Below are 57671 nucleotides of genomic sequence, written 5' to 3'. Positions count from 1 at the left end.
GGAATGCGCCCAAGGAAGCACCGGCAGGCTTGCAGATTATTGCAGTGACACGGCTGGAGCAGGCGTTGGATGCGTTGTTCGAGTGATTTTTGGCCGTTGGGTCTTCCCGGTGAGAGCGTCAGACTTCGATCAGTGCGCCCAGCTCCCGCTCCAGCTCCTGCGGGTCTCCCAGGTTGAACTCGATCAACCGCCGCAGGCGCTCGATGGATTCCAGGCTGATGTGACGGCAGACAAACCCCAGTTGGCCGCGCTCCTGATGGGTGAGCTGCACATCCATCTTGATCTCGACCTCATCGGTCAGGTGAATTTCGACGAAAAAATCCTGTTGCGCATCACCCAGCCATGGCTCCGGACGCTCGATCAGCAGCCCCTTGAGTGAAAGATCGATCAGCTTTACCGGCCAGATGGACTGCCCTTGGCCCAGCTCGGTTCTGGCATCGAACGCAATACGTGTGAAGCGGCGGCGTTCGGCGGGTTGCTGGCTCATGGCGTGTTCCTCGAAATGTTTGCTGACTATAGACCCGCAGGGTGCGCGGCCGCCAGCAGGGACATGGCTCTAGACCAATGTCGGGGTATGGCCTTTGCCGTCAGGCCAGCTAAACTCGGGGTGGCTGTCTTTCTTGTCCACCCTGGCTGGAATCATAAAATGAAAAATAATAATAGCCTGCTACGCCACATACCCTGGCTGCTGCTGGCGATCGTAGGAGCGTGCGCCCTGGGCGTAGTGGCATTGCGTCGAGGCGAGGCGATCAACGCCTTGTGGATTGTGGTCGCGGCAGTGGCCATCTATCTGGTTGCGTACCGTTACTACAGCCTGTTCATCGCTAACAATGTGATGCAGCTTGACCCGCGACGGGCCACCCCCGCCGTACTCAACAATGACGGTCTGGACTACGTCCCTACCAACAAACACATCCTGTTTGGTCACCACTTCGCGGCCATCGCCGGCGCGGGGCCTTTGGTCGGTCCAGTCCTGGCGGCGCAGATGGGCTATTTGCCCGGTACCCTGTGGCTGATCGCCGGGGTGGTGCTGGCCGGTGCGGTGCAGGACTTCATGATCCTGTTCCTGTCCACCCGTCGTAACGGCCGCTCCCTGGGGGATATGGTCCGTGAAGAGATGGGCCGCATACCGGGAACGATCGCACTGTTCGGCTGCTTCCTGATCATGATCATCATCCTCGCGGTGCTGGCGCTGATCGTGGTCAAGGCCCTGGCCGAGAGCCCTTGGGGCATCTTCACGGTGATGGCGACCATCCCGATTGCGATGTTCATGGGCATCTACATGCGCTACATCCGCCCCGGTCGCATCGGTGAAATTTCCATCATCGGCGTGCTGTTGCTGCTGGGGTCGATCTGGCTCGGCGGGCAGATTGCTGCCGATCCGGTGTGGGCCAAGGCCTTTACCTTCACCGGGATCCAGATCACCTGGATGCTGATTGGTTACGGTTTTGTCGCTGCGGTGCTGCCGGTGTGGCTAATCCTGGCACCCCGTGACTACCTGTCGACCTTCCTGAAAATCGGCACCATCATTGCCCTGGCGATCGGTATCCTGATCACCATGCCGGATCTGAAAATGCCGGCATTGACCCAGTTCATCGATGGCACCGGCCCGGTGTGGAAGGGCGGTCTGTTCCCGTTCCTGTTCATCACCATTGCCTGTGGCGCGGTCTCGGGTTTCCACGCGCTGATCTCTTCCGGTACCACGCCGAAGCTGTTGGCTAATGAAAGCCATGCCCGCTACATCGGTTACGGCGGCATGCTGATGGAATCCTTCGTGGCAATCATGGCGATGGTTGCCGCCTCGGTGATCGAGCCGGGTGTGTACTTCGCCATGAACAGCCCGGCGGCCATCGTCGGTTCGGATGTGGTCACCGTCGCGCAAACCGTCAGCAGCTGGGGTTTTGCGATCACGCCGGAAGCCTTGCAAGCGGTAGCCAAGGACATTGGAGAAACCACCATCCTGGCACGTGCCGGTGGTGCGCCGACCCTCGCAGTGGGTATCGCGCAAATTCTGCACAGTGTGCTGCCAGGTGAGAACACCATGGCGTTCTGGTACCACTTCGCGATCCTCTTCGAGGCGCTGTTCATCCTGACGGCCGTGGATGCCGGTACCCGTGCCGGACGCTTCATGCTGCAGGACCTGCTCGGCTCATTCGTACCGGCGCTGAAACGCACCGAGTCCTGGACCGCCAACCTGATTGCCACCGCCGGCTGTGTGGCGATGTGGGGTTATCTGCTGTACCAGGGCGTGATCGATCCACTGGGCGGCATCAACACCCTGTGGCCGCTGTTCGGTATCTCCAACCAGATGCTGGCGGGTATCGCGCTGATGCTGGCGACGGTCGTGTTGATTAAAATGAAACGTCAGCGCTACATCTGGGTAACCATGCTGCCAGCGGTCTGGCTGCTGATCTGCACCGTGACCGCAGGTTTCATCAAGCTGTTCGATGCCAACCCGGCGATCGGTTTCCTGTCCCTGGCGAAAAAATACAGCGATGCGTTGGCCAACGGCCAGATCCTCGCACCAGCCAAGGACATCAACCAGATGCAGCACGTGATCTACAACGCCTACACCAACGCAACGCTGACGGCATTGTTCCTGTTCGTGGTATTCAGCATCCTGTTCTATGCCATCAAGGTCGGTATCGCCGCCTGGGGTAAAAAGGAACGTACGGATAAAGAAGCGCCATTCCAGGCCCTGCCGGATGCGTAATCGAGGATTGCAAACATGTTCAATGACCTGAGTCGCCTCGGTAAATACCTCGGTCAGGCCGCGCGCCTGATGGTCGGCATGCCCGACTACGACAACTACGTCGAGCATATGCAAACCAATCACCCGGACAAGCCGGTGATGAGCTACGAGATGTTCTTCAGGGAACGTCAGGAAGCGCGTTACGGCGGCAAGGGTGGGCCGAAGTGCTGTTGATGCACAGGGTCTAGGCAACACACACACACTGTGGGAGCAAGGCCTGCCCGCGATGGCGATCTTTCGGACGCCATCGCGGGCAAGCCTTGCTCCTACAGTTTTTTTCGCGTCCGGGAGACCTTATTTTGTCAGCCCCTATCCCAGTCACCATCCTCAGCGGCTTCCTCGGCGCCGGGAAGACCACGCTCTTGCGCCACCTGCTCAAAACCGAGCACGGCCTGAAAATCGCCGTAATCGAGAACGAATTCAGCGATGCCGGCATCGACACCCAGCTGCTGGGCGAGGAGCCGGTGCAGGTGATGACGCTGTCCAACGGCTGCGTCTGCTGCACTATTCACACCGATCTGACCAAAGCCCTGTTCCTGCTGCTTGAACGCCTGGACAGTGGCGAGATCGCCTTCGACCGCCTGGTGATCGAATGCACCGGGCTCGCCGATCCGGCACCTGTGGCGCAAACTTTCTTCATCGATGAAGAGCTGCGCGAGCGCTACATTCTCGACGGCATTATCACCCTGGTGGATGCCGCCCACGCCGATACGCACCTGGCCCAGACTATCGCCCAGGCGCAAATCGGGTTTGCCGACCGTCTGCTGGTGAGCAAGCGAGACCTCGTGGACGAGGCAGCTTTCACCGCGTTGAGCGAACGCCTGACCCGCATCAATCGTCGTGCACCCATTCGCCTGGTCGACCACGGCAAGATCGACCTGGCTGAACTGCTCGACGTCCGGGGCTTCAATCTCAATGCCGACCTCGGCAGTGGCTTGAGCCTGCGCCCGGTGAGCAAGGCCCCCTCCATCGACCGCATTTCCAGCCTGGTCCTGCGGACCGAGAAGCCGCTGGATATCGACAAGCTCAGCGAGTTCATGAATGAACTGCTGGAAGCGCATGGCAAGCAATTGCTGCGCTACAAAGGCGTTTTGAGCATCGCTGGCGAACCGCGGCGGATGGTGTTTCAAGGGGTGCTGAAGTTGTATGGCTTCGACTGGGACACCGAGTGGGCGCCTGGTGAGCCGCGCGAAAGCGTGATCGTCTTTATTGCGGATGATCTGCCGGAAGAGAAGATTCGGGAAGGATTTGCGCGGGTGGCGGCGGAGTAAATACAGTGATCTTGAGCGTATTTGCGGGCCTGTTCGAGAACAAGCCCGCTCCCACATTCTGACCTGTGTCTGCCACAAGCTTTAGGTCATGCACGCATCCCCTGCAGGCGCGGGCTTGCTCGCGAAGGCGGCCTAACCGGCAGCGCGATTGCGGTCGGTCATGGAGGGCATGTTCATCAAAAGCTTCTCCAATTGATCCAGGTGTCGGTTCAGCAGTGTCGTCGCCATCGATTCATTCCCGCGCTCCACCGCGTCCAGGATTCCCTGATGTGCCTGCCAATCGCAGCAATTCGCTGGGTGTGCATCGGCCTGTGCAATCGCCAGTGAGGTCAAGGGCACCAGACTGCCCAGAAAATGCGCCAAAGGTGCATTCCCCGCCATCTCTGCCAACAGTAAGTGAAACTCTCCTGACAGCCGAATAGCTGGAGCCTGTTCGGTACAGCTGTGCTCCTGTTCGAGCAGCGCGTGCAACCGTTTGAAGTTCTGGCGGCCACTGTTCCGACAGGCGAGTTGCACCAGCGTGGTTTCCGTCAACCGCCGTGCATGCAAAGTCTGGCGGATCTGTTCGCGATCGAGCAAAGCGACCCGAGGCCGATGATTGGGCCGCAGAATAATGATCTGCTGATGGGAAAGGCAGCTCAGCACACCACGAATGTCGCTGCGACGGGCGCTGAACATTTGCGCCAGGCTGTCTTCAGTAAACCGACTGCCCGCATTGATGCGCTGGTCGAGAATGGCATCGAACACCCGCGCATAAAGATCATTGAGCGGCAGGGCGCAGGGCAGGGCGCCGAGATTCTGAGGTGAAGCGAAGCTGTTCATGGCCGGTCTCCCGTTCCAGGCGTGTTCAACTGCGAAGGTTGTCGTCTGGAATATTCAATTCGATGCCCATGCGCTGACCTTCGCGAAGAATGTGACGACGCATCTCGGCACTGGCCTGGGCGCTATTCTTGCTGCGGATCGCCCGCACCACGGCTTCGTTCTCTTCGAGACGTTCAGCCAGGTGTTCCGGGGAATTGCGCAGCACCTCGGCGCTTTGCTTGAGGGCGTTGCTGGTTTGCTGCACCACACTCTGGAAAATCGGATTAGACGTCAGGGTGAACAGCTCTTCATGGAATGCGATGTAGGCATTCACCCCGGCTTCGCTGTCGTTGGCTTCCAGGGCTTCTCGCATGTCCATCAGCGTGAGACGCAACTGCCCGACTTCCTTGCTGCTGATGGACTGCGCGACCAGCCCGACAATGAACGGCTCAAGGGTGTAGCGCAGTTGCAGCACGTCTTCCAGGCTCGCCCCCGCCACCGCACTGTCATGGGACTGGCTGTCGCTGAGATTGGCCTCCAGGACCACAACACCCTTGCCCGGCATGGACCGCACCAGACCTAGCGTTTCCAGGACGATGACTGCCTCACGCAAACTCGGGCGGCTGATGCCCAATTGTTCTGCCAGTTCCCGTTGCCCCGGGAGCATTTCGCCGGAGCGCCACTGGCCGCGGGCCAGAGCGGCCCGAAGTTTTTCCACGACTGAGTTCACAACGGTCGACGAGGTAATCACTGTTCGCTCCATGAGCATTCAAAACGTTTGATGACCGTGCCCGCCCCTGGGCAGGCACGGCAGTGATTCAAAATTCCTGCTGGTGCGCGGGACCGACTGGTTTTCTCGGTTGGAAGGTATAACCCACCTGGCCGGAAAGCACCTTGTTTGCGCGCTGGATATCGATGTCTTTTTCCCAGCGGGCAATGGCCACTGTCGCCACGCAATTGCCGATCAGGTTGGTCAGCGCTCGGCCGATCCCCATGAACCAGTCGACCGCGAGGACGAGCACCAGACCCACCACCGGAATCGCCGGGATCGCCGTGAGTGTTGCCGCCAGGATCACCAGCGCCGAGCCGGGAATCCCGTGGGCACCTTTGGAGGTAATCAGCGAGACCAGCAGAATCGTCAGCAGGTCGGTCATGGCCAGTGGTGTGCCGGTCGCATTGGCGATGAAGACGATGGCGAGGGTCAGGTAGATCGAGAAACCGTCGAGGTTGAACGAGTAACCCGTAGGGATCACCAGCCCTACGGTCGAGCTGCCGATGCCCAGGTGCTCGAGCTTGCGCATGATCTGCGGCAGTACGGCGTCGGAGGAGGCGGTGCCCATGACGATCAGCAGTTCTTCACGCAGGTACTTGAGCAGCGGCCACATCCGCAGGCCGGACACGCGCATCACCAGGCCCAGGATCAGCGAGACGAAGGCCACGCAGGTCAGGTAGAACAAACCCACCAGGCTGCCCAGATGCTGCAGGGAGTCCAGGCCGTATTTGCTGGTGGTGAACGCGATGGCGCCGAACACGCCGATCGGCGCCAGGCGCACGATCATACCCATGATGCGAAAGATCACATGGCTCAGCTCGTTGATCAGTCGGGAGATGCCCGACGCCGCTTCACCCACCAGGTTGAGTGCGCTGCCAAAGAGTACCGAGAACAGCAGCACTTGCAGGATGTTGTTGTCGGCAAAGGCACCCACCACCGACGTGGGAATCAGGTCCATCAGGAACTGTGTGGTGGTATGCATATGCTCGCCGCGCTGGGCGATGTCACCCATGTCGGCGGCGGAAAGCTGATCCAGGTGAATGTTGGCGCCGCTGCCAATGCCGGTGCTGAAGGCGAATACCAGGCCGATGACCAAGGCGATGGTGGTCAGGATTTCGAAGTAGATCACCGATTTCAGGCCAATGCGTCCGACCTTCTTCAGGTCGCCGGCACCGCTGATGCCACTGACCACCACGCAGAACACGATCAGGCCGATGAGCATCTTGATCAGTTTGATAAAACCATCGCCCAGCGGTTTGAGCTGTGCAGAGTATTCAGGGAGGGTCAGCCCGCAGACGATGCCGAGCACCAGTCCGAGAACCACTTGGAGGAAGATTGAACGCGAGCACCATCTGAGCATGGGAGGAATCCTGGTCGGTGTCCTGGCTGCCGGCGCTTGGGCGCTCAGATTCAGGACTTAATTATTGTGGTCTTACCGGTATGTCCAGTGCAGGCGCAGTCTACGCAGGGTTTTTTCGTGAATACAAGTGGAAATAGCAAAATTGGCATGACCGGTCTTACCAGCGGCGTAAACCGCGCGTAGGAGCTGCCGAAGGCTGCGATCCTTTGATCTTTTCTTAGGGCGAAAAAAAACCGGCCAATCACTTGGCCGGTTTTTTATCCTGCGGGTTTAACGTCGCAATTAAGCGCCGTACACCGGCAGCTTCTTGCAGATGGCCTTGACCTTCTCACGGACGGCGTCGATCACCGCTTCGTTGTTCAGGTCTGCCAGGATGTCGCAGATCCAGCCGGCCAGTTCCTTGCACTCAGCTTCCTTGAAGCCGCGAGTGGTCACGGCCGGAGTGCCGAAGCGCAGGCCGGAAGTGACGAACGGGGAGCGTGGATCGTTAGGCACGGAGTTCTTGTTCACGGTGATGAAAGCCTTGCCCAAAGCGGCGTCGGCATCTTTACCGGAGATTTCCTGCTTGATCAGCGACAGCAGGAACAGGTGGTTTTCAGTACCGCCCGATACCACGTCAAAACCGCGCTCGATGAACACGCCGGCCATGGCCTTGGCGTTCTTCACCACTTGTTGCTGGTAGGTCTTGAACTCAGGCTGCAGCGCTTCCTTGAAGCAAATCGCTTTAGCGGCGATCACGTGCTCCAGCGGGCCACCCTGGGCGCCCGGGAAAACCGCGGAGTTGAGCTTTTTCTCGATGTCGGCGTTGGCGCGAGCCAGGATCAGGCCGCCACGTGGACCACGCAGGGTCTTGTGCGTGGTGGTGGTCACGACGTCGGCGAATGGCACCGGGTTCGGGTAGACGCCAGCGGCGACCAGACCGGCCACGTGAGCCATGTCAACGAACAGGTAGGCGCCAACCTTGTCGGCGATTTCGCGGAAACGCGGGAAGTCGAGGATCTGCGAGTAGGCGGAAAAACCGGCCACGATCATTTTCGGCTTGTGTTCAACGGCCAGGCGCTCGACTTCGTCGTAGTCGATCAGGCCATTGGCGTCGATGCCGTACTGAACGGCGTTGTACAGCTTGCCGGAGGAAGAAACGCTGGCGCCGTGGGTCAGGTGACCACCGTGTGCCAGGCTCATGCCCAGGATGGTGTCGCCCGCTTGCAGCAGAGCCAGGTAAACGGCGCTGTTGGCTTGCGAACCGGCGTGTGGCTGAACGTTGGCGTAATCAGCGCCGAACAGTTCCTTGGCGCGATCGATAGCAAGCTGCTCGACCACGTCGACGAACTCGCAGCCACCGTAGTAGCGCTTGCCCGGATAGCCTTCGGCGTACTTGTTGGTCAGTACCGAGCCTTGAGCTTCCATCACCGCAGGGCTGGTGTAGTTTTCCGAAGCGATCAGCTCAATGTGCTCTTCCTGGCGCTGAGCTTCTTGCTCCATGGCGGCAAAGAGATCGGCGTCGTACTTGGCAATAGTCAAATCACGGCTGAACATGGCGGTCCTCAAGGATCGGGGCAGAAAAGGGGGGCATTCTAACCTAACGAGTTTTAGATGGCATATGAAAGGACATCATGTCGCAGACAAGTGGGCTTCATGACGGGATCAGCGGTGATCGTGCGGCCCCCATCGCCAGCAGGCTGGCTCCCACAGTAATCGCGATAGCCTGCAAACTCCCTGACCGACCATCAATTCTTGTGGGAGCCCGCCTGCTGGCGATGGCTTCCCTGCAAAAATCTCAGTCGAACTCGAACAACGCCTCACGCCCGAACTGCGCCTCAAACCCGCTGGCCGGCATCGGCCTCCCGAACAAATACCCCTGAACTTCATCGCACCCATGCTCACGCAGGAAATCCAGCTGCTCCTGGGTTTCCACGCCTTCGGCGATCACCGCCAGGTTGAGGCTGTGGGCCATGGCGATGATTGCCCGGGCAATCTGGGCGTCCTGTTCGCCGGAGGGCAGGCCATCGACAAACGTGCGGTCAATTTTCAGCACGTCGATCGGGAATTGCTTGAGGTAGTTAAGCGATGAATAGCCAGTGCCGAAGTCGTCGACCGCAATGCTCAGGCCGAGATTCTTCAAGCCGTCGAGGATTTGCATCGCCTCGCTGACTTCGCGCATCAGAATACTTTCGGTCAGTTCCAGCTCCAGGCACGCCGGGGGCAGGCCGATTTCCTTGAGGATGTTGGCGATGCGCGTGCCCAGTTGGCCGTCGGAGAACTGCCGCGCCGAGATATTCACCGACACTTTTGGCACGCGAACCTTGGCCAGGTGCCAGGACTTGAGCTGGCGGCAGGCTTCGCTGATGACCCAGTCGCCGACATCAACCACCAGGCCAAGCTCCTCGAGCACCGGAATGAAATCCCCCGGCGGTACCAGCCCGCGTCGAGGGTGGCGCCAGCGCAGCAAGGCTTCGGCGCCCGTCAGGCGTTTGCCGTCGCCGCTGAACTGCGGCTGGTAGTACAGCACAAATTCGTCCTGCTCCAGGGCATGGCGCAAATCGCTCTCGAGCTCCAGGCGCTCCAGGGCGCTGGCGTTCATGTCCGCCTGATAGAACTGGAAGTTGTTCTTGCCGCGCTCCTTGGCGTGGTACATCGCGGTGTCGGCGTTTTTCATCAGTTGGCTGAGCTCGTTGCCGTCTTGCGGGCTCAGGGCGATGCCGATACTGGCGGTGACGAAAAACTCCCGGCCTTCAAGCACGAAGGGTTTCACCAAACTGCCAAGAATCTGTTCGGCCACATGAATCGCCCGGTTCAACGCCATCTCGCGGTTGGCCCGCGGTTGCAGGAGCAAGGTGAACTCGTCGCCGCCCATGCGGGCCACAGTGTCATCATCGTCGACGCAGCCGAGCAGGCGCGTGGCCATTTCCTTGAGCATGCGATCGCCGGCCGCGTGGCCCAGGGAGTCGTTGATCGGCTTGAACCGGTCGAGGTCGAGGAACATCAGCACCACCCAGCCTTTCTGCCGTTCCGCCGATTGCAGAGCGGTGTGCAGGCGATCCTGGAACAGCGTGCGGTTGGGCAGGTGAGTCAGGGCGTCGTAGTAGGCGAGGCGATGGATTCGCTGTTCGCTGGCCTTGCGCTCGCTGATGTCGCTGAAGAAGCACACATAGCTGGCCAGGTCGCCTTCGTCATCCAGCACGGCGGTGATGCCGACCCAGGCCGGGTAATGCTCGCCGTTACGCCGCTTGAGCCACACTTCGCCTTCCCAGGTGCTGTGCTCGTTAAGCTGTTTGAGCACGTAGCGCAGGTGCGCGTCCTGTTGCTCGTCCACGGTCAGCATGTTCGGCAACTGGTCGAGCACTTGTTCGACCGCGTAACCGCTGACGCGGCTGAAGGCTTCGTTGGCCTGCACGATGTAACCGGCTGGGTCGGTGATCAGGATTGCCGAGGTCGAGTGCTCGAACACCGTCGCTGCCATGCGCAGATCTTTCTCGGCGCGGCGTTGCTGACTGATGTCGCGACCGACCCCCAGCACGCCTTCGAAGGCTCCCTGGTCGTCCCAGACCAGCACCAGGCGCAGCTCGATGGGGACCTTGCGACCGTCGGCGCGCAGGCAGTCGAACAGGAACAGTTGTGTCTGCACCTGGTCGCGCAACAGCGCCAGCCTGTCGGGTTTGTTCAGCGCCTTGCTGATCCGGTCCATCAGGCTGTAGATACCGGTCAGTTGCTGCGGGTTGGCAATGGTCGATTGCCAGCCGTTCTGGAAGATCCATTCGACGTCATAGCCCAGCACGGCATGCACCGAGGGGCTGACGTAATTGAGTGCCATTGCGCTGTCGGTGGAAAAAATCACGTCGCTGATGCTTTCGGCGAGCATGCGATAACGCTGCTCGCTGTCGCGCAGGGATTCGCTGGCTTCGATCTGCTCGGTGATGTCCTTGGCCACGCCGATGATGCGAGTGACCTGGTCGTGTTTGTCCCGCGCCAGGGCTTGTTCGCGCACTTCGAACCGGCGCCACTTGCCGTCCCGGTGGCGAAAGCGCAACTGGCATTGCATCAGCTGGCTGTAACCGCCGTGGCGCTGGGTCTGGCGCGATCGATGATACAAGTCGGCATCATCAGCGTGCAGCAGGACTTCCCAGAAGTAATCGCCCATCTGGTGCAGCTCGGTACGGTTGTAGCCGAGGGTCTGGCCCAGATGGTGGTTGCTGAAGATCATTCGCTGGCTGATGACGTCTTGCACATACAGGTGATCCGGAACCGTGCGTACCACATCGGACCAGAATCCTTCACGCTCCAGCAGCGACAGCTCGATAAGCTTGCGGCTGGTGACGTCCGTGATGCTCAGGATCACTGCCTTGTAGTCACTCTGGTCCTCGGGCAGGCGCAGCACCAGCCACAAGTGCTGATCACGGCCGCTGGCGTCCTGCAGGCGGATCTCCAGTTCGAGCTGTTTGTGCCCCTGCAACACGGCTTCGAGTATCGGCAGGCCGATGGCCGAACTGGTCAGTGGATTGCCGTCGATCAGGCGCTTCCAGGCCTCCTCCGGGGCATTGACGTCCAGTAGGAGCAGGGCTACCTCGTTGACTTCGGTGATGCGCATTTCGCGCAGCAACTGTTCACGTTGCGTTGGCACGGCCAGCCAGCTTTGCAACTGTTCGGTGTCAAGGATGCGGGCCTTGTCGAACGCACTCTTGAGCCCGGACAGATCCAGTACGCACAGGGCAACCCCGGTGCCTTCGAAGATGTCCTGATAGCGTCGACGACCCTCATGCAACTGGCGCTGGCGGCGGCGCATGTTCAGCAGCGCGATGAAGGGCAGCAGGGAAAAGGCCAACCCGAGCAGGCATTTGCCGATGAATGCCGGCAATAAATGCTCGATCACGCGTTGACGGTCGAACAGCCCGCGCAGTTGCCAGTCGCTGCTGCTCAGAGGCACTGTCAATACGCTGTTGGCCAGGTCCTCTGCCGTCAGTTCGCTGGGCTCAGACACCGGTACGGCGTTATCGCGGCTGACAATTTGCCGATTGATGCGGTTTTCCACCAGCCACAGCGGGCGGATGCCGGCTTCATTCTGCTTGGCCAGCGATGCGAAGAAGGCCGGAGACAGGCGCAGCGCCCAATAACCGCGAGTGCTGCCGCTGGCCTGGTGCAGCAGCAAATGGACCATCGAGCCGTCGTCGGCATTGCTGAAATAGTGCGCCTGGGCGCGGCTGCGCTGAACCAGCTGGCTCAGGTAGTCGGCATCGTTACTGTCCACGGCGCTGTCGCTGAGCACTTTTCCAGACGGACTGAGCAGTGCCAGGCTGCGTACATCAGGCAGCGACTGCTGGATTTTGCGCAGCAGCGCCTGTTGTTCTTCGTGAGTCTGTGGCTGCTCGACGATCGGCAGCAGGTTCAGGGCGATCTGCGCGTTCAGCGCCATATTCAGGCTGATTTGAGAGGCCAGGTCGGCGGTGAAGTCGATGGTGTACTGGCGCTGGTTCTTCTGGGTTTCGCGCAGCTGGTCGAGCAGTTGCCAGAAGAGAAGGGCCAGCAGCAGTAATACGAGTGTGGCCAGCCCACCTTTTAACGTCCCGCGCAGGGGAGAGCCGGCCGCAGAACGGGCATCGTTCACAGAAGACGGTGGAGGCACGTTAGACAAGCTGTGTAATCCTGCGCAAGGGCTGGGCTGGCGCGACGCGCACTATAAGCCGGACGCCCGAAGGGCGGCTAGCATGCCTTGAGTTGTGGCAAAGTGCCAGTCCCGCTCGGCTGGACTGCCATCCATCATTAAGGTAGCTTTGCCGGTTACGTGGGAGCGTTCCAGCTCCTAGAATCAGACTTTCTTCAGCGCGCACGCATTGGTCCCTATCAAGCGGTCAGCGCGCACGGTCTGGCCGGGCCTCGCCCGCGCTCCAATCATTCATCTGTCACTGACCCAAGGTTCTCCATGGCTCAATACGTCTTCACCATGCATCGGCTGGGAAAAGTTGTTCCGCCGAAGCGGGAAATCCTGAAAAACATTTCGCTGTCCTTCTTCCCTGGCGCCAAGATCGGCGTGCTCGGCCTCAACGGTTCGGGTAAGTCCACGCTGCTGAAAATCATGGCGGGCGTCGACACCGAATTCGAGGGCGAAGCCCGTCCGATGCCTGAACTGAACATCGGCTACCTGCCGCAGGAACCGATCCTGGATCCGACCAAGACCGTGCGTGAAGTGGTCGAGGAAGCAGTCAGCGTGATCAAGAACGCCCAGGCTCGCCTGGACGAGGTCTACGCCGCTTACGCCGAGGAAGATGCCGACTTCGACAAGCTGGCTGCCGAACAGGCCAAGCTCGAGGCGATTCTGCAGGCCAGCGATGGTCACAACCTGGATCGTCAGCTGGAAGTGGCGGCCGATGCACTGCGTTTGCCCGCCTGGGACGCCAAGGTCGAATTCCTCTCCGGTGGTGAAAAACGTCGTGTGGCCCTGTGCCGCCTGCTGTTGTCGGCCCCGGACATGTTGCTGCTGGACGAACCGACCAACCACCTGGACGCCGATTCCGTCGCCTGGCTGGAGCACTTCCTCCATGACTTCCCGGGCACCGTGGTAGCGATCACGCACGACCGGTACTTCCTGGACAACGTTGCCGGCTGGATTCTCGAACTCGACCGCGGCGCCGGTATCCCGTACGAGGGCAACTATTCGGGCTGGCTTGAAGCCAAGTCCAATCGTCTGGCTGCAGAATCCAAGCAGCAGTCGGCCCATGAAAAAGCCATGAAGGAAGAGCTGGAGTGGGTGCGCAAAGGCGCCAAGGCCCGCCAGTCCAAGTCCAAGGCTCGTCTGCAACGCTTCGAAGAAATGCAGTCGCAGGAATTCCAGAAGCGCAGCGAAACCAACGAGATCTACATCCCGGCCGGTCCGCGCCTGGGTGACAAGGTCATCGAGTTCAAGAACGTCTCCAAGGGTTACGGCGATCGCGTGCTGATCGACAACCTGTCGTTCTCCATGCCCAAAGGCGCCATCGTGGGTGTGATCGGCGGTAACGGCGCGGGTAAATCCACGCTGTTCCGCATGTTGATGGGCAAGGAGACTCCGGATTCGGGCACTATCGAAGTCGGCGAAACCGTGCAGCTGGCTTGCGTTGACCAGAGCCGTGAGGACCTGGATGGCAGCAAGACGGTATTCCAGCAAATCTCCGACGGTTCCGACCAGATCCGCATCGGCAACTACGAGATCCCGTCGCGTACCTACGTGGGTCGCTTCAACTTCAAGGGTGGCGATCAGCAGAAGTTCGTCAAGGACCTGTCCGGTGGTGAGCGCGGTCGCCTGCACCTGGCCCTGACCCTGAAGGAGGGTGGCAACGTCCTGCTGCTCGACGAACCGTCCAACGACCTCGACGTTGAAACCCTGCGTTCCCTCGAAGAAGCCCTGCTGGACTTCCCGGGCGCCGCCATTGTGATCTCTCACGATCGGTGGTTCCTGGACCGCGTCGCGACGCACATCCTGGCGTACGAAGATGACTCGCAAGCAGTGTTCTTCGAAGGTAACTACACCGAGTACGAAGCCGATCGCAAAAAGCGTCTTGGCGAAGCCGCTGCCCAGCCGCATCGTGTACGGCACAAGAAACTGGCCTGATTCGGGGTTGGTTGCATGAAAGAACGGAGCCTTCAGGCTCCGTTTTTTTTGCTCTGTTTTTCTGGGATACCGAGTGGAATTCATCGCCGGCAGGCCAGCTCCCACAAAGTGTTGTGCAGGCAATAAATCTCGATTCACCACCCATCCCCGTGGGAGCTAGCCTGCTAGCGATGGCGGTGTAACTGTTGGTGCATTGCGTCGAGTCGATCTCCCTATTCAGGTGCAAAAACGGCCGAAAAACAGACTTATTTATATCCTGCGCACCATTTAATTTCATAAAGGCGACATGTTGCGCTGTTCCTGTGCGCGATTCGTTTGTTAAAGTCCGGCTCAATCTCTCCAACGACAATAAATTTGCCGAGACTTTCCATGATCGAATCCGTTGAATCCTTCCTTGCCCGCCTGAAAAAACGTGACCCCGACCAGCCCGAGTTTCACCAGGCTGTGGAAGAAGTCTTGCGCAGCCTCTGGCCGTTCCTGGAAGCCAACCCGCACTACCTCACTTCCGGCATCCTGGAGCGTATCTGTGAGCCGGAGCGGGCGGTGGTGTTTCGTGTGTCATGGGTCGACGATCACGGCAAGGTGCAGGTCAATCGGGGCTTCCGCATCCAGATGAACAGTGCCATCGGTCCGTACAAGGGCGGTCTGCGCTTCCATCCGTCAGTGAACCTGGGAGTGCTGAAATTCCTCGCGTTCGAACAGACGTTCAAGAACTCCCTGACCTCGTTGCCCATGGGGGGCGGCAAGGGCGGCTCGGACTTCGACCCCAAAGGCAAAAGCGATGCTGAAGTCATGCGCTTCTGCCAGTCCTTCATGAGCGAGCTGTACCGGCACATCGGTGCAGACGTTGACGTGCCGGCGGGCGATATTGGCGTCGGTGCCCGAGAGATTGGCTTTTTGTTCGGTCAATACAAGCGCCTGAGCAACCAGTTCACCAGCGTGCTCACAGGGAAGGGCCCGAGCTACGGCGGCAGCCTGATTAGGCCCGAAGCCACCGGTTTCGGTTGTGTCTATTTCGCCGAGGAAATGCTCAAGCGCCAAGGCGCAACCGTCGAAGGCAAGCGCGTGGCGATCTCGGGTTCTGGCAACGTCGCGCAGTACGCGGCCCGCAAGGTCATGGATCTGGGCGGCCAGGTCATTTCGTTGTCGGACTCCGAGGGCACGCTGTACTGCGAAGCCGGTTTGACTGAAGAGCAATGGTTGGCGGTACTGGAACTGAAAAACGTCCAGCGCGGGCGAATCAGTGAGTTGGCTGCGCGCTTCGGCCTCGAGTTCCGCGCCGGTCAGAGCCCATGGGATCTGACCTGCGACATCGCGCTGCCAAGCGCAACGCAGAATGAACTCGATGCCGAGGCCGCCCGCGCATTGCTGCGCAACGGCTGCATCTGCGTGGCCGAAGGCGCCAACATGCCGACCACGCTGGAAGCCGTGGACCTGTTCATCGAGGCAGGGATTCTGTTTGCGCCAGGCAAGGCCTCCAACGCAGGCGGCGTCGCGGTAAGTGGCCTGGAAATGTCGCAGAACGCCATGCGCCTGCTGTGGACCGGCGGCGAGGTGGACAGCAAACTGCACGCCATCATGCAGTCGATTCACCACGCTTGCGTGCACTACGGCGAAGAGAATGGCCGGATCAACTACGTCAAAGGGGCAAACATCGCCGGCTTCGTCAAAGTCGCCGATGCCATGCTCGCCCAAGGTGTGGTCTAAGCCGGTTCGATGCGGATGATCTCGATCAGTTGATCGCCGACCGGGCGTTGCCACAGCACCTCATCCCCGAGTTGCGCCCCAAGCAGCGCCCGGCCCAGCGGCGAGCCCCAGTTGATCAGGCCCGCCGATGCGTCCGCCTGATCCTCGCCCACCAGCTGGACGGTCTGTTCAGCGTTGTGCTCGTCGGCAAACGTCACCCGACTGCCAATCTGCACCTTTTGCGTCGAGCTCGCGGGTGTTATCACCTGCGCGCTGAGCACGCGCTGGTTGAAATAGCGTAAATCCCGTTGCAGGTCCGCCTGGCGCTGTTTGTTCGCCTGTTCTCCCTTGGCCGACTCAGCGCCGAGCTGCTGCTGCAGTTCGGCAACCTTGGCCTGCAACTGGGTCAGTCCGGTGGGTGTGACGTAGTTGGGCTGCGCGCTGACCTGCCGTTCGACAGGCTGATCGGCTTGCGCAGCGGCGTTATCTTCATTGACGAAGGCGCGACTCATGGTTTTCTCCCGTTATAGGGTTTGGGCCATGGTCGCAGTCATTTAGTTTCGACGGATGCCCGTGAGCGACTCATTGCGAGCGATAGGCGCGCGCCGCATCCTGGTCCTTCTGCTGTTGCCAGGCCTTATCGCGGTCATCCCAATGGTGGCTGCGATAGTCTGCGCGATCCTGATTTTCCAGCATCGCCTGGCACTGGCGAAAGCCATCGCTCCAGCCTTCGGCATAGTGCGGGTCCTTGAGATAACGCGGGACGTTTTTGCGAAATTCACCGGTCATCGCCCCGGCCGCCTGACGACCACTGACGCAACCGTCATCGAAGCCGTCGGCGAAGGCAGGCGGATAGCCCTTGGCGATCAGGTCTTCGTGGGTCGACTGGCAACCCGCGCACAACAGCAGCAATCCCAGCATACCTGCGCAACGCCACATCTCAGACTCCTGACCGTTCGACGGCCTATGCAGTCAGTCTAGAAGTCGATTCGTTGTCGGGATGTGAAAGGAAGATCAAAAGATCGTCCGAACGCTGCTCGAGCCTTCGGACGATCTTTTGATCTAGTAGTGATACCACTTCATCTCAAGCATCACTTCATTCTCAGGCGATGCCATGTGGCTGAACTCGCGCTGCGCACTCAGGCGCAGGCCCAGGTTTCGCGACAGCTCCCACTGCTGATTCAAGCTCACACTGCGCCGCACCTCGCCATTGGTGAAAAAATCACCTTTGGTTTCCAGGCTGAAATTACCCAGGGGGTTTTTCCACAGCACCCCGGTATTAAATCCGGCGGCGGGGGCGATGAATTCGGCGAAGTCATTGTTGTGCTCCACCCGCACGGTGCCCATGACAAACCCGAGCATGTCTTCGCTCAATTGCCAGGTCCCGCCGCCGCCACCGTTGACGTGACTGACCAGGTTCTCGTCATCGTGCTTGCCCGGAACGCGTTCCAGGCCGCCGGTGACTTGCCAGGACAATGGTTGCAGCAGCTCGTTGCGCGGGGTCAGCGAGCGAATCGTCGCCAGGTCCAACTGCTGGAACTGCCAGCGGTTGCCTTCGTACTGGCGCAATTTCATCTGCAGAATTTCGATCTGCGCGCCCAGAGGGAAGCTTTCGGCGTTGTCGTTGAGGTCGTGGTAGGCCATGCGCAAGCCGTACTCGGCGAAGGCTTCATCGCCCCGAGTGCCGATGCCGGCCTGCCAGGTGCGCGATTCATGACCGTCCTCGGGCAGACCCGGTTGCGCAATATCAAGCGCCGGCGCTGGGTTCTGATTGATCGCCCGCAGCAGTTCGAAACTGCGCTGGGAGCGCTCAGGGTCGCGTTCCTGGCCGTTGGCGCGGTAACGTTCCAGGCGATACGCGGCGTCGATGACCAGCGCCTGGCGATCGCGCGGCAGTGCCTTGAAATCTGCGCTCTGAAGCTGCTTCTGATCGGCGCTGACCTTCAGTACCCATTGCTGCTCTTCATCAGTCAGCGGCTCGGCACGGCTCAGCAGCTCACGCTCCCGGGACGGACGATACTGGATGGACTCGACCAGGCCGGCCTCTTTCACGGCCTTGACGGTGTCGGTAGGGATGGCCGTAAGGGGGAATTGTTCGGTCAGGCGCAGGCTCGGTCGCGCCACTTGCAGCAGTTCAAGCAAGCGATAGGAGCAGTTTTCGTCGAAGAAAAAATAGTCGAACTGGATCTGTTTCAGTTCCCAGACGTGCTCGACCATGCGCGCCGTTTCTGCCTGGGTAAGGTTCAGCCGGTATTCCCACAGGTCGCGGTTTTCCAGGCTGCGGTATTCCGAGAGCTTTTCCTGGTAAGGCACCAGCGCAAACAGCCCCGGGTAGCCCCCCATAAGGCCTTTCCAGGCGTAAAGGATGCTGTTGTCGGAACCTTCGATGTAGGCGCCGAAGTTGATCGCATAACTGAGCAGTGAAGTCTTGTCGCTCTGCACGCCAGCCTGGTCAATGCGCAGCAGGGTGTGACCAAACATCGACGACGGGCTGTTCAGGTAGGCCGCGGGAAAAATCATCACCGCACTGTCGGGGGAAACGTCCTTGAACCATTGCTTGAATTCGGCACATTGCGGGGCCGGCAAGTCCGTCAGGTTCAGTTGCGCCTTCAGCCAGCGGGTGCGTGCCGGGTAGACGCATTGTGCGTGTTGTTCGCCTTTGCTTGCCGGGGCGTACAAGGCCTGCACAGTGGCGGCCAGTTCGCGGTCCGGATGTTCGTTGCCGTCCGGCGCGAGGAAAAACTTGCGGTCACTGACATAGCTGCGCCAGCCACCGAGCTTGGCAGTTTCGTAGTGGCCCAGGGAGATCCAGAAAGGGTCGTTAGCCAGTTGCTGCAAACGTTCAGAGTCGATGTTTGGCGCGGCGGACAGCGGGGCGCAGGCACAGAGCGCCAACCAGGCAAGGCGTTTGAGCATAGTGGGCAACTTAATGGAAAGAAACAAAGACCCAAGGGGGCGCAGGTCCAAAAAATAAAACCCGCCCCCCGAGAGGAGCGGGTGGGTCGAGCTTATGCTTGAGTGGCGTATTTGGCCAGGCGAGCATCGTTCTTGATAACGGACAGGGTGTTGGTATGCACGTCTTCAGCGGTCACATCTGCCTTGCTGAAGATCTGCTGGAAGTGCTCGTGGGTAACTGCTGCAAAATGCTCACGATCTTCCGGCGCCACGCCCAGTACCACGGCATAGGTCGTCAGCGCTTCGCCGTTGCCTTTAGCCATGTCTTCGGACAACTCATTCATCATGCCATTCATGGCCAGCCAGGATTTGCCGCCATAGGTCAGCGACGCGTTAGTCGAGCAACCGTTGGTACCCGATGTCATACCGAACGTTGCGTTACCGGAAGTGCCGTTGGTGGTGGATGCCAGGAAGTGAGCCGGGGTGCCACGCTGACCTTCGAACAGCATGTTGCCCCAACCGCAATCCGGACCGCCTGGCGCCTGAGCCATGGCGTTGATGGATACAGCGGTGAAGAGAGTACCGAGAAGAATCCGTTTCATAGCTTTGTTCTCTTTATGTGCATACCAATGGACAGGGTCTGGCCCGATCTGGCGCCAGTGGGCCGGTTATTGTTCCAGCCGCGCAGTTTGGAGTTTAGGCACGTTCCAAGGGTTCCGTTACTTTTTGCTAAATATTCGTCAAAACATCGATTTAGCCCCGGCCAGGCTGGCGATGGCGGTTTGGCTATGCTTTGACTGAAGGCGCGCCTTGCAAGTGGGGTGGAGGCAGCGCCAGAATGCCGCTATCTGCCCCGCCTGATGTAAGGAAGCCCGATGCCTGATCCTGTTGCTGCCAGCTTGCGTCTAGCGCCCGAAGCGCTGACCCGTCCGTTTTCCGCTGAACAGTTCAGCTTCTCTACCACCAATGATCTGGAGCCCTTTCGCGGAGTGCTTGGCCAGGAACGTGCGGTCGAAGCATTGCAGTTCGGCGTGGCCATGCCGCGCCCCGGCTACAACGTATTTGTCATGGGTGAGCCCGGCACTGGCCGGTTCTCGTTCGTCAAACGCTACCTGAAAGCCGAAGGCAAACGCCTGCAGACCCCGGCAGACTGGGTCTATGTCAACAATTTCGACGAACCGCGCGAACCCCGGGCCCTGGAACTGCCTTCAGGCACCGCCGGCGCGTTTATCGGCGATATCAACACCTTGATCGACAATCTGGTGGCGACGTTCCCTGCGGTGTTTGAACACCCGTCCTACCAGCAAAAGAAAAGTGCCATCGATCGTGCATTCAACCAGCGCTACGACAAGGCGCTGGATATCATTGAGCGCCTGGCGCTGGAGAAGGACGTCGCGCTGTACCGCGACGCCAGCAACATTGCGTTCACCCCGATGGGGGATGGAAAGGCCCTGGACGAAGCAGAGTTCGCCCAACTGCCCGAAGCCGATCGCGAGCGTTTTCACGATGACATTTCCGGCCTCGAGGAACGGCTCAACGAAGAGCTCGCCAGCCTGCCGCAATGGAAGCGTGAGTCGAGCAATCAACTGCGCCACCTCAATGAAGAAACCATCACCCTGGCCTTGCAGCCATTGCTGTCACCGTTGTCGGAGAAGTATGCCGAGAACGCGGCGGTCTGCGGTTACCTGCAGGCGATGCAGGTCTACCTGCTGAAAACGGTTGTCGAGCAATTGGTCGACGACAGCAAGATCGACGCTGTCGCCCGCAAGATGCTGGAAGAACAATACGCCCCGAGCCTGGTGGTCGGTCATTCGGCCAGCGGCGGCGCACCGGTGGTGTTCGAGCCGCACCCGACTTATGAAAACCTGTTCGGGCGCATCGAGTACAGCACTGACCAGGGCGCGCTCTACACCACGTATCGGCAGCTGCGCCCGGGTGCACTGCACCGCGCCAACGGCGGTTTTCTCATCCTGGAAGCGGAGAAAATGCTCAGCGAGCCATTCGTATGGGATGCGCTCAAGCGTGCCCTGCAGTCGCGCAAGCTGAAGATGGAATCGCCACTGGGTGAGCTGGGCCGCCTGGCCACCGTGACGCTGACCCCGCAAAACATCCCGTTGCAGGTCAAGGTCGTCATCATCGGGGCTCGGCAGCTGTACTACACGCTGCAGGACCTCGATCCAGACTTCCAGGAGATGTTCCGCGTGCTGGTGGATTTCGACGAAGACATTCCGATGGTCGACGAAAGCCTGGAACAGTTTGCCCAATTGCTGAAAACCCGCACCTCGGAAGAGGGCATGGCGCCCTTGACTGCCGATGCGGTGGCGCGCCTGGCGACCTACAGCGCGCGTCTGGCTGAACACCAGGGGCGCTTGTCGGCGCGGATTGGCGACCTGTTCCAGTTGGTCAGCGAGGCGGATTTCATTCGTCACCTGGCGGCGGATGAAATGACCGACGCCGGGCATATCGAACGAGCCCTCAAGGCCAAGGCCACCCGTACCGGGCGCGTCTCGGCGAGAATCCTCGATGACATGCTGGCCGGAATTATCCTGATCGATACCGATGGTGCGGCCGTGGGCAAGTGCAACGGCCTGACGGTGCTGGAAGTCGGCGATTCGGCCTTCGGTGTGCCAGCGCGTATTTCTGCCACGGTTTACCCGGGTGGCAGCGGCATCGTCGACATCGAGCGTGAGGTCAATCTGGGCCAGCCGATTCACTCCAAGGGCGTAATGATCCTTACCGGTTACCTCGGTAGCCGCTACGCCCAGGAGTTTCCGCTGGCGATTTCCGCGAGCATCGCGCTGGAGCAATCCTACGGTTACGTGGACGGGGACAGCGCGTCGCTGGGCGAAGCTTGCACGCTGATTTCGGCGTTGTCGAAAACACCGCTCAAGCAGTGCTTTGCGATCACCGGCTCGATCAACCAGTTCGGTGAAGTGCAGGCGGTGGGCGGGGTCAACGAGAAGATCGAGGGCTTCTTCCGACTCTGCGAGGCCCGCGGCCTGACGGGTGAACAAGGTGCAATCATTCCGCAGGCCAACGTGGCCACGCTGATGCTCGATGAGAAGGTCCTGGCGGCGGTGCGCGCCGGTCAGTTCCATGTGTACGCAGTGCGCCAGGCCGATGAGGCCCTGAGCCTGCTGGTCGGCGAACCCGCCGGTGCACCGGACGAGAATGGCGAGTTCCCGGAGGGCAGCGTCAACGCCCGGGTAGTGGAGCGCCTGCGGGTGATTGCGGAAATGATCAGCGAAGAGGACATGAGGGAGGCGGAGAAGGAAGCGGCGCAGGAAGCCTTGGTGGAGGCCAAGCCGGCCTGACAGGCCCCTGAGGTTTCACCACTTACTGTGGGAGCGAGCCTGTTCGCGATGACGGAGTGTCAACCAGCTTATGTTCTGCATGACACGCCGCCATCGCGAGCAGGCTCGCTCCCGCATGTGCATCCGATTAATCTGTGCGAAGTGCCATCACTCTGGCGCCAATATTCACACAATGACCACTCGGCGCCTTGTGGTTCTACCTGGCATGCTTTCCAGACTTTTCTTCTATTCTCAGGTCAAGGATATCGACAGTATCACTGGATCGAAACAGTCTTCTGATGGAGGCTGAATACCGGATCTACCGAGGGTCGCCGCCATGTCGCGCAACCTCTGCCTCACCCGACAATGCCTGGGCCTTGTAACCCGTATCGAATGCGCCGTGCGACCTCTGGCGGGAGACAAGGGCATGTGGACCTTGCTGTTTGCTGCCGGAATGGCGGGCGAACAACCTTCTGCCATCAAGGCACAGGGACCTTTTCATGGCCCATTTGTGGCTGAATCAATCCTCGACACTATCGTTGAAAGCCTGACCTTGCATGGTTATCAACTGGCCGACGACCCGCAAATCTGGTGCCTGCACTTGCAAGCCCAACTGCGGGAAATCAATGGCGGACGTACGCGCAACCTGGCCGGTTTCGAGTTCCGCCCGGATCACTGAGTGGGCGATTGATCAAGGCTGGCGGTATCAGCCTTGTCGAGCTTGACCTCAAACCCATATTGCACGGTGGTGAGGTCGATCCGCTGATAGGTTTCCAGGCGGGCAGGCCGGCCATAGAAGTAGTGCACGCCCGTCAAAGCCGGGCCCTCCGGGCTCGCATCGTGACTCACCGCAAGTATTTCCTTCAGGTAATTACCACTGTCGTCCCGGGCGTAGAAACGCCAGTCCTGCTCCGGGAATTCCTTCAGGTCGACCAGCAGGGCATTGCCTTTGAGCTCCAGGCCCTTGGGCAGTTGACCAGCGTCCAGGGTTTTCTTCTCGATGCTGGCCAGGAACAGCGGGATCGAGCCTACGGCATAGGCAGGCGTCTCCGGGAACAGGTTCAGGTCATAGGTGATGGTGCCGCGCAGAGGATCGACCTGGAACGCTTCGGGTGGCAATTCGATCGGCTCGTCACGTTTGCCACTGGCGTCTTCGGTGAAAAAGCTGACCGGGCTGTCACCGGGGTTGAAGGAGCTGCCCAGCAGTTCGTCGTTGAAACTTCTCCTGTGATCGAACTCGATCTGCGCGGCGCTCGGGTCATCGACCGACTGACGAATGCTCACGCCTTTTTTCAGTTGGTCTTCACTGAGGGTCGCGCCTTTGAGCCAGTTCGCAGCCTGGTCGTCGTACACCACCACTGGCAGCTCAAGGGACTGGATGGTTTTTTCCGTGGTGCGAGGATCGAACCGGCGTACCGGCAAATCGAGGTCCTTGCGGGTCACTGTGGCGGTGGAGAAATCCAGTACGCTGACTTCCAGGGTATCGATCGGCCCGTTGAAATAGACTTTCGAGTAATGCCTGGTTTGCTGCTTCTCAAAGGCCTGCTGCTGCGATTCGAGTTGTTTCTCCAACGCCTCGCTCCAGGCTTTCTGCTGCTGCAATAACGACAATTGCCTTTGATAAAATGCAATTTGCTCAGCCGTCTCGTTAATCGAGCCCGAACGCGAGAGAAACTGCCCGGTGCTGTCCCTGGCCTGGACGATCAATGGATTCAGGGGCGTGTCAGCTACCTCGGGAGCCATAGGGGCGCTATTGCTGAACTCGATCTCGGCGTAATTCTTTTCAAGCTTCAGCAATTTGACGCTGAGGTTGTCGTTACTGCGAGTCTGGCCGACGTCCTTTTTAGTCAGATCGAAGCTGTACAGCCGACGGGGCGCGATCACTTCCACTTTGCCCTGCAGGCTGACGGGCTGAGGCTGGTGCTTGTTGTCGACGTCAAGACCATCGATGAAGGGATAGGTGATGGTCAGGTCATCAGGATTGGTCAGGTTGGAGCTCGAGGGGCTCAACTGGATGCCGGGATCGGTCTCCGACCACTCCGGCTGGAACCCGATGACGCGTTTGTTGCTCAGTGTCACCGACAGCCATTCCACGCCATGGGGGAACACGAAGCTATCCGGAATGTTGAAGTTGAAGGGGAACACCGGCTGCAGGTCGGTCAGGTAGTCGGAGCTGGAATCCTTGTGCAGGACGAACAGGCCGTTGATGTAGGTGTCGACCAGCGCCTGGGGGGTTGGGTAGTGCTTGAGCACGGCGAGTGCATCGTCGCTGTATTCGGTTTCCAGCGGCTTGCTGTCGAGCTTGAGTTGCGCACGTTCGAGCAATAGCAGCGAGCCACCCAATTGAGCGACGGCATCCTTGAGTTTGGGGTCTTCGATGGCGTCCAGGGACTTTTCGAACCGGGCCGTTTTTTCTTCGAGGCTGACCTGGGCTTTTTCATCGCTGGGCGAGCAGGCGCTCATCAGTAAAGCCAGGCACATTCCGGCGCCCGTTAAAGGCAATCGCACATCCATTTTCCCGTCTTCCTGTCCGATGTCGCTGAGCTGTCAATTGTTTCGACACTAGCAGAAAAAACTTGTCACATATGCGCAGGTTGTGGATTTTCCGCCGATTTCTGGGTGTAACAGCGGACTGTTATACTCGCGACCATTTCAGCCCAGGTGTGAGATTTAATGGAACGCTTTATCGAAAATGCAATGTACGCCTCGCGCTGGCTGCTGGCGCCAATCTATTTCGGCTTGTCGTTGGGATTGCTGGCTTTGGGGCTGAAGTTCTTTCAGGAGGTCTTCCACGTCATTCCCAGCGTGTTCTCGATGGCCGAATCGGATGTGATCCTGGTGCTGCTGTCGCTGATCGACATGGCGCTGGTGGGTGGCCTGCTGGTGATGGTGATGATTTCCGGGTACGAGAACTTCGTTTCCCAACTGGACATCGACGACCACAAAGAGAAGCTCAACTGGCTGGGCACCATGGACTCGTCTTCGCTGAAGATGAAAGTGGCAGCGTCGATCGTGGCGATTTCCTCGATCCACCTGCTGCGGATCTTCATGGACGCCAAGAACGTCGATCCCGAGCACCTGAAGTGGTACGTGATCATTCACATGACTTTCGTGGTGTCAGCCTTCGCCATGGGTTACCTCGACAAGCTCACCAAGCACTGATCACGGCCACTGTGGGAGCGAGCTTGCTCGCGATGGACTTCAACGATAACGCGGGAGTTCTGAGTGAGCGCGGGCCTTGAGTTCTCCGTCGGAACGCCGCCCGGAGCGAGCTCGCTCCTGCAGTTTCCGGCAGTGAACCGGACGAGCGGTGTGGTTTTTGGCTTGTGCTTTGAAGCGACGAAGCCTATCCCTGTAAAGGTCCTGGCCCGCCACCGTTCGAGGTGCATCAATGAACCTGCAAGAGCTCAATGCCTTTGCCATCGCCCACAAGGTCGATGAGCTGAACCTGATTTCCCTTGAAGGCGGCATCTACCTGTTGGAGGCGCGCATGCACGGCGCAGCCTATCCCTTGAGTGATGCCCACGGCAAAGTGCTTCATCTGCGCTCGGTGGAGCATGCCCGTGAAGTGCTGCATGCTTTCCCCACCTTGCCATTCAACCTGGTGCACACCTCGGTACATGACGAAATGTGCGGCCTGGGCGCCAGTGCCGAGGAGAGCCTGAAGGTGCCGATCGCCTTCCGTTCTGCCTGGCAGGGCTGAGTGCTCTGATCAACCGATTGGCAACTGTGCTAGTCTGCTGGCCCTTTTGGTTCCGGGCGCTCCGGGACGCGCTGTGTACGCACGGCATGTTCCGGGGCCGTCCGCACAGCGGAGCAGTGTCATGTCCGAAGTAAATCTGTCCACCGACGAAACCCGCGTCAGCTACGGTATCGGCCGTCAGCTGGGCGACCAGCTGCGCGACAACCCGCCACCAGGCATTAGCCTGGACGCGATCCTGGCAGGTCTGACCGACGCTTTTTCTGGCAAGGAAAGCCGTGTAGGCCAGGAAGAAATGTCCGCCAGCTTCAAGGTCATTCGCGAAATCATGCAAGCCGAAGCCGCTGCCAAGGCTGAAGCTGCAGCAGGCGAAGGCCTGGCTTTCCTGGCTGAAAACGCCAAGCGTGACGGCATCACCACCCTGGCTTCGGGCCTGCAATACGAAGTGTTGACCCAAGGCGAAGGCGCCAAGCCAACCCGTGAAGACCAGGTGCGTACTCACTACCACGGCACCTTGATCGACGGCACTGTGTTCGACAGCTCCTACGAGCGCGGCCAGCCTGCAGAATTTCCGGTTGGCGGCGTGATCGCTGGCTGGACCGAAGCCCTGCAACTGATGAACGCTGGTAGCAAATGGCGTCTGTACGTGCCGAGCGAATTGGCCTACGGCGCTCAAGGCGTTGGCAGCATTGCGCCGCACAGCGTTCTGGTGTTCGACGTCGAGCTGCTCGACGTTCTGTAAGCCTATGCCTGTCCCTGTGACAGGCTAATGTGGGAGCCAGGCTGCTGGCGATGGGGCGACCGGGTTTTGTTCAAGACCGAGTTGACACCATCGCCAGCAGGCTGGCTCCCACAGTTTTTATCGTACAGGTCATATTTCGATCTTGTGCTGCAGTTCATTCGCAGGGCGCAATGCCCGGGCGTAGCAGAACAGAAACAGGTTGCGCACCAGCTCCTTGAGTACGACCGGTTCGCTGGAGCTCAGGCCGTTGACGTCCAGATCCCCTTGGTCCTGCAGTTCGTTCAGGGCTTCTTCTTCAAGCACCGCACAGACTTCTCCGGTTTCCCGATGCAGGATCCTGAGGTAAGGGTGTGGACGGTCAAGCCAGGCATCGATCAAATAAGTCATCAGTCTCATTTCCATTGATTTGGGGTTCAATGAGAATAATTCTTATTCATCAAATAGCAAGGGCCTATTGGCGGTTTGCGCTTTTTTCCGGGTAAAGATTGCGTAAGGTCAATATGGCTGGCGCCTGGCCATCGCGGGGGGAGGGGCGCCATCCGGCGCAGAGCGCAGGATGGGCTACAGCAGGATCAGACTTTTCTGACGAACTCGGATTTGAGTTTCATCGGGCCAATGCCGTCAATTTTGCAATCGATATCGTGGTCGCCATCGCACAGGCGTATGTTCTTGACCTTGGTGCCGACCTTAACCACCAGCGAAGTGCCCTTGACCTTGAGGTCCTTGATTACGGTGATGGTATCGCCGTCCTGCAGTACGTTGCCGACCGAATCTTTCTTCACGGTGTCATCGGCCGCCACTTCGGTTTCGCCGCCAGTCGGCCACTCGTGGGCACACTCAGGGCAGATCAGCTGTGCGCCGTCTTCGTAGGTGTATTCGGAATTGCATTTCGGGCAGGGTGGCAACGTGCTCACTAGGGCTCCTTGGATTGAGGATCGCTAAAAGTCGCACATTATATAGGGTTTTGTTCGAAGAGGGTGTCACGGCAAAAGATCGCAGCCTTCGGCAGCTCCTACAGGTTTTTGTGTACACCTGTAGGAGCTGCCGAAGGCTGCGATCTTTTGATTTTGCGTTTGCCTTTAATGCGTGCGGGCTACTGCAAACTCGCTCAATTCAACCAATGCATCGCGGTATTCGCTGGCTGGCAGCGCCTCGAGGCATTTGATCGCGCGGGCTACGTAGTCCCGTGCCAGTTGCGCTGTGTATTCCAGCGAGCCCGAGGCCTCCACTGCTTCGCGGATGCTTTCCAGGTCTTCGATACCGCCTTTCTGGATCGCCTTGCGCACCAGGGCCGCCTGTTCCGGCGTACCTTCGCGCATGGTGTAGATCAGCGGCAGGGTCGGCTTGCCTTCAGCGAGGTCGTCGCCGACGTTCTTGCCCAGGGTCTCGGCATCGCCCTTGTAGTCGAGCAGGTCGTCGACCAGCTGGAAGGCAACCCCCAGGTGATCACCGAAAGTGCGCAGGGCTTCGCTCTGCTCCGGTGTCGCACCTGCCAGGGCCGCAGCGCTGTGGGTCGAGGCCTCGAAGAGCATGGCGGTCTTGCCGCGGATGACTTCCATGTAGGTTTCTTCGGTGGTGCTGGCGTCGCGGACCTTCGACAGCTGCAACACTTCGCCTTCGGCGATGATGCGGGTCGCTTGCGAAAGGATTTTCATCACCGGCATGGAGCCCAGTTCGACCATCATTTCGAAGGAGCGCGAATACAGGAAGTCGCCCACCAGTACGCTCGGGGCGTTGCCCCACATGGCGTTGGCGGTCGAGCGGCCACGGCGCATGCCGGACATGTCGACCACGTCGTCATGCAGCAGTGTGGCGGTGTGCAGGAACTCGATGGTCGCGGCCAGCAGACGCATGTCATCGCCTTCGCGGCCAAGGGCCTTGCCACACAGCAACACTAATAAAGGCCGCAGGCGTTTGCCGCCAGCCGAGGTAATGTAATCGCCGATTTTCGATACCAGCGGCACTCGGGAAGTCAGCTGCTTCTTGATGATGCCGTCGACGGCGCTAAAATCGTCCGCCACCGCGCGGTAGAAAGCTTGGGGTTGCATCAGCGACAGTTGCTCCAGAAGGGTTGCGCGGCATGCTAGGACCCACGTCGGCGGGTGTCAAGGCACGATGGACGGCCTCTTGCATCAGCCCGGCAGCTTGCGTACAATCGCGCACCCTGAACTTCCTGGGCAGCACCTGCCTTACGCAATTGCAATCGGGCCTTCCAGCCCAATGCAGCCATGCCAGCCAATACCTCTTCTTATAAAGAGCTGGGTGAGCAGGATTATCGGAGAAATACCATGTCTTATGCAGTAATCGTTACTGGTGGCAAGCAGTACAAAGTTGCTCCAGGTGAATACCTGAAGATCGAAAAACTGGAAATCGCTACCGGCGAATCCGTTACTTTTGATCGCGTTCTGTTGGTTGCCAATGGCGACGACGTGAATATCGGCGCTCCAGTTGTTGCTGGCGCTACCGTTGTGGCTGAAGTGATCTCCCAAGGTCGTCACGATAAAGTCCGTATCATCAAGTTCCGTCGTCGTAAGCACCACATGAAGCGTATGGGCCACCGCCAGTGGTACACCGAGATCAAAATCACCGGTATTCAGGCTTAATTTCAGCCTAATTCCTCACTAGGAGAATTGACTCATGGCACACAAAAAAGCTGGTGGTAGTACCCGTAACGGTCGCGACTCAGAAGCCAAACGCCTTGGCGTGAAGATGTATGGCGGCCAGAAGATCATTCCGGGCAACATCATCGTGCGTCAGCGCGGCACCCAATTCCACGCCGGTTATGGCGTTGGCATGGGTAAGGATCACACCCTCTTCGCGAAAATCGAAGGCGTGATCAAGTTTGAAGTAAAGGGCGCTTTCAACCGCCGTTACGTGAGCGTTGTCGCAGCTTAATTGCGCGATCGCTGGAAAAGCCCTGTCTCGCGACGGGGCTTTTTCGTTTGTGGGGTGAGTCTCTTGCAAAGCTGTTTGTAATGAGCTCCAGCGCTGGATTTGCGGTCGTTGATTGAGGTCGCTGCGCTCATTTTTGCAAGAGTCTTATGTCTGGATTTTTTCGGCTCGTCCGCATGACGAGAGGCGTTTTGTTATGAAGTTTGTTGATGAAGTATCGATTCGAGTAAAGGCCGGTGACGGCGGCAACGGTTGCATGAGCTTCCGTCGCGAAAAATTCATTGAGAATGGTGGTCCCAATGGCGGTGACGGTGGTGATGGCGGCTCTGTCTACATGGTCGCCGACGAAAACCTCAACACCCTGGTGGACTACCGCTACACTCGCCACTTCGATGCTGAGCGTGGCTCCAACGGTGGCAGCACCGACTGCACCGGCAAGAAAGGTGAAGAGCTGGTCCTGCGCGTTCCGGTAGGCACGACGGTTATCGATTCGGCGACCCAGGAAGTCATTGGCGACCTGACCAAGGCTGGCCAGAAACTGCTGGTGGCTCATGGTGGCTGGCACGGTCTGGGTAATACCCGTTTCAAATCCAGTACCAACCGTGCTCCGCGCCAGACCACTCCGGGCAAGCCGGGTGAGGCACGTGACCTGAAGCTGGAGATGAAGGTGTTGGCTGACGTGGGCCTGCTGGGTCTGCCGAATGCTGGCAAGAGTACTTTCATCCGGTCGGTTTCGGCCGCCAAGCCGAAAGTCGCCGACTACCCGTTCACCACGCTGGTACCGAACCTGGGTGTGGTCAGTGTCGATCGCTGGAAAAGTTTTGTGGTTGCGGACATTCCGGGCCTGATCGAAGGTGCTTCCGACGGTGCTGGCCTGGGGATTCGCTTCCTCAAGCACTTGTCGCGTACCCGTCTGCTGCTGCATCTCGTGGACATGGCGCCGCTGGATGACACCAGTGCTCCGGATGCTGCTGAAGTGATCGTCAGCGAGCTGACCAAATTCAGCCCGTCCCTGGCTGAGCGTGATCGCTGGCTGGTGTTGAACAAGTGCGACCAGATTCTTGAAGAAGAGCATGATGAGCGCGTCAAGGAGATCGTTGATCGCCTGGAGTGGACGGGTCCGGTTTACGTGATTTCCGCCATTTCCAAGCTGGGCACCGAGCGCCTTTGCCATGACATCATGCGTTACATGGAAGATCGTGCAGATCGTCTGGCCAATGATCCAGCCTACAAGGAAGAGCTGGCCGAGCTCGATCAGCGCATCGAAGACGAAGCCCGTGCCCAGCTGCAGGCTCTGGATGACCAGCGTGCCCTGCGTCGCAGCGGCGTGAAGTCGGTCCATGACATCGGTGACGATGATTGGGACGAAGAAGACGTGGATGATGAAGACGGTCCGGAAATCATTTACGTGCGTGACTGATCTGTTGCTATAAACTTGAACGCCGCTCAATCGAGCGGCGTTTTAGTATCTGGAAATCGATTGTTGGTCACGAATAACCACGAATAACGTCACGGGCAGTGCCAGGTCGCGCTGTCCTCAAGCTAAGGTTGAAGATGATGCGGAGCAAGGTGACAGGTGCGCAGCGTTGGGTCGTGAAGATCGGCAGCGCTTTGCTGACGGCGGACGGCAAGGGCCTGGATCGCGCGGCAATGGGTGTCTGGGTCGAGCAGATGGTGGCTTTGCATGAGGCTGGCGTTGAGCTGGTGCTGGTGTCCTCCGGGGCGGTGGCGGCGGGGATGAGTCGCTTGGGCTGGAACGTGCGACCCAGTGCCATGCACGAGCTCCAGGCGGCGGCTGCCATCGGCCAGATGGGCCTGGTGCAGGCGTGGGAGTCGAGCTTCGCCGAGCATGGCAGGCACACCGCGCAGATCCTCCTGACCCACGACGACCTGTCCGACCGCAAGCGCTATCTGAACGCCCGCAGCACCCTGCGTGCATTGGTCGAGCTGAAAGTCATCCCGGTGATCAATGAAAACGACACCGTGGTCACTGATGAAATCCGTTTCGGCGACAACGACACCCTGGCGGCGCTGGTGGCCAATCTGGTCGAGGCTGATCTGCTGGTGATCCTGACTGATCGCGACGGTATGTTCGACGCTGATCCGCGCAACAACCCCGATGCCAACCTTATCTACGAAGCGCGGGCCGATGATCCGGCGCTGGATGCGGTTGCTGGCGGCACGGGTGGTGCCCTGGGTCGTGGCGGCATGCAAACCAAGTTGCGTGCCGCACGGCTGGCTGCGCGCTCTGGTGCTCACACCATTATTGTTGGCGGGCGTATCGAGCGCGTGCTGGATCGTCTGAAGGCGGGCGAGCGTATTGGCACGTTGTTGTCACCTGAGCGTGGCATGCTGGCGGCGCGCAAGCAGTGGCTGGCCGGGCATCTGCAAACCCGTGGCACCCTGGTGCTGGACGCGGGTGCGGTGACCGCTTTGTCCCAGGGCAACAAGAGTTTACTGCCGGTGGGTGTCAAGCGGGTGCAGGGCAGTTTCCGGCGCGGCGAAATGGTGGTGTGCGTAGCGCCGGATGGTCGTGAGATCGCCCGCGGCCTGGCCAACTACAGCGCGTTGGAGGCACAAAAAATCATTGGTCAATCGTCTGAAGCGATTGTCGGTCTATTGGGTTACATGGCGGAGCCGGAACTGGTTCACCGCGATAACCTGATTCTGGTCTGAGGGAATATTCGAATGCGTGTGGCAAAAGGATTGTTGGGCCTGCTGTTGGCAATGCCACTGCTGGCCTCGGCCGAAGAGATTGGCCAGGTGTCGACGGTGTTCAAGATCGTCGGCCCGAACGACCGCATCGTCGTCGAGGCGTTTGATGATCCAAAGGTTGAGGGCGTGACTTGCTACCTGTCGCGCGCCAAGACTGGCGGAGTGAAGGGTGGGCTGGGATTGGCGGAGGATCGCGCGGAAGCGTCTATCGCCTGTCGTCAGGTCGGGCCGATCAGCTTCAAGGGGGAGTTGAAGGATGGCGATGAGGTGTTCAAGGAGCGCACCTCGCTGGTATTCAAGACCATGCAGGTGGTGCGCTTTCTCGACAAGAAGCGCAATACCCTGGTGTATCTGGTCTATAGCGATCGCTTGATCGAAGGCAGTCCGCAGAATGCGGTGACGGCTATCCCGATCCTGCCGTGGGCCCAGTAGGGGCGAGCTTGCTCGCGAAAAACCAGAGCGCGCCGCGAACATTCAGGCGGCGCACTTAATAGTTGACGACCTTCGCGAGCAAGCTCGCTTCTGCAGTTTTTTTGCGCTCCCATCAAATCGCAGGCAATAAAAAACCGACCCTGGGGTCGGTTTTTCAACAAGCTTATCGCTTAAGCGGCAACAGCAAGGTTCAGAGCCTTGACGTGACCGTTCAGACGGCTCTTATGACGAGCAGCCTTGTTCTTGTGGATGATGCCTTTATCGGCCATACGGTCGATAACTGGCACGGCCAGAACGTAAGCAGCTTGAGCTTTTTCAGCGTCTTTTGCGTCGATGGCTTTAACTACATTCTTGATGTAGGTACGAACCATGGAACGCAGGCTGGCGTTGTGGCTGCGACGCTTCTCAGCCTGTTTTGCACGTTTTTTGGCGGAAGGTGTGTTGGCCACCGTCGAGCTCCTCGAAAGACTTTTTAGGAAATAGCAAACAAAATAGGCCGCGAATCATGCCGATGAGTTGATGTCTTGTCAAGGGCGGTTGAAACGTTCCGCTAAGTGGTAGGTATAAAGAGGCGGGATATTTATTTCCGGCGCTTGACCTGTAAACTCGCGAGCTTTGGCTCTGTGCTGCTGCGGCGCGGAGTATCGCATAAGTAGGCGCTTTGTTCGCCTGCTGTTTATCGACAGGCACAAACTCTTTCAATGAATCTGCTCAAATCGTTGGCCGCCGTCAGCTCTATCACAATGGTTTCCCGGGTTCTGGGATTCGTTCGTGACACGCTTATCGCACGCACATTCGGCGCCGGGATGGCGACTGATGCCTTCTTTATCGCGTTCAAACTGCCCAATCTGCTGCGCCGGATCTTCGCCGAGGGCGCGTTTTCCCAGGCTTTCGTGCCGATTCTTGCCGAATACAAAAGCCAGAAGGGGGAGGAGGCCACCCGCACGTTCATTGCCTACGTTTCGGGCCTGCTGACCCTGGTGCTGGCGCTGGTTACGGCCTTGGGTATGCTCGCCGCGCCCTGGGTTATCTGGGCGACGGCCCCCGGTTTCACCGACACCCCGGAAAAATTCGAGCTCACCACCAGCCTTTTGCGGGTGACGTTCCCCTATATTCTGCTCATCTCTTTGTCGTCGCTGGCCGGCGCGATTCTCAATACCTACAACCGTTTCTCGGTGCCGGCTTTCGTACCGACGCTGCTCAATGTCAGCATGATCATCTTTGCGGTGTTCCTCACGCCGTACTTCGATCCGCCGGTCATGGCGCTCGGCTGGGCAGTGCTGGTCGGTGGCCTGGCGCAGTTGCTGTATCAACTGCCGCACCTGAAAAAGATCGGCATGCTCGTGCTCCCGCGCCTGAGCCTGCGCGATACCGGCGTGTGGCGGGTGATGAAGCAAATGTTGCCGGCAATCCTGGGGGTGTCGGTGAGCCAGATCTCGCTGATCATCAACACCATCTTCGCCTCGTTCCTGGTGGCCGGTTCGGTGTCCTGGATGTATTACGCCGACCGCTTGATGGAGTTGCCATCCGGTGTGCTGGGCGTGGCGCTGGGTACCATTTTGCTGCCAACCCTGGCCAAGACTTACGCCAGCAAGGACCGCCAGGAGTATTCGCGGATTCTCGATTGGGGCCTGCGCCTGTGCTTTGTGCTGGTGCTGCCGTGCTCCCTGGCGCTGGGTATCCTCGCCGAGCCGTTGACCGTGTCGTTGTTCCAATATGGCCAGTTCACGGCGTTTGATGCGTCCATGACCCAGCGTGCCCTGATCGCCTATTCCGTCGGTCTAATGGGCATTATTGTGATCAAGGTGCTGGCGCCGGGCTTTTATGCGCAACAAAACATCCGTACCCCGGTGAAAATCGCGATTTTTACCCTGATCATCACGCAGTTGTTCAACCTGGTGCTGATCGGTCCGTTGGCGCATGCCGGACTGGCCCTGGCCATCAGCGCCGGCGCCTGCATCAACGCCGGTCTGCTGTTTTACCAGCTGCGCAAGCAGCAGATGTATCAGCCGCAACCTGGTTGGGGGAAGTTCGCCCTGAAGCTGGTAGTGGCCGTGCTGGTCATGTCCGCCGTGTTGCTGGCGGGCATGCATTTCATGCCGGTCTGGGATCAGGGGCATATGCTGGAACGCTTCCTGCGCCTGGGGGCATTGGTCGCCGCCGGTGTCATCGCTTATTTCGGCATGTTGTTTGTGCTGGGCTTCCGTTTGCGCGACTTCAACCGCAAGGCGCTCAGCTGAGGACGCAAGAGCAGGGGCGAGCCGGTGTTTTGGTCGGCTTGATGACTTTGGTTACGGTGTTGCCTGTCGTCGGCCGCCGGGTGTGGTTATAATCGACCACTTTATGAGCAAGAAGCGCGTTATGCAGCTGGTTCGAGGCCTCCACAACCTGCGCCCCCAGCATCGGGGCTGTGTCGCCACTATTGGCAACTTTGACGGTGTTCACCGTGGCCACCAGGCAATCCTGGCGAGGCTGCGTGAGCGTGCGCTCGAGTTGGGCGTGCCCAGCTGCGTGGTGATTTTCGAGCCGCAGCCCAGGGAGTTTTTCGCCCCGGATACGGCCCCGGCCCGTCTGGCCCGGCTGCGGGACAAACTGCAGCTGTTGGCCGACGAAGGCGTCGACCGGGTCCTGTGTCTGGCCTTTAACCAGCGGCTGAGCAAGCTCAGCGCCAGCGAGTTTGTCGATACCATCCTGGTGGACGGGCTTGGCGTACAGCACCTGGAGGTCGGCGATGACTTCCGGTTTGGCTGTGATCGCGTTGGCGATTTCGAATTCCTTCAGCAAGCCGGGCTGGTTCACGGTTTTACCGTAGAGGCGGCTCAAACGGTGGAGCTTGAAGGTATTCGCGTCAGCAGCACCCAGGTTCGCAATGCGCTGGCCGCCGCCGATTTCGCCCTGGCTGAACGGCTGCTCGGCCGGCCGTTCCGTATCGCCGGGCGGGTCTTGCACGGCCAGAAGCTGGCGCGCCAACTGGGTACCCCCACGGCCAACATTCAGCTCAAGCGTCGTCGTGTTCCATTGACCGGGGTGTACCTGGTCAATGTCGATATCGACGGCAAGACCTGGCCCGGCGTCGCCAATATCGGTGTGCGCCCCACGGTCCAGGGGGATGGCAAAGCCCATCTCGAGGTTCATCTTTTAGATTTTGCCGGCGATCTGTATGACCGGCGTTTGACGGTGGTCTTCCACCACAAGCTGCGTGAAGAGCAGCGTTTCGCCTCTCTGGAGGCGCTTAAGACGGCAATCAATGCGGATGTTGCCGCCGCCCGTGCCCTGTCGCACCTAGCGCCAATCGCTAATGAAGAGCCTTAAATGACCGACTATAAAGCCACGCTAAACCTTCCGGACACCGCCTTCCCAATGAAGGCCGGCCTGCCTCAGCGCGAACCGCAAATTCTGCAGCGCTGGGACAGCATTGGCCTGTACGGTAAGTTGCGCGAGATTGGCAAGGATCGTCCGAAGTTCGTGCTTCACGACGGTCCTCCGTACGCCAACGGCACGATTCACATCGGTCATGCGCTGAACAAGATTCTCAAGGACATGATCATCCGCTCGAAGACCCTGTCGGGCTTCGACGCGCCATACGTTCCGGGCTGGGACTGTCATGGCCTGCCGATCGAGCACAAAGTCGAAGTGACCCACGGCAAGAACCTGGGCGCGGACAAGACCCGCGAACTGTGCCGTGCCTACGCCACCGAGCAGATCGAAGGCCAGAAGTCCGAATTCATCCGTCTGGGCGTGCTGGGCGACTTCGCCAACCCGTACAAGACTATGGATTTCAAGAACGAGGCCGGTGAAATCCGCGCCCTCGCTGAAATCGTCAAGGGCGGCTTCGTGTTCAAGGGCTTGAAGCCTGTGAACTGGTGCTTCGACTGTGGTTCGGCCCTGGCCGAAGCGGAAGTCGAGTACGAGAACAAAAAGTCGTCGACCATCGATGTGGCGTTCCCGATTGCCGATGAAGCCAGGCTGGCTGCCGCTTTCGGTCTGCCATCGTTGAGCAAGCCGGCTTCGATCGTGATCTGGACCACCACCCCGTGGACCATCCCGGCCAACCAGGCGCTTAACGTTCACCCGGAATTCAACTACGCCCTGGTCGACGTCGGCGACAAGCTGCTGCTACTGGCTGAAGAGCTGGTCGAGTCGTGCCTGGCCCGCTACAGCCTTGAAGGTTCGGTCATTGCGACCACCACCGGTAAAGAACTGGAACTGATCAACTTCCGTCACCCGTTCTACGATCGCCTGTCGCCTGTTTACCTGGCCGAGTACGTGGAACTGGGCGCTGGCACCGGCGTAGTTCACTCCGCCCCGGCCTACGGCGTGGACGACTTCGTGACCTGCAAGAAATACGGCATGGTCAACGACGACATCCTCAACCCGGTTCAGAGCAACGGCGTCTACGTTCCGGCGCTGGAATTCTTCGGCGGCCAGTTCATCTGGAAGGCCAACCCGGCAATCGTCGACAAGCTGACCGAAGTGGGTGCGCTGCTGCACACCACTATCATCGAACACAGCTACATGCACTGCTGGCGGCACAAGACCCCGCTGATCTACCGCGCTACCGCGCAGTGGTTCATCGGCATGGACAAAGAGCCAGTGACCGGCGACACCTTGCGCAAGCGGGCGATCAAGGCCATCGAGGAAACAAAGTTCGTTCCGGCCTGGGGCCAGGCGCGCCTGCACTCGATGATCGCCAACCGTCCGGACTGGTGCATCTCCCGCCAGCGCAACTGGGGCGTGCCGATCCCGTTCTTCCTGAACAAGGAAAGCGGCGAGCTGCACCCACGGACTGCCGAGCTGATGGAAGAAGTCGCCAAGCGCGTTGAAGTCGAAGGTATCGAAGCCTGGTTCAAGATGGACGCTGCCGAGTTGCTCGGTGACGAAGCGCCGCAGTACGACAAGATCAGCGACACCCTCGACGTCTGGTTCGATTCGGGGACCACGCACTGGCACGTCCTGCGCGGTTCGCACCCGATGGGCCACGAGAGCGGCCCGCGTGCCGACCTGTACCTGGAAGGCTCGGACCAACACCGTGGCTGGTTCCACTCGTCGCTGCTGACCGGTTGCGCCATCGATAATCACGCGCCGTACCGCGAGCTGCTGACCCATGGTTTCACCGTCGACGAGTCCGGTCGCAAGATGTCCAAATCCCTGGGCAACGTGATCGCGCCGCAAAAGGTCAACGACACCCTGGGCGCCGACATCATGCGTCTGTGGGTCGCTTCCACTGATTACTCGGGTGAGATGGCGGTTTCCGAGCAGATCCTGCAACGCAGTGCGGATGCCTACCGGCGCATCCGTAACACCGCGCGCTTCCTGCTTTCCAACCTGACCGGTTTCAACCCGGCCACCGATATCCTCCCGGCCGAAGACATGCTGGCGTTGGACCGTTGGGCCGTGGACCGTACCTTGCTGCTGCAACGCGAGCTGCAAGAGCATTACGGCGAATACCGTTTCTGGAACGTCTACTCCAAGATCCACAACTTCTGCGTGCAGGAGCTGGGCGGTTTCTACCTCGACATCATCAAGGACCGCCAGTACACCACTGGCGCCAACAGCAAGGCCCGCCGTTCGGCGCAAACCGCGCTGTACCACATCTGCGAAGCGCTGGTGCGTTGGATCGCGCCGATCCTCGCGTTCACTGCCGACGAACTGTGGGAATACCTGCCGGGCGAACGCAACGAATCGGTGATGCTCAACACCTGGTACGAAGGCCTGACCGAGCTGCCGGACGACGTCGAACTGGGTCGCGCCTACTGGGAGCGGATCATGGCGGTGAAGGTGGCGGTCAACAAGGAAATGGAAATCCAGCGTGCGGCCAAGGCCGTCGGTGGCAACCTGCAGGCCGAAGTGACCCTGTTTGCCGAAGACGCGCTGAGCGCGGACCTGGCCCGACTGAGCAACGAACTGCGCTTCGTCCTGATCACCTCGACCGCCAGCGTGGCGCCTTTTGTCCAGGCCCCGGCGGACGCGGTAGTCACCGAAGTCAGTGGCCTGAAACTGAAGATCGTCAAGTCCGCCTTCGCCAAGTGCGCCCGTTGCTGGCACTGCCGCGAAGACGTCGGCGTGAACCCGGAGCATCCGGAAATCTGCGGCCGATGCGTTGATAACATCAGCGGCGCTGGCGAGGTTCGTCACTATGCCTAATGCCATTGGCCGTTTCGGACGGCTGGGCTGGCTGTGGTTGAGCTTGCTGGTCCTGGTGATTGACCAGGCCAGCAAGTTCTACTTCGAAGGCTCCCTGAGCATGTACCAGCAAATCGTGGTGATCCCTGATTACTTCAGCTGGACCCTGGCCTATAACACTGGCGCGGCGTTCAGCTTCCTGGCTGATAGCTCCGGCTGGCAGCGCTGGTTGTTTGCCCTGATCGCTATCGTGGTCAGTGCAGTGCTGGTGGTGTGGCTCAAGCGTCTGGGACGCAACGAGACCTGGCTGGCAGTCGCCCTGGCACTGGTGCTGGGTGGCGCGCTGGGCAATTTGTATGACCGCATTGCTTATGGCCATGTGATCGATTTCATCCTGGTGCACTGGCAGAACCGCTGGTACTTCCCGGCATTCAACTTCGCCGACAGTGCCATCACAGTCGGTGCCGTGATGCTGGCGCTGGATATGTTCAAAAGTAAAAAGACCGGAGAAGCCGTTCATGACTGAGCACGTATTGGCTGAGCAACGCATCCGCCAGAACACCGAAGTCACCTTGCACTTCGCCCTGCGCCTGGAGAACGGCGACACCGTCGACAGCACCTTCGACAAAGCCCCGGCGACCTTCAAGGTGGGCGATGGCAATTTGTTGCCGGGTTTTGAAGCGGCGCTGTTCGGCTTCAAGGCCGGTGACAAGCGCACGCTGACGATTGCACCGGAAAACGCGTTTGGCCAGCCAAACCCACAGAATGTGCAGGTCATCCCGCGCTCGCAGTTCCAGGACATGGACCTGTCGCCAGGTTTGCTGGTGATCTTCAACGATGCGGCCAATACCGAACTGCCAGGCGTGGTAAAAGAGTTCGATGACGAGCAGGTGACCATCGACTTCAATCACCCGCTGTCGGGCAAGACCTTGACCTTTGACGTCGAGATCATCAGCGTCGTATCGCTGTAACTAACAAATCGGCTTTCTGTAGGAGCGAGCTTGCTCGCGATGGTCGTCAACGATAACGCTTACATCCTGGATGTACGCGGTGCCTGCTCGTTTTTCGCGAGCAAGCTCGCTCCTACAGGGCAAGACACGAGGCACAGCATGCAAATCAAACTCGCCAACCCCCGTGGCTTCTGCGCCGGTGTGGACCGTGCGATTGAAATCGTCAATCGCGCCCTGGAAGTCTTCGGGCCACCGATCTACGTGCGCCACGAAGTTGTCCACAACAAATTCGTGGTCGAAGACCTGCGCGCCCGCGGAGCCATTTTCGTCGAGGAACTCGAACAGGTGCCCGACGACGTCATCGTGATCTTCAGTGCCCACGGCGTATCCCAGGCTGTGCGTACCGAAGCCGCCGGCCGTGGCTTGAAAGTGTTCGATGCCACTTGTCCGCTGGTGACCAAGGTTCACATCGAAGTGGCGCGTTATAGCCGCGACGGTCGTGAGTGCATTCTGATTGGCCACGCCGGTCACCCGGAAGTCGAAGGCACCATGGGCCAGTATGACGGCAGCAATGGTGGCGCGATCTACCTGGTCGAAGACGAAGAAGACGTCGCGAAATTGCAGGTGCGTGATCCCGGGAAGCTTGCATTCGTGACCCAGACCACCTTGTCCATGGACGATACCAGCCGGGTCATCGATGCCCTGCGAGCGCGTTTCCCGGCGATCGGTGGTCCGCGCAAGGACGATATCTGCTACGCGACGCAAAACCGCCAGGATGCGGTCAAGCAACTGGCCGATGAGTGCGACGTGGTGTTGGTCGTGGGTAGCCCGAACAGCTCCAACTCCAATCGCTTGCGTGAACTGGCTGAACGCATGGCCACTCCGGCCTATCTGATCGACGGTGCCGAGGACCTGCAAAAAAGCTGGTTCGACGGCGTCCAGCGGATCGGCATCACCGCAGGCGCTTCGGCACCGGAAGTGCTGGTGCGCGGTGTGATCCAGCAGTTGGAGGCGTGGGGCGCTACCGGTGCCGACGAATTGGCAGGTCGTGAGGAGAATGTGACGTTCTCCATGCCCAAGGAATTACGCGTCCGCTCCCTGCTCTGAATCTTCTGCGCCGACGCAGAGGGCCTGTTGCAGCTTGTTGCTGTGCAGGCTGACTCGACCGGTTGACGCCAGTACCACCTGATACTGGCTGACCGGCTCGTGTGACGCGCACACATGCAACGTCCCCGCTTGAAAGCCGCCTTGCAGCGGCTCGCCGAGATGGCTGAACCGTATCGCGCTTTTGACATTCTTGTTGCCGACCACCTTTGTACCAGCACTGCCCTGACGTTCGACCAGCAGTGGATTGCTGCTGTCTTCATAGCCCTGGCTGCTGGCATCGACAATGATTCGCCATCCCTGGCTCCAATCGCCGTTAATACCGTGGATCATGATCGTCTGGCTGCGGGTGATTGCTTCGCTTCGCGCGCTGCGCAAGCCACCGACCAGCGACTTTGCAGCCTCTTCGCGATAAATTGACTCGGTGAGCGTCGCGTACACCGGGGTGACCAACGCCAGAACAATCCCGGCAATCGTCAGTCCCATAAGCAGTTCGACCAGGTTGAAGCCTCGCTGATGCATGTCATTGCTTCCCTGGAGTGTGATCATGCGCATTCCTGCGCGAGTGAAGGCAAAACAACCGAACATCTTGCGGCTGAATGTTCTAGCGTGTAGCAGCAGGTATAGCCGACGGCAACGGAGGGCACTGATGGATCGTGGTACAAAAGGTTTCACTCTGATCGAGTTGCTGGTTGCACTGGCCATTTTTCTGATCCTGATCACCATGGCCGTGCCGGCATTTACCAGTTCAGTGCAACGTACCAAGGCCGACACCGAGGTCGGGGATCTGCGACGGGCCCTGAGTTACGCGAGGCTGGAGGCGATTGACCGAGGCATTACCACTCAGGTTCTTCCCAAGGGCGGAGCCTGGACCGGCGAATTGACGGTTTCCGACATTTCGAGCTCGCCAGCCAATGTATTGCGGGTTGTTCCTGCAATGAGCAGCGGGGCGAGTCTGGCGCTAACCTCAGGAGTGACCGCAATCAATTTTAATAACCTGGGCGGGCTGGCGGCACCTGCTACTGCAGTGGCGATCACTTATGTGCTGGGGGCACAGAGCCGAACGCTGAATGTGTGTTTGAACGGACGTATTTTATTGGGTGGAAACTGCGGATGAGGCAAGGGAGCAAGCGTGCCCAGGAGGGCATGACGCTGATCGAGGTGCTGGTTGCAGTGTTGATTCTGACCGTGGGGCTATTGGGCGCAGCGGCGATTCAGCTCAATGCCCTGAAGTACACCGACAGTTCGCGGATGACCAGCCAGGCGAGCTTCATTGCCTACGACATGATGGACCGCATTCGCGCCAACTCCGGCGCCGACTATACGATCACGCCCCCGACCTCGGGCAACCTGAGCGTGGCCCGGGATCAGGACCTTTTCGACTTCACCAGCAACATCGCCAGCGCCCTGGGTGCCACTGCCACGGGTACCATTGCCCTGAGCCAACGGGTGTACACCATCACGATCACCTGGGATGACTCCCGCGCCGCCAATACCAATACTCGCCGCAGTTTTGTATTGACCAGTCGCGCCACCGTCGACCCGGTATCGACGCCATGAATCGCGCTCAAAAAGGTTTTGGCCTGATCGAGCTATTGATCGCCCTCGCGTTGAGCCTGGTGGTCGTCCTGGGCGTGGCGCAGATTTTTATCGCCGCCAAGAACACTTACGTCAGTCAGAACAACGCGTCCAACATGCAGGAAGACGCCCGGTTCGTGCTGGGCAAAATGATTCAGGAAATTCGCATGGTCGGCATGTTCGGTTGCCTCGGGATCATCACTGATTCCAGTTCTGCGAGCGACTTCAGTGCCAGCCAGATCACGCCCATCAGCTGGGACAGCACCAACCTCAGGCTCACGCTGGTGACTGGCGATGTCGGCGTAAATGGTGGAACGCCCACCTGGACAGTGATTTCCGATTGTCGAAACAGCGCCACGGCCTACAGTCAGGCGAAGGCCCCGGTAGCGGGGCAGTTGGCGTTTCCGATCCGGCGACTTGTCTACAGCCTGAAAAACGGACAGCTGACGATGGGCGTGCATGGTGGTACGCCGACCCAATTCGTACTGGTGGACAATGTCAGTACCTTCGACGTCAGCTTCGGCCTCGCCAGCTCTGCCAGCGAAGTGGCCGCTTCCAGCTACAGCAGTAACCCCTCTGACCCGGCGCGTATTCGCAGCGTGCGCCTGACATTGACCCTTACCGACCCCGAAAAAAGGGTCCGCGATCAAACCTTCAACGTGGTTGCCGCCTTGCGCAATCGCCTGCAATGAGAGAGGGGCCGATGAGTATTCCTGATGCGGTTCCTCGCTCCCAGCGCGGTATGGCGCTGTTGGTCAGCCTGGTATTTCTGCTACTGCTGACGCTGATTGGTCTTTCCTCGATGCAGAGCGCCACCCTGCAGGAAAAAATGGCCACCAGCGTGTCGTTGCGCAATCAGTCGTTCCAGCTCGCCGAAGCGGCGTTACGCATGGGCGAAAATGCGGTGCAACTGTCCACCTATACCTTGGCCGTGTGCAGTGGGACCATCCAGTGTGCGCCGCCCGCAGAGTCCACCTCGATGACTGGCGCCGGGTTCAATTCGACGTCGGGAGTGACCTGGATCGCCGCCGGCAGTGGCTTCTACGGAGTACAGAACATCGGCACCACGCTGAATGCGGTCAATGTGCCGAGCAACACCTCTGCGACGCTGTACCGGGTCACGGCAGTGGCCATCGTGGGCAACAACGTGCGCAGTGTAGTGGAGAGTATTTATGCGAAGTACTGAGCGGCGCGCCGGTTGGTGGCAGATGCTCTGCGGCATGCTGGTGAGTCTGTATCTGGCGGCGCCGGCCTATGCCTTCACACCGTCCGACTCGCCCCTGCTGAGTGCGGCCGCGGTGGCGCCGAACGTGATGTTGCTGATCGACAACTCGGGGAGCATGAACAACATCATCTATGCCGCCGCCTTCGATCCGAACATCAATCGCACACCAGCCCGGGAGTGCAACATGTCCCAGGGGCAGTGCCGGAGCTCAACAGCGATCACCGGGGATTCGATATTCCTGTCGAGCCTATCCACGTCAGGCTGTTCGAACGGCTACTACTCGTTTTACAACAACAGCGCTACGCCCCTGTGTATTAAATTGCCAGACCCCGCCGGCAACGGCGATACCCGCTACTCGGCGAATTACATCGCCTATGTTGTAGGCCTGGCCAACGGCCAGAGAACGGATTTTTCCACGTCCAGCTCGCCCATTCCCATCGAATCACGGATCAGCGTGGCGCGCAGCGTATCGACTTCGCTGGTTACCGCCAACCGCACGCTACGCATCGGCCTCGCGACGTTCAACGCCGTAACCAGCAACAACCGGGGTAACGGCGGCTACATCGCCGTCCCCATCGACGATCTGACCACGGAAGCCAAATTCAACGCGCTGACCGATTCCATCGACGACTTGAGGGCTGTCGCCAACACGCCGTTGGCGGAAACCTACTACGAAGTCACCCGCTACATGCGCGGCCTGGGTTCTTACTACAACGGCTCCAGAACCTATACCAGCCCGATCCAGTACCGCTGCCAGAAAAACTACGGTGTGGTGATCACCGATGGTTTGCCAACCTTCGACCGAACCTTTCCCACCGACGACCCCCAGGCCACGGCCAAGGACGGCCCAAGACTGCCCAACTGGGACGGCATCAGCAACGATGGCGATAACCCCCTGGGTGGTGACGACGAGGGTGATTCGCTGTTTCTGGATGACATCGCCAAGTTTGCTTTTGATATCAGCATGCGTTCGACCGGGGTCGATCTGGCGAAGAAAGCCTGGGATTCCCCAGATTTCCCCAGGCAGAACATGAACACCTATACCGTAGGCTTCACCATCGCCAATCAAATGCTCGAAGCCGCGGCGAAGTATGGCCAGGGCAAGTACTACCTCGCCACCGATAGCACCGACCTGACCACCGCGCTGTCATCGGCATTGAGCGAAATCACCTCCAAGGCCGGTTCGGGTGGCAGCGGCACCACCAGCAGCGCTGTGGTCGGGATCGGTTCTTCGTACTACCAGACCAGCTACGACCCCAAGGACTGGCGCGGCACTATCAAATCCTTTGGCTTCACTGCCACGGGTGCGGTGGATACTGGCTCGTTGCTGTGGAGCACGGACAAGGCCATAGTTCCCGGCGCGACTGCACCGACCTACCAGTCCTGGAATACCCAGGACAATGTGCCGGTGACCCTGGCGTTCAACAACTTCTCGACGTCGCAGCAGGCGGTCCTGAACCAGGGGCTGCCCACCAACATCAAGGGCACCGATCTGGTGGAGTGGAGCAAAGGCATCAACAAGGCCGGGTTGAAGGTACGTAGCGCTTTGCTCGGCGACATCATCAACTCGCCGCTGGTACTGGCCTCGCCCACGGAGAAAACGGCTTCCGACCTGGCCGGTGATAGCAGCTACAGCACCTACCTGGCCAACAAGGCTGCCAATATGACTGCCAGTCTGGTGGTCAACGGCAACGACGGTTTTGTCAGCGTCATCAACGCCAGCCCCACGAGTAACACCAGCAATGGCAGCCGGCGTTACGCCTACATGCCCTCCAGCGTCCTGCCGTCGCTGCGTTACATCGCCGATCCCACCTACATCAACGGCACCAGCCACAAGTTTTTAGTGGATGGCCAGGTCGGCGTGTTCGACGCCAAAATCGGCTCGGGCTGGAAAACCATGGCCGTGGGCGGAACCGGGGCGGGCGGCAGGACGTTTTACGGGCTGCAGCTGTTCGACGCTACGGCGGGCAACGTGACCAAGGCGGCCTGGGAGATCAGTGCACCGGCCACGCCGACCCCTGCGAATGCTTTTAATGACCTGGGTTATGCCTACGCTCGTCCCGAAGTGGCGCGTCTGGACGATGGCCGCTGGGCGGCGTTTATCTCGAACGGTTACGGGAGCAACTCAGGGGTGGCGGCGTTGTACGTCATCGACCTCAGCAACGGCTCGCTGATCAGGAAAATCGTGGCCGACAGCACCGGAAACGACAACGGGCTGTCCTCAGTGAAGCTCAAGGTCAACTCGCAGAATGTGGTACAGGCCGCTTATGGCGGTGACCTCAAGGGGCGGCTGTGGAAGTTTGACCTGAGCAGTACCAGCAGCGATGCGTGGAACGTGGCGTTTGCCGGCAAGCCTTTATTTACCGCTACCACCGCCGCCGGCACGTTGCAGCCTATCACTGCGCAACCCTTGCTGGCCGACAACGCCCTGGGCGGCAAAGTGGTATTTTTCGGAACGGGCAAGTTCAATGAGACCGCAGACAAGACCAACAAGGATCTGCAGGCTTTTTATGCCGTGTGGGACGCCGACGGTGGTTCCGGGCAGTTCACCCCGGCCAATCTGCAGCAGCAATCGGTGCAGAGTGTGTTCTCGGGCAGCGCAGGACAATTCATCACCACCAGCCAGAACGAAGTGACCTACCCGGCAGAGAAGGGCTGGTACCTGCCACTGGTCTACAACAGCGCGCTGACCGGTGAGCGGGTGATCAACCAGGCGGCCCTGGTGTTGGGGCGGATTGTCTTCACCACCGCCAGCGTCGACACCACCGACCCCTGTGCCAGTTTTGGTACCGGCAAACTGGTCGAACTGGATGCGTTCAACGGTAAGATGCTCAATTATGCTGTGCTCGACACCAACGGTGACGGGCTGGTGGATGGCACGGACGCGATTTCCAGCGGCGTGGTGTTCACGGGCGGGATACCGGTGCTCAACGCCATCGTCAACGGCGGCGCCCGCAAGATCGTCAACGACTCCAGCGGAACGCCAACCTCGTTGGTTGAAAAGGCCGGCGGTGGCAGCCGACGCATCATGTGGCGACAAATTCAGTAAGCGAGAGTGCAGGCATGCGTAGATCGAACCGCGGTTTTACCCTGATCGAGATCATGATCGTGATTGCGATCATCGGTATCGTCATCACCATTGGCTATCCGAGCCTGACCGAATATGTGAAAAAGGGCCGCCGGGCTGAAGTGGCAGGATTGCTCTCCGAGCAGGCGCAGATACTCGAGCGGTTTTACTCCAACTCGAAAACCAGTGTGTACACCGGCGCGACCTTGAGCGCGGGTAACGACTACTACACCATAGTGCCCACCCTGGCCGATCAGACCTACAAGCTGACCGCGAAGCGTAAAGTCGGTTCGGCGATGGCCACTGACAAGTGCGGGGATTTCACGATTACCAACACCGGCGCCAGAGGCATGGAAAATGCCGCAGCCGGGCTGACCACCAAGGACTGCTGGGGTCGCTGAGTTTTTTCGGGTGCGTTTTGTGCCCCTGTCTATCTAATGGTTGGATCAGAACATGACCAGGCAACAGCAAGTGGTGATCGTCGGCGGCGGAGTGATTGGCCTGCTGACGGCATTCAATCTCGCCTCTGAAGTACAAAGCGTTGTACTGCTGGATCGATCAAATGTCGGCCAGGAATCGTCCTGGGCCGGTGGCGGTATCGTTTCGCCGCTGTACCCGTGGCGTTATAGCCCGGCGGTCACCGCCCTGGCGCACTGGTCACAGGATTTTTATCCACAACTTGGCGCGCGCCTGTTCGCGGCCACTGGTGTGGACCCCGAAGTGCACACCACCGGCCTGTATTGGCTGGACCTGGACGATGAAGCCGAAGCGCTGGCCTGGGCGCTACGCGAACACCGGCCGCTACGTGCCGTGGACCTCTCGGCGGCCCATGATGCCGTGCCTGTGCTCGGGCCGGGGTTTTCCCGGGCGATCTACATGGCCGACGTCGCCAACGTGCGCAATCCGCGGCTGGTGAAGTCCCTCAAGGCGGCATTGCTGGCGTTACCGAATGTGACTGTTCATGAGCAGTGCGAGGTGCGCGAGTTCATTCGTGAAGGTGAGCAGGTGGTGGGCGTGCGGACCTCGGCGGGCGCGATTGCGGCTGACCAGGTGGTACTGACTGCGGGGGCGTGGAGCGGGGATCTGCTCAAGACCCTCGGGCTTGAGCTGCCGGTGGAGCCGGTGAAAGGCCAGATGATTTTGTACAAATGCGCTGCCGATTTTTTGCCGAGCATGGTGCTGGCCAAGGGGCGATACGCGATTCCCCGCCGCGATGGGCATATTCTGATCGGCAGTACCCTGGAGCACGAGGGCTTCGACAAGACGCCGACCGAGACCGCGCTGCAGAGCCTGAAAGCTTCAGCGGTGGAGTTGATTCCGGCATTGGCGGACGCTGAAGTCGTCGGGCATTGGGCTGGATTGCGTCCGGGTTCACCGGAGGGTATCCCGTACATTGGTCGGGTGCCCGGGTTCGAGGGGCTGTGGCTCAATTGCGGACATTATCGCAATGGCCTGGTACTGGCGCCGGCGTCGTGTCAGTTGTTTGCGGATGTGATGCTGGGGCGTGAGCCGATCATTGATCCGGCGCCCTATGCGCCAACCGGGCGGATCTGACAGACGATCAAAAGATCGCAGCCTGCGGCAGCTCCTACGGGGAGTGCGATCTTCCTGCTTTAATCCAGCCCCAATTTCTTGAGCCTGTAGCGCATCGAGCGGAATGACAGATTCAGCCGCTGAGCCGCTGCCGTGCGGTTCCAGCGGGTTTCCTCCAGCGCCTGGAGGATGAGTTTGCGTTCCACGTTTTCCAGGTAATCTTCCAGGTTATCGATCTGCGTCAGGTCCGGTAAGTCTCCATCCGCTGTGCAATTGCCCTCCATGAGCCGAAGGTCGCTGGACTCAATCTGCTGGTTTTCGCATAAGGTATAAGCGCGCTCAAGAACATTCTCCAGTTCCCTGACGTTGCCCGGAAAGCGATAGTTCTTCAAGGCTTCCAGCGCGTGGGGGTGGAGTTTCACCGCTGGCTCGCCGCTGTTGCTGGCCAGTCGCTTGAGCATATGGCTCGCCAGGGATTCGATGTCGTCACGACGTTCGCGCAGCGCTGGCACCCGCAATTCGATCACGTTGAGGCGGTAATACAGGTCCTGGCGAAAGCGTTCAGCGGCAACTTCGGCGTCGAGGTCCTTGTGGGTGGCGCAGAGAATTCGCACATCCACCACAGTTTCCTGTTGTCCGCCGACACTGCGCACGGCTTTCTCCTGAATCGCCCGCAGCAGCTTGACCTGCATGGCCAACGGCAAGTCAGCCACTTCGTCGAGAAACAGGGTGCCGCCATTGGCGGCCTGGAACAGTCCGGGTTTGTCGTCGATGGCGCCACTGAAACTGCCTTTACGATGCCCGAAAAACTCGCTTTCCATCAACTCGGACGGAATCGCCCCGCAGTTCACCGGAACGAATGGCTGGTTGGCGCGCGGACCTTGTTCGTGGATCAGTCGAGCGACCAGTTCCTTGCCACTGCCGGATTCACCGCTGATGTACACCGGGGCCTGGCTGCGTGCCAGTTTGTCGATGTGTTTGCGCAGGTTGCGCATGGGCAGGGACTCACCCAGCAACCGGCGCTCGATTGAAATCGCGGTGCCACCCACGGGTGACAGGCGCAGCGCGGTGGTGACCAGCTCACGCAGACGGGTCAGGTCGACCGGCTTGGTCAGGAAGTCGAAAGCACCGGCCTTGAGCGCGTTGATGGCCGTTTCCAGGCTGCCATACGCCGTGATCATGGCCACTGGCAGCTGTGGATAACGTTGCTGGATGTATTGCACCAGCTCCAGCCCCGTGCCGTCCGGCAGGCGCATGTCGGTCAGGCACAGGTCGAAGCTTTCCCGCGCCAGCAAGGCCTGGGCTTCGCCAAGGTCGCGGGCACTGAAGGTATCGAGCTTCATCCTGCCCAGGGTGATTTCCAGGAGTTCGCGGATATCCGGTTCATCGTCGACGATCAGAATTTTTTGCAGTGGGCTCATGTTCAACTTTGTTTCCGTCCGTGAGCAAAGGTGATGCGAAAGCAGCCGCCGCCTTGGCGTGGTTTGAAGTCTAGGCGGGCCTGGTTGCTTTCGCACAGCTCACGGGACAGATAAAGCCCCAGGCCTGTGCCTTGGGGGCTCGTTGTGAAGAAAGGTTCGAACAGATGAGCCTGGGCTGGCGCCGGGACCCCAGGGCCGTTGTCGCGGACCTCCAGGGTCGGCAGCTGACTGTGCGGGTCCAGGAACAACTCCAGCCAGACCTGCGCCTGGGCATTTATCTGGGCGCTGTGGCGCCAGGCATTGCGCAACAAATTGTCGAGAATCTGGGTCAGTTGATTGGGATCCATTAAGGTCCTGAAGTCTCCCGGTGCGATGCTCAGATGAAGCTGCCGGGTTTCTGTCACGGCCTCGCGGGCTTCAGCGACAAACTGCTCAAGCCAAGGCTTCAGATCGAGCCGCTGGGGCACTGTTTGTTGGCGCCGGGACAATTGCAGGACGTTTTCGATGACCCGGTTCATCCGCTGGGAGTGATCTTGAATGATCTGCGTCAGACGCCGATCGGCGCTGTTCAGTTCCTCCGATTCCTGTAATAGCTGGGCGGCGTGACTGATGGCGCCCAGTGGATTGCGAATTTCATGGGAGATGCTCGCGGTAAGACGCCCCAGCGCGACAAGTTTGAGTCGCTGGGCCTGTTGGGCGATCTGCGCCAGGTCTTCAAGGAATATAAGGGTCTGCTGCCTTGGACTTCGCTCAAGGGCAATGAAACTGGGCTGCAGCTCCAGGCCATTGCTGTCGATTCTCAGGCTCTGGGGACGCAATGTCGGGTTGTTCAACCATAGTTGCAGGCGTTCGACCAGTTCTGGAAAGTCCTGGTCGAGCGAGCGCCCTTCAAGCGCGCCATGGTCCAGAAGTTTCAGCGCGCTGTGGTTGGCCAGTTGAATGCGTCGTAAATCGTCGACCACCAGAATACCGGTACGCATGCGCTGCAGAATCAGCGAGTTCAGAGCTTCAAGCCCCACCACTTCGCTGGCGCGCTGTTCGGCCAGGGTCTCGCTGACCTCCAGGCGCCGGATCAGGCCTTGAACCAGCAATGCTGCCGCAAAGCAAAGCGCCCCCAGCGTGCCGACCTGCAAGTAATCGTTGGGGCTGGTGGGTTGGCTGAAACTCAGCAGGAAGCCCGACCCTACGATGCCGAGCGCGCCGATGGCGGCGATCAGCAGGCCGATGCGTCGTCGCAACAGGGTATTGCTGATGGCCACCGAGACAATCAACAGGTTGCCGATCGCACTGTGCACGCCACCGGCGGCATAGAACAGCGCGCACAACAGCAACACGTCGACCAGTGCCAGGGTGAGAAGCTGGCCAGGGCGCCGGGTGTTCTCCAGGAACACTACCAGCAGAATGTTCAATACCAGGTACAGCCAGCTGCCACTGCGCAGCAGCTCGCCATTGGCGAGCGAAAGCAGCTGGCTGTCCATGTTGCTGGAAATCAGCAGCACCAGAGTGATGCCGACGCTCAGGCGGTAGAGATGATAGAGACGCAGCAGTCGCTGGGCTTGTTTGTGGCCGGGACGGGTGGTCTCAGCGGTCACTGGAGCCCGGGCCTTGCTCGAGGTGAGCCTGGCTGCAATACCATTGCTGTTGAAGGCTCAAGGCTCGCTCCCGGGGCAGGTGCACGCCGCAATGGGCGCAACGAACCATGGGGGCCGCTTCCCGCTCGGCAGGCGAGCGAGGCGCTGCCGCCTGGCCCTTGAACTTGCGCCACAACCAGATAGCGGCGGCAATCAGGGCGATCCAGAACAATAAACGAAGCATGTTGAGCTGCTTTATGACGAGTGATGGAGCAGTTTAGCCAAGGAGCTGATCAGCGCACAGCGATATAACGCTGCGAGACGCTTCTCCACTGCAGGAGCGAGCTTGAGCTTGCTCGCCCCTGCAGCGTCTGCAGATATCAGTCGAACACGCCGAAGGTCATGTAGCTGAACCAGGAACGGTCGTCATTGTTGCCTTCCGACTCCTGTTCTTCTTCCTCGATCACGTCGCCGTTTTCATCTCTGGGCTTGAGATCGCTCGGGATTGCATCCTTGGCATCCTGGAACTGCTTCTGTACGTCCTGGTTGGCGCGGGTTTCACCCGGTGGCAGAGGCGGACGGGATTCGATCAGGCCCAAAGTCGCCTTGCTCAGCCACGAGCGGTTGTCCGCTTCGTCCACCGAAGGCTTGAACTGACCGTCTTCCAGGCTTGGGTGGTTCGGGTAGTTGAGCTTCAGGGTTTCCAGGCTGGTGTTGGCCAGCTCGTCCAGATGCAGGCGCTGGTAGGATTCGACCATTACCGCCAGGCCGTCGCCGACCGAAGGGGTTTCCTGGAAGTTTTCCACTACATAGCGGCCACGGTTGGCAGCGGCTACGTAAGCCTGACGGGTCAGGTAGTAGTCGGCCACGTGGATTTCGTAGGCGGCCAGCAGGTTGCGCAAGTAGATCATGCGCTGCTTGGCGTCAGGCGAATAACGGCTGTTCGGGAAGCGGCTGGTCAGCTGGGCGAACTCGTTGTAGGAGTCGCGGGCAGCGCCCGGGTCACGCTTGGTCATGTCCAGCGGCAGGAAACGCGACAGCAGGCCGACGTCCTGGTCGAAAGACGTCAGACCCTTGAGGTAATAGGCGTAATCGACATTCGGATGCTGCGGGTGCAGGCGAATGAAGCGCTCGGCGGCGGATTTCGCAGCCTCAGGCTCGGTGTTCTTGTAGTTGGCGTAGATGAGCTCGAGTTGAGCCTGATCGGCGTAGCGACCGAACGGATAACGCGACTCCAGCGCCTTCAGCTTGGCTGTGGCGGCGGTGTAGCTATTGTTGTCCAGATCGTGCTGAGCCTGCTGGTACAGCTCGGCCTCGCTCAGGTTTTCGTCAACGACTTCCTTCGATGAGCAAGCAGCGGTCAATGCGAGGATGGCGATCAGCAGCAGGTGTTTCACTTGCATGGCGGCTTGCGTCCCTATGACGGCCGCTGTCTTGGGCGGGGCCGTCCTGTTATGATGAGCGCCCCGTTGCATAGCCTCGGGGCAAAAGACGCCGTATTTAACCACAAGCGCGCAGCCGAAACCAAAAGCTGTGCCGACGCCTAGTCTGAGCATGTCCGATAAAATTGAACTTAGCGCAGAGGTGCCGTCCGAATTGGGCGGCCAACGCCTCGATCAAGTCGCCGCACAATTATTCGCTGAGCACTCGCGCTCGCGCCTTTCCGCCTGGATCAAAGACGGCCGCCTGACTGTGGATGGGGCGGTTATCCGCCCGCGAGACATCGTTCACGGTGGCGCCATTCTTGAACTGACTGCCGAGCAGGAAGCTCAGGGCGAATGGATCGCTCAGGACATCGAGCTGGACATCGTCTATGAAGATGACGACATCCTGGTGATCAACAAGCCTGCGGGCCTGGTGGTGCATCCGGCTGCCGGTCACGCTGACGGCACTTTGCTCAACGCCTTGCTGCACCACGTGCCGGACATCATCAATGTGCCCCGCGCCGGTATCGTGCATCGCCTGGACAAGGACACCACCGGTCTGATGGTGGTGGCCAAGACCATTCAGGCGCAGACCCAGCTGGTCACCCAGCTGCAAAGCCGCAGCGTCAGCCGGATCTACGAGTGCATCGTGATTGGTGTGGTCACTGCCGGCGGCAAGATCAACGCGCCGATCGGTCGTCACGGCCAGCAACGCCAGCGCATGGCCGTGATGGAAGGGGGCAAGCAAGCCGTCAGCCATTACCGTGTGCTCGAGCGTTTCCGCTCCCACACGCATGTGCGGGTCAAGCTGGAAACCGGGCGTACTCACCAGATTCGTGTGCACATGGCCCACATCAACTACCCGTTGGTTGGAGACCCTGCCTACGGCGGACGCTTCCGTATCCCGCCGGCAGCCAGTGTGACCATGGTCGAGTCGCTGAAGGCGTTTCCGCGCCAGGCTCTGCACGCGCGGTTCCTGGAGCTGGATCATCCGACGACCGGTGAGCGCATGAGCTGGGAATCGCCACTGCCGGACGATTTCGTCTGGTTGCTGACCCTGCTCAAGCAAGACCGCGAGGCGTTCATCGGATGAGTGACTGGCTGATTCCCGACTGGCCTGCGCCTGCCGGGGTGAAAGCCTGTGTTACCACCCGAAGGGGCGGCGTCAGTCTGGCGCCGTTCGACAGCCTCAACCTGGGCGATCATGTCGACGACAGCCCCTTGGCTGTTGCCGAGAATCGCCGACGTCTCACTGAACATTTCGCTATTCAGCCAGCCTGGTTGCAGCAGGTGCATGGCATTGCCGTGTCTCACGCTGACCCGGGCACGGTCGCTACGGCCGATGCCAGCTGGACGGCAACCCCCGGCATTGCCTGCGCGGCGATGACGGCCGATTGCCTGCCGGTGCTGTTCTGTGACCGTGCTGGCACTCGGGTGGCGGCGGCTCACGCCGGTTGGCGCGGGTTGGCGGCGGGTGTGCTGGAAGCCACGCTTGATACCCTGGCGCTGCCGGCAGCACAAGTGCTGGTCTGGCTTGGCCCGGCGATAGGCCCACAGGCCTTCGAAGTGGGGCCGGAGGTACGCGAAACCTTCGTGGCGCAGTTGCCTGAAGCAGCCGTTGCCTTCACGCCAAGCGTCAGTGCCGGCAAATTCATGGCCGACATCTATCAGCTCGCACGTTTGCGCCTGGCCGTTCGCGGTGTCACGGCTGTTTACGGTGGCGGTTTCTGTACCGTGACCGATCCGCGTTTCTTTTCCTACCGTCGCAACCCGCGCACTGGAAGATTTGCCTCCCTTATTTGGCTTAACCGCTAGACTTCCCTGACCTGCGTCAACCTCAAGACGCTTGAATCTCCCAGAATCGACCACATCTAATGGGGTATCTGGCAGGTTTCTTCATTCAGGATGTTTATAGGTCCGGCCTGCTCAAAAGGAAGGTGACTTATGCGTATAGACCGTTTAACCAGCAAATTACAGTTAGCCCTGTCCGACGCCCAATCCCTGGCCGTCGGCCTTGATCATTCGGGCATTGAACCTGCGCATCTCATGCAGGCCATGCTCGAACAGCAGGGTGGGTCGATCAAGCCCCTGCTGATGCAGGTGGGCTTTGACGTCAACAGCCTGCGAAAAGAGCTGACCAAAGAGCTCGACCAGCTGCCGAAAATCCAGAACCCGACCGGCGACGTCAATATGTCGCAGGACCTGGCGCGCCTGCTTAACCAGGCCGATCGCCTGGCCCAGCAGAAGGGCGACCAGTTCATCTCCAGCGAGCTGGTACTGCTTGCGGCGATGGACGAAAACAACAAGCTCGGCAAATTGTTGCTGGGGCAGGGCGTGAGCAAAAAGGCCCTGGAAAATGCCATCAGCAACCTGCGTGGGGGCGATGCCGTCAATGACGCCAACCACGAAGAGTCGCGCCAGGCGCTGGATAAATACACCGTCGACCTGACCAAGCGTGCCGAAGACGGCAAGCTCGATCCGGTCATCGGCCGTGACGACGAGATTCGCCGGACGATCCAGGTGCTGCAGCGTCGTACAAAAAACAACCCGGTACTGATCGGCGAGCCGGGTGTGGGTAAAACCGCGATCGCCGAGGGTCTGGCCCAGCGCATCATCAATGGTGAAGTGCCGGACGGCCTCAAGGGCAAGCGCCTGCTGTCCCTTGACATGGGTGCGCTGATCGCGGGTGCGAAGTATCGGGGTGAGTTCGAAGAGCGCCTCAAGTCGCTGCTGAACGAGTTGTCGAAGCAGGAAGGGCAGATCATTCTGTTCATCGACGAACTGCACACCATGGTCGGCGCCGGCAAGGGCGAAGGCTCGATGGATGCTGGCAACATGCTCAAGCCGGCTCTGGCACGCGGTGAACTGCACTGCGTGGGCGCCACTACGCTCAATGAGTACCGTCAATATATAGAGAAGGACGCGGCCCTCGAGCGACGCTTCCAGAAAGTACTGGTGGATGAGCCGAGCGAAGAAGACACCATCGCGATCCTGCGCGGCCTCAAGGAACGTTACGAAGTTCACCACAGGGTGGCGATCACCGATGGCGCGATCATCGCGGCAGCCAAGCTCAGTCACCGTTACATTACCGACCGTCAGTTGCCGGACAAGGCCATCGACTTGATTGACGAGGCCGCCAGCCGCATCCGCATGGAGATCGACTCCAAGCCGGAAGTGCTCGACCGTCTGGAGCGCCGTCTGATTCAGCTGAAGGTGGAATCCCAGGCGCTGAAGAAAGAGAGCGACGACGCGGCAAAGAAACGCCTGGAAAAACTCCAGGAAGAAATCGCCCGTCTCGAGCGTGAGTATTCGGACCTCGAGGAGATCTGGAACGCCGAGAAAGCCGAAGTCCAGGGCTCGGCGCAGATCCAGCAGAAAATCGAGCAGTCCCGCCAGGAACTGGAAGCAGCCCGCCGCAAAGGCGACCTGAACCGCATGGCCGAGTTGCAGTATGGGGTGATCCCGGACCTGGAGCGCAGCCTGCAAATGGTCGACCAGCACGGCAAAACCGAAAATCAGTTGCTGCGCAGCAAGGTCACTGAGGAGGAGATTGCCGAAGTGGTGTCCAAGTGGACCGGCATCCCCGTGTCGAAGATGCTCGAAGGCGAGCGCGACAAGCTGATGAAGATGGAAAGCCTGTTGCACCAGCGTGTCATCGGCCAGGACGAAGCGGTGATTGCCGTATCCAACGCAGTGCGGCGTTCGCGGGCCGGCTTGTCCGATCCGAACCGTCCGAGCGGCTCGTTCATGTTCCTCGGCCCGACCGGCGTGGGTAAAACCGAGCTGTGCAAGGCGCTGGCCGAGTTTCTCTTCGATACGGAAGAGGCGATGGTGCGGATCGACATGTCCGAATTCATGGAGAAACATTCCGTGGCCCGGCTGATTGGTGCGCCACCAGGGTACGTAGGCTATGAAGAGGGCGGTTACCTGACCGAGGCGGTGCGTCGCAAGCCTTATTCGGTGATCCTCCTGGATGAGGTCGAGAAGGCCCACCCGGATGTATTCAACATCCTGCTGCAAGTGCTGGAAGACGGCCGCCTGACCGACAGTCATGGGCGCACGGTGGACTTCAAGAACACGGTGATCGTGATGACCTCGAACCTTGGGTCGGTGCAGATCCAGGAACTGGTGGGCGATCGTGAGGCGCAGCGCGCGGCGGTGATGGATGCGATCTCCACGCACTTCCGGCCGGAGTTCATCAACCGGGTCGACGAAGTGGTGATTTTCGAGCCATTGGCTCGCGATCAGATCGCCGGTATTACCGAGATCCAGTTGAGTCGTCTGCGCAGCCGCCTGACCGAACGTGAGCTGAAGCTCGAACTCAGCCCGGAGGCGATGGACAAGCTGATCGCTGTCGGTTACGACCCGGTATATGGTGCGCGGCCGCTTAAACGCGCCATCCAGCGCTGGATCGAGAACCCGCTGGCACAGTTGATCCTGTCGGGTCGGTTCATGGCTGGGGACACTGCCAAGGGTGTCGTGGAGAACGACGAAATCGTGTTTGTCTGAGCCACGGTGGCAACAAAACCTGGGAGGCCTCGCTTTGCGAGGCCTTTTTTTCGTTAGGCTGTTGAACTCAAAGGAAAAGGCTTGTAAAGTGCGCCCCGCAGTAAGTCACCCGCCAGGGTTTCCGCTCCCCAAGCAGGAATCTGAAATAAGTTGCAAATCATTAACTTGAATGCAAATTAGGGGGTTGACAGAGGTGCTTAAGATTGTAGAATAGCGCGCCTCAGACACACGAACGCAGCGATGCAGACGGGTCGAAGAGACGCAGTAAAAGCTTCA

The 57671-nt window shown here is 59.6% G+C and carries 52 protein-coding genes (1 of these 52 only partly in view); 32 read left to right on the top strand and 20 right to left on the bottom strand.

The genetic code is table 11. The features are described from left to right. A protein-coding gene (radA, locus tag EQV97_RS20105) for a DNA repair protein RadA (RefSeq protein ID WP_045059327.1) crosses the window boundary here: on the top strand, positions 1 to 86 show its 3' portion. The gene continues 1282 nt to the left of window position 1, outside the view; the window shows 86 of its 1368 coding nt (coding positions 1283-1368); its start codon lies off the left edge, out of view; its stop codon occupies positions 84 to 86. A 32-nt stretch (positions 87 to 118) separates the two neighbouring features. On the opposite strand, the gene EQV97_RS20100 is transcribed toward radA, so the two are convergent. Further along, positions 119 to 487: a PilZ domain-containing protein gene (locus tag EQV97_RS20100; protein WP_122838983.1), complete on the bottom strand. Its 369-nt coding sequence runs from the start codon at positions 485 to 487 to the stop codon at positions 119 to 121. Between the two features lie 159 nt (positions 488 to 646). Between EQV97_RS20100 and EQV97_RS20095 the strand changes: the two genes are divergently transcribed. From EQV97_RS20095 to yjiA, 3 genes are all read left to right on the top strand, one after another. Beyond that, a complete protein-coding gene (locus EQV97_RS20095) occupies positions 647 to 2713 on the top strand; it encodes a carbon starvation CstA family protein (protein WP_122838984.1) in 2067 nt (688 codons plus the stop codon). Positions 2714 to 2728: 15 nt separating this feature from the next. Then, on the top strand, positions 2729 to 2926 hold the full coding sequence (locus EQV97_RS20090; protein ID WP_028620750.1) for a YbdD/YjiX family protein: 198 nt from the start codon (positions 2729 to 2731) through the stop codon (positions 2924 to 2926). A 125-nt stretch (positions 2927 to 3051) separates the two neighbouring features. Beyond that, complete coding sequence (yjiA, locus tag EQV97_RS20085) at positions 3052 to 4023, top strand: GTPase (protein ID WP_122838985.1); 972 nt, start codon at positions 3052 to 3054, stop codon at positions 4021 to 4023. Between the two features lie 132 nt (positions 4024 to 4155). Here yjiA and EQV97_RS20080 read toward each other — a convergent pair whose 3' ends face one another. The 5 genes from EQV97_RS20080 to EQV97_RS20060 form a co-directional block, all read right to left on the bottom strand. Further along, positions 4156 to 4845, bottom strand: a complete 690-nt coding sequence (locus EQV97_RS20080) for a GntR family transcriptional regulator (RefSeq protein ID WP_240889618.1) — start codon at positions 4843 to 4845, stop codon at positions 4156 to 4158. A 25-nt stretch (positions 4846 to 4870) separates the two neighbouring features. Beyond that, positions 4871 to 5575, bottom strand: coding sequence for a FadR/GntR family transcriptional regulator (locus EQV97_RS20075; RefSeq protein ID WP_045059332.1), 705 nt, complete (start codon positions 5573 to 5575; stop codon positions 4871 to 4873). A 67-nt stretch (positions 5576 to 5642) separates the two neighbouring features. Further along, entirely contained in the window at positions 5643 to 6956 is a 1314-nt protein-coding gene (locus EQV97_RS20070) for a C4-dicarboxylate transporter DctA (protein WP_045059333.1), read from the bottom strand. A gap of 282 nt (positions 6957 to 7238) precedes the next feature. Then, the gene (glyA, locus tag EQV97_RS20065) at positions 7239 to 8492 is read right to left on the bottom strand and encodes a serine hydroxymethyltransferase (protein ID WP_054051411.1); all 1254 of its coding nucleotides are present in this window, start codon (positions 8490 to 8492) and stop codon (positions 7239 to 7241) included. A 241-nt stretch (positions 8493 to 8733) separates the two neighbouring features. Beyond that, positions 8734 to 12582 (bottom strand): bifunctional diguanylate cyclase/phosphodiesterase, encoded by a 3849-nt coding sequence (locus EQV97_RS20060; RefSeq protein ID WP_240889616.1) that lies wholly within the window; start codon positions 12580 to 12582, stop codon positions 8734 to 8736. A gap of 288 nt (positions 12583 to 12870) precedes the next feature. On the opposite strand from EQV97_RS20060, the gene ettA reads away from it, so the two are divergent. Further along, a complete protein-coding gene (gene ettA / locus EQV97_RS20055) occupies positions 12871 to 14535 on the top strand; it encodes an energy-dependent translational throttle protein EttA (RefSeq protein WP_045059336.1) in 1665 nt (554 codons plus the stop codon). Between the two features lie 369 nt (positions 14536 to 14904). Then, positions 14905 to 16242: an NADP-specific glutamate dehydrogenase gene (gdhA, locus tag EQV97_RS20050; RefSeq protein ID WP_240889614.1), complete on the top strand. Its 1338-nt coding sequence runs from the start codon at positions 14905 to 14907 to the stop codon at positions 16240 to 16242. Here the strand turns inward: gdhA and EQV97_RS20045 are convergent. The 4 genes from EQV97_RS20045 to EQV97_RS20030 all read right to left on the bottom strand — a co-directional run bounded on the left by EQV97_RS20045 (position 16239) and on the right by EQV97_RS20030 (position 19718). After that, the gene (locus tag EQV97_RS20045; RefSeq protein WP_122838989.1) at positions 16239 to 16733 is read right to left on the bottom strand and encodes a GreA/GreB family elongation factor; all 495 of its coding nucleotides are present in this window, start codon (positions 16731 to 16733) and stop codon (positions 16239 to 16241) included. The genes gdhA and EQV97_RS20045 overlap by 4 nt on opposite strands. 70 nt (positions 16734 to 16803) lie before the next feature. After that, entirely contained in the window at positions 16804 to 17160 is a 357-nt protein-coding gene (locus EQV97_RS20040) for a hypothetical protein (protein WP_045059339.1), read from the bottom strand. A gap of 123 nt (positions 17161 to 17283) precedes the next feature. Next, a complete protein-coding gene (locus EQV97_RS20035) occupies positions 17284 to 19137 on the bottom strand; it encodes a DUF4105 domain-containing protein (RefSeq protein ID WP_225569605.1) in 1854 nt (617 codons plus the stop codon). A 92-nt stretch (positions 19138 to 19229) separates the two neighbouring features. Next, complete coding sequence (locus EQV97_RS20030; protein ID WP_045059341.1) at positions 19230 to 19718, bottom strand: DUF3015 domain-containing protein; 489 nt, start codon at positions 19716 to 19718, stop codon at positions 19230 to 19232. 273 nt (positions 19719 to 19991) lie between these two features. Between EQV97_RS20030 and EQV97_RS20025 the strand changes: the two genes are divergently transcribed. Both EQV97_RS20025 and EQV97_RS20020 read left to right on the top strand, forming a co-directional pair. Beyond that, positions 19992 to 22430, top strand: coding sequence for an ATP-binding protein (locus EQV97_RS20025; protein ID WP_045059342.1), 2439 nt, complete (start codon positions 19992 to 19994; stop codon positions 22428 to 22430). A 316-nt stretch (positions 22431 to 22746) separates the two neighbouring features. Next, positions 22747 to 23088: a hypothetical protein gene (locus EQV97_RS20020; protein WP_045059343.1), complete on the top strand. Its 342-nt coding sequence runs from the start codon at positions 22747 to 22749 to the stop codon at positions 23086 to 23088. On the opposite strand, the gene EQV97_RS20015 is transcribed toward EQV97_RS20020, so the two are convergent. Then, a complete protein-coding gene (locus tag EQV97_RS20015; RefSeq protein WP_240889612.1) occupies positions 23082 to 24923 on the bottom strand; it encodes a hypothetical protein in 1842 nt (613 codons plus the stop codon). The genes EQV97_RS20020 and EQV97_RS20015 overlap by 7 nt on opposite strands. Positions 24924 to 25082: 159 nt before the next feature. On the opposite strand from EQV97_RS20015, the gene EQV97_RS20010 reads away from it, so the two are divergent. The 3 genes from EQV97_RS20010 (at position 25083) to EQV97_RS20000 (ending at position 26851) form a co-directional block, all read left to right on the top strand. Then, complete coding sequence (locus EQV97_RS20010) at positions 25083 to 25571, top strand: TIGR00645 family protein (RefSeq protein ID WP_045059345.1); 489 nt, start codon at positions 25083 to 25085, stop codon at positions 25569 to 25571. 229 nt (positions 25572 to 25800) lie between these two features. Further along, entirely contained in the window at positions 25801 to 26112 is a 312-nt protein-coding gene (locus EQV97_RS20005) for a DUF6482 family protein (protein WP_045059346.1), read from the top strand. Positions 26113 to 26233: 121 nt separating this feature from the next. Then, entirely contained in the window at positions 26234 to 26851 is a 618-nt protein-coding gene (locus EQV97_RS20000; protein WP_225569603.1) for an FKBP-type peptidyl-prolyl cis-trans isomerase, read from the top strand. A gap of 129 nt (positions 26852 to 26980) precedes the next feature. Here EQV97_RS20000 and EQV97_RS19995 read toward each other — a convergent pair whose 3' ends face one another. The 3 genes from EQV97_RS19995 to EQV97_RS19985 form a co-directional block, all read right to left on the bottom strand. Beyond that, the gene (locus EQV97_RS19995) at positions 26981 to 27238 is read right to left on the bottom strand and encodes a hypothetical protein (protein ID WP_225569602.1); all 258 of its coding nucleotides are present in this window, start codon (positions 27236 to 27238) and stop codon (positions 26981 to 26983) included. 185 nt (positions 27239 to 27423) lie between these two features. Then, on the bottom strand, positions 27424 to 27765 hold the full coding sequence (locus EQV97_RS19990) for a zinc ribbon domain-containing protein YjdM (protein ID WP_240889610.1): 342 nt from the start codon (positions 27763 to 27765) through the stop codon (positions 27424 to 27426). Positions 27766 to 27930: 165 nt separating this feature from the next. Next, the gene (locus tag EQV97_RS19985; RefSeq protein WP_045059350.1) at positions 27931 to 28899 is read right to left on the bottom strand and encodes a polyprenyl synthetase family protein; all 969 of its coding nucleotides are present in this window, start codon (positions 28897 to 28899) and stop codon (positions 27931 to 27933) included. Positions 28900 to 29139: 240 nt separating this feature from the next. On the opposite strand from EQV97_RS19985, the gene rplU reads away from it, so the two are divergent. From rplU to EQV97_RS19960, 5 genes are all read left to right on the top strand, one after another. Beyond that, positions 29140 to 29454, top strand: coding sequence for a 50S ribosomal protein L21 (gene rplU / locus EQV97_RS19980; protein ID WP_003176051.1), 315 nt, complete (start codon positions 29140 to 29142; stop codon positions 29452 to 29454). A gap of 34 nt (positions 29455 to 29488) precedes the next feature. Next, positions 29489 to 29746 carry a 50S ribosomal protein L27 gene (gene rpmA, locus EQV97_RS19975; protein ID WP_003176049.1) on the top strand — a complete coding sequence of 86 codons (258 nt, stop codon included), beginning with the start codon at positions 29489 to 29491 and terminating at the stop codon, positions 29744 to 29746. Between the two features lie 193 nt (positions 29747 to 29939). After that, positions 29940 to 31163 (top strand): Obg family GTPase CgtA, encoded by a 1224-nt coding sequence (gene cgtA / locus EQV97_RS19970; RefSeq protein ID WP_122838996.1) that lies wholly within the window; start codon positions 29940 to 29942, stop codon positions 31161 to 31163. 137 nt (positions 31164 to 31300) lie between these two features. After that, on the top strand, positions 31301 to 32419 hold the full coding sequence (gene proB, locus EQV97_RS19965) for a glutamate 5-kinase (protein ID WP_045059352.1): 1119 nt from the start codon (positions 31301 to 31303) through the stop codon (positions 32417 to 32419). A 12-nt stretch (positions 32420 to 32431) separates the two neighbouring features. Then, on the top strand, positions 32432 to 32890 hold the full coding sequence (locus EQV97_RS19960) for a CreA family protein (RefSeq protein WP_045059353.1): 459 nt from the start codon (positions 32432 to 32434) through the stop codon (positions 32888 to 32890). A 170-nt stretch (positions 32891 to 33060) separates the two neighbouring features. On the opposite strand, the gene rpsT is transcribed toward EQV97_RS19960, so the two are convergent. Continuing rightward, positions 33061 to 33339, bottom strand: a complete 279-nt coding sequence (rpsT, locus tag EQV97_RS19955; protein WP_008154937.1) for a 30S ribosomal protein S20 — start codon at positions 33337 to 33339, stop codon at positions 33061 to 33063. 252 nt (positions 33340 to 33591) lie between these two features. On the opposite strand from rpsT, the gene murJ reads away from it, so the two are divergent. The 6 genes from murJ (at position 33592) to ispH (ending at position 41070) form a co-directional block, all read left to right on the top strand. Then, positions 33592 to 35130, top strand: a complete 1539-nt coding sequence (murJ, locus tag EQV97_RS19950; RefSeq protein WP_240889608.1) for a murein biosynthesis integral membrane protein MurJ — start codon at positions 33592 to 33594, stop codon at positions 35128 to 35130. Between the two features lie 121 nt (positions 35131 to 35251). Next, positions 35252 to 36202, top strand: a complete 951-nt coding sequence (gene ribF, locus EQV97_RS19945; RefSeq protein ID WP_163019397.1) for a bifunctional riboflavin kinase/FAD synthetase — start codon at positions 35252 to 35254, stop codon at positions 36200 to 36202. Continuing rightward, positions 36203 to 39034: an isoleucine--tRNA ligase gene (gene ileS / locus EQV97_RS19940; RefSeq protein ID WP_225569600.1), complete on the top strand. Its 2832-nt coding sequence runs from the start codon at positions 36203 to 36205 to the stop codon at positions 39032 to 39034. Continuing rightward, positions 39027 to 39539 carry a signal peptidase II gene (gene lspA, locus EQV97_RS19935; RefSeq protein ID WP_122839001.1) on the top strand — a complete coding sequence of 171 codons (513 nt, stop codon included), beginning with the start codon at positions 39027 to 39029 and terminating at the stop codon, positions 39537 to 39539. The genes ileS and lspA overlap by 8 nt, the downstream gene beginning before the upstream one ends. Before the next feature lie 7 nt (positions 39540 to 39546). Continuing rightward, the gene (gene fkpB, locus EQV97_RS19930) at positions 39547 to 39984 is read left to right on the top strand and encodes an FKBP-type peptidyl-prolyl cis-trans isomerase (RefSeq protein WP_205896024.1); all 438 of its coding nucleotides are present in this window, start codon (positions 39547 to 39549) and stop codon (positions 39982 to 39984) included. Between the two features lie 138 nt (positions 39985 to 40122). After that, positions 40123 to 41070, top strand: coding sequence for a 4-hydroxy-3-methylbut-2-enyl diphosphate reductase (gene ispH / locus EQV97_RS19925; RefSeq protein ID WP_122839062.1), 948 nt, complete (start codon positions 40123 to 40125; stop codon positions 41068 to 41070). Here the strand turns inward: ispH and EQV97_RS19920 are convergent. Further along, on the bottom strand, positions 41047 to 41589 hold the full coding sequence (locus EQV97_RS19920; RefSeq protein WP_240889733.1) for a GspH/FimT family protein: 543 nt from the start codon (positions 41587 to 41589) through the stop codon (positions 41047 to 41049). The two genes, ispH and EQV97_RS19920, sit on opposite strands and share 24 nt — an antisense overlap. Before the next feature lie 127 nt (positions 41590 to 41716). Here EQV97_RS19920 and EQV97_RS19915 point away from each other — a divergent pair, with 127 nt between their 5' ends. From EQV97_RS19915 to thiO, 7 genes are read left to right on the top strand one after another with little or no spacing between them, the layout of a single operon-like run. Then, the gene (locus tag EQV97_RS19915) at positions 41717 to 42184 is read left to right on the top strand and encodes a GspH/FimT family pseudopilin (RefSeq protein WP_240889606.1); all 468 of its coding nucleotides are present in this window, start codon (positions 41717 to 41719) and stop codon (positions 42182 to 42184) included. Continuing rightward, on the top strand, positions 42181 to 42627 hold the full coding sequence (gene pilV / locus EQV97_RS19910) for a type IV pilus modification protein PilV (RefSeq protein ID WP_240889604.1): 447 nt from the start codon (positions 42181 to 42183) through the stop codon (positions 42625 to 42627). Before EQV97_RS19915 ends, pilV begins: the two co-directional genes overlap by 4 nt. After that, positions 42624 to 43337: a prepilin-type N-terminal cleavage/methylation domain-containing protein gene (locus tag EQV97_RS19905; protein WP_225569597.1), complete on the top strand. Its 714-nt coding sequence runs from the start codon at positions 42624 to 42626 to the stop codon at positions 43335 to 43337. The genes pilV and EQV97_RS19905 overlap by 4 nt, the downstream gene beginning before the upstream one ends. A gap of 11 nt (positions 43338 to 43348) precedes the next feature. Continuing rightward, a complete protein-coding gene (locus EQV97_RS19900; RefSeq protein WP_122839006.1) occupies positions 43349 to 43831 on the top strand; it encodes a PilX N-terminal domain-containing pilus assembly protein in 483 nt (160 codons plus the stop codon). After that, entirely contained in the window at positions 43818 to 46919 is a 3102-nt protein-coding gene (locus EQV97_RS19895; protein WP_240889602.1) for a PilC/PilY family type IV pilus protein, read from the top strand. The genes EQV97_RS19900 and EQV97_RS19895 overlap by 14 nt, the downstream gene beginning before the upstream one ends. Before the next feature lie 14 nt (positions 46920 to 46933). Continuing rightward, on the top strand, positions 46934 to 47338 hold the full coding sequence (locus tag EQV97_RS19890) for a type IV pilin protein (protein ID WP_225569594.1): 405 nt from the start codon (positions 46934 to 46936) through the stop codon (positions 47336 to 47338). A 52-nt stretch (positions 47339 to 47390) separates the two neighbouring features. Beyond that, positions 47391 to 48491 (top strand): glycine oxidase ThiO, encoded by a 1101-nt coding sequence (gene thiO / locus EQV97_RS19885; protein ID WP_122839009.1) that lies wholly within the window; start codon positions 47391 to 47393, stop codon positions 48489 to 48491. 59 nt (positions 48492 to 48550) lie between these two features. Here the strand turns inward: thiO and EQV97_RS19880 are convergent, their stop codons facing one another. The 4 genes from EQV97_RS19880 to EQV97_RS19865 form a co-directional block, all read right to left on the bottom strand. Beyond that, on the bottom strand, positions 48551 to 49891 hold the full coding sequence (locus EQV97_RS19880) for a sigma-54 dependent transcriptional regulator (RefSeq protein WP_122839010.1): 1341 nt from the start codon (positions 49889 to 49891) through the stop codon (positions 48551 to 48553). 2 nt (positions 49892 to 49893) lie between these two features. Beyond that, on the bottom strand, positions 49894 to 51483 hold the full coding sequence (locus EQV97_RS19875; protein ID WP_240889600.1) for an ATP-binding protein: 1590 nt from the start codon (positions 51481 to 51483) through the stop codon (positions 49894 to 49896). Next, positions 51473 to 51706, bottom strand: a complete 234-nt coding sequence (locus EQV97_RS19870; RefSeq protein ID WP_122839012.1) for a PP0621 family protein — start codon at positions 51704 to 51706, stop codon at positions 51473 to 51475. The genes EQV97_RS19875 and EQV97_RS19870 overlap by 11 nt, the downstream gene beginning before the upstream one ends. A 136-nt stretch (positions 51707 to 51842) precedes the next feature. Beyond that, positions 51843 to 52865 carry an outer membrane protein assembly factor BamD gene (locus tag EQV97_RS19865; protein ID WP_122839013.1) on the bottom strand — a complete coding sequence of 341 codons (1023 nt, stop codon included), beginning with the start codon at positions 52863 to 52865 and terminating at the stop codon, positions 51843 to 51845. Between the two features lie 151 nt (positions 52866 to 53016). Here EQV97_RS19865 and rluD point away from each other — a divergent pair, with 151 nt between their 5' ends. The 3 genes from rluD to clpB all read left to right on the top strand — a co-directional run bounded on the left by rluD (position 53017) and on the right by clpB (position 57395). Further along, entirely contained in the window at positions 53017 to 53979 is a 963-nt protein-coding gene (rluD, locus tag EQV97_RS19860) for a 23S rRNA pseudouridine(1911/1915/1917) synthase RluD (protein WP_122839014.1), read from the top strand. After that, positions 53976 to 54701 (top strand): peptidoglycan editing factor PgeF, encoded by a 726-nt coding sequence (gene pgeF / locus EQV97_RS19855; protein WP_240889598.1) that lies wholly within the window; start codon positions 53976 to 53978, stop codon positions 54699 to 54701. The genes rluD and pgeF overlap by 4 nt, the downstream gene beginning before the upstream one ends. Before the next feature lie 129 nt (positions 54702 to 54830). Continuing rightward, positions 54831 to 57395, top strand: coding sequence for an ATP-dependent chaperone ClpB (clpB, locus tag EQV97_RS19850; protein ID WP_240889596.1), 2565 nt, complete (start codon positions 54831 to 54833; stop codon positions 57393 to 57395). Positions 57396 to 57671 lie beyond the last annotated feature (276 nt).

The organism is Pseudomonas sp. TMW22090 (genome assembly GCF_022496665.1).
Lineage (GTDB): Bacteria > Pseudomonadota > Gammaproteobacteria > Pseudomonadales > Pseudomonadaceae > Aquipseudomonas > Aquipseudomonas gregormendelii.
The sequence above is the reverse complement of the archived record's forward strand: the minus strand, read 5'-3'. Positions and strand labels throughout refer to the sequence as shown.

Coding starts and splice junctions, on each gene's coding strand:
- clpB (WP_240889596.1), top strand. CDS start 54,831: ATGCGTATAGACCGTTTAACCAGCAAATTACAGTTAGCCCTGTCCGAC.
- EQV97_RS20020 (WP_045059343.1), top strand. CDS start 22,747: ATGTCGCGCAACCTCTGCCTCACCCGACAATGCCTGGGCCTTGTAACC.
- EQV97_RS20045 (WP_122838989.1), bottom strand. CDS start 16,733: ATGAGTCGCGCCTTCGTCAATGAAGATAACGCCGCTGCGCAAGCCGAT.
- EQV97_RS20015 (WP_240889612.1), bottom strand. CDS start 24,923: ATGGATGTGCGATTGCCTTTAACGGGCGCCGGAATGTGCCTGGCTTTA.
- pilV (WP_240889604.1), top strand. CDS start 42,181: ATGAGGCAAGGGAGCAAGCGTGCCCAGGAGGGCATGACGCTGATCGAG.
- EQV97_RS20095 (WP_122838984.1), top strand. CDS start 647: ATGAAAAATAATAATAGCCTGCTACGCCACATACCCTGGCTGCTGCTG.
- EQV97_RS19915 (WP_240889606.1), top strand. CDS start 41,717: ATGGATCGTGGTACAAAAGGTTTCACTCTGATCGAGTTGCTGGTTGCA.
- EQV97_RS19890 (WP_225569594.1), top strand. CDS start 46,934: ATGCGTAGATCGAACCGCGGTTTTACCCTGATCGAGATCATGATCGTG.
- lspA (WP_122839001.1), top strand. CDS start 39,027: ATGCCTAATGCCATTGGCCGTTTCGGACGGCTGGGCTGGCTGTGGTTG.
- ileS (WP_225569600.1), top strand. CDS start 36,203: ATGACCGACTATAAAGCCACGCTAAACCTTCCGGACACCGCCTTCCCA.
- rluD (WP_122839014.1), top strand. CDS start 53,017: ATGTCCGATAAAATTGAACTTAGCGCAGAGGTGCCGTCCGAATTGGGC.
- cgtA (WP_122838996.1), top strand. CDS start 29,940: ATGAAGTTTGTTGATGAAGTATCGATTCGAGTAAAGGCCGGTGACGGC.
- glyA (WP_054051411.1), bottom strand. CDS start 8,492: ATGTTCAGCCGTGATTTGACTATTGCCAAGTACGACGCCGATCTCTTT.
- thiO (WP_122839009.1), top strand. CDS start 47,391: ATGACCAGGCAACAGCAAGTGGTGATCGTCGGCGGCGGAGTGATTGGC.
- ribF (WP_163019397.1), top strand. CDS start 35,252: ATGCAGCTGGTTCGAGGCCTCCACAACCTGCGCCCCCAGCATCGGGGC.
- EQV97_RS20005 (WP_045059346.1), top strand. CDS start 25,801: ATGAACCTGCAAGAGCTCAATGCCTTTGCCATCGCCCACAAGGTCGAT.
- EQV97_RS19985 (WP_045059350.1), bottom strand. CDS start 28,899: ATGCAACCCCAAGCTTTCTACCGCGCGGTGGCGGACGATTTTAGCGCC.
- EQV97_RS19960 (WP_045059353.1), top strand. CDS start 32,432: ATGCGTGTGGCAAAAGGATTGTTGGGCCTGCTGTTGGCAATGCCACTG.
- rpmA (WP_003176049.1), top strand. CDS start 29,489: ATGGCACACAAAAAAGCTGGTGGTAGTACCCGTAACGGTCGCGACTCA.
- EQV97_RS19995 (WP_225569602.1), bottom strand. CDS start 27,238: ATGACTTATTTGATCGATGCCTGGCTTGACCGTCCACACCCTTACCTC.
- gdhA (WP_240889614.1), top strand. CDS start 14,905: ATGATCGAATCCGTTGAATCCTTCCTTGCCCGCCTGAAAAAACGTGAC.
- EQV97_RS20035 (WP_225569605.1), bottom strand. CDS start 19,137: ATGCTCAAACGCCTTGCCTGGTTGGCGCTCTGTGCCTGCGCCCCGCTG.
- EQV97_RS19870 (WP_122839012.1), bottom strand. CDS start 51,706: ATGCTTCGTTTATTGTTCTGGATCGCCCTGATTGCCGCCGCTATCTGG.
- EQV97_RS20070 (WP_045059333.1), bottom strand. CDS start 6,956: ATGCTCAGATGGTGCTCGCGTTCAATCTTCCTCCAAGTGGTTCTCGGA.
- EQV97_RS19865 (WP_122839013.1), bottom strand. CDS start 52,865: ATGCAAGTGAAACACCTGCTGCTGATCGCCATCCTCGCATTGACCGCT.
- EQV97_RS20080 (WP_240889618.1), bottom strand. CDS start 4,845: ATGAACAGCTTCGCTTCACCTCAGAATCTCGGCGCCCTGCCCTGCGCC.
- EQV97_RS20025 (WP_045059342.1), top strand. CDS start 19,992: ATGCCTGATCCTGTTGCTGCCAGCTTGCGTCTAGCGCCCGAAGCGCTG.
- EQV97_RS20040 (WP_045059339.1), bottom strand. CDS start 17,160: ATGTGGCGTTGCGCAGGTATGCTGGGATTGCTGCTGTTGTGCGCGGGT.
- murJ (WP_240889608.1), top strand. CDS start 33,592: ATGAATCTGCTCAAATCGTTGGCCGCCGTCAGCTCTATCACAATGGTT.
- pgeF (WP_240889598.1), top strand. CDS start 53,976: ATGAGTGACTGGCTGATTCCCGACTGGCCTGCGCCTGCCGGGGTGAAA.
- EQV97_RS20010 (WP_045059345.1), top strand. CDS start 25,083: ATGGAACGCTTTATCGAAAATGCAATGTACGCCTCGCGCTGGCTGCTG.
- EQV97_RS20090 (WP_028620750.1), top strand. CDS start 2,729: ATGTTCAATGACCTGAGTCGCCTCGGTAAATACCTCGGTCAGGCCGCG.
- EQV97_RS19920 (WP_240889733.1), bottom strand. CDS start 41,589: ATGCATCAGCGAGGCTTCAACCTGGTCGAACTGCTTATGGGACTGACG.
- EQV97_RS19905 (WP_225569597.1), top strand. CDS start 42,624: ATGAATCGCGCTCAAAAAGGTTTTGGCCTGATCGAGCTATTGATCGCC.
- EQV97_RS20000 (WP_225569603.1), top strand. CDS start 26,234: ATGTCCGAAGTAAATCTGTCCACCGACGAAACCCGCGTCAGCTACGGT.
- EQV97_RS19895 (WP_240889602.1), top strand. CDS start 43,818: ATGCGAAGTACTGAGCGGCGCGCCGGTTGGTGGCAGATGCTCTGCGGC.
- EQV97_RS20030 (WP_045059341.1), bottom strand. CDS start 19,718: ATGAAACGGATTCTTCTCGGTACTCTCTTCACCGCTGTATCCATCAAC.
- EQV97_RS19880 (WP_122839010.1), bottom strand. CDS start 49,891: ATGAGCCCACTGCAAAAAATTCTGATCGTCGACGATGAACCGGATATC.
- ettA (WP_045059336.1), top strand. CDS start 12,871: ATGGCTCAATACGTCTTCACCATGCATCGGCTGGGAAAAGTTGTTCCG.
- proB (WP_045059352.1), top strand. CDS start 31,301: ATGCGGAGCAAGGTGACAGGTGCGCAGCGTTGGGTCGTGAAGATCGGC.
- ispH (WP_122839062.1), top strand. CDS start 40,123: ATGCAAATCAAACTCGCCAACCCCCGTGGCTTCTGCGCCGGTGTGGAC.
- EQV97_RS20100 (WP_122838983.1), bottom strand. CDS start 487: ATGAGCCAGCAACCCGCCGAACGCCGCCGCTTCACACGTATTGCGTTC.
- rplU (WP_003176051.1), top strand. CDS start 29,140: ATGTCTTATGCAGTAATCGTTACTGGTGGCAAGCAGTACAAAGTTGCT.
- EQV97_RS19900 (WP_122839006.1), top strand. CDS start 43,349: ATGAGTATTCCTGATGCGGTTCCTCGCTCCCAGCGCGGTATGGCGCTG.